The following is a 55,791-nucleotide window of genomic DNA, read 5'->3' as shown; positions in this document are numbered from 1 at the left end:
ACTGACGAGCCCGCCGCCGCAGAGATAGAGGCGCAGAAACCGGCACCGGCGCCAGCCGAATCAGCGACCGCCGAGGAGCCTCAGCCGATTAAGGAGCCTCAGCCCATCAAAGACCCGCAGCCGGTAAAAGAGCCTCAGCCGGTAAAAGAGTCCCAGCCGCAAAAGAAAGAAGGCTTCTTCGCCCGCATCCGCCGCGGGCTCAGCCGCACCAGCAGCCAGTTTGCCGAGGGCATGGGCAACCTGTTCCTGGGCGCCAAGGAAATCGACGACGAGTTGCTGGAAGAGCTGGAGACCCAGCTGCTGATGGCCGATGTGGGTGTGGAGGCGACCACCGAGATCGTCGACCGCCTCACTGCGCGGGTGTCGCGCCGTGAGCTGAATGACGGCGAGGCCCTGTACCGCGCCCTGCAGGATGAACTGGCCGATCTGCTCCAGGGCGTCGAGGCGCCGCTGCAGGTGGATAGCGCCAAGAAGCCGTATGTGATTCTGGTGGTGGGCGTCAACGGCGTCGGTAAAACCACCACCATCGGCAAGCTGGCCCACCGCTTCCTCGCCGAGGGCAAGTCGGTGCTGCTGGCCGCGGGCGATACCTTCCGCGCCGCCGCAGTGGAGCAGCTGCAGGTGTGGGGTGAGCGCCACCAGGTGCCGGTCATTGCCCAGCACACCGGCGCGGACAGTGCCTCGGTCATTTACGACGCGGTGCAGTCGGGCCAGTCCAGGGGGGTGGATGTGGTGATCGCCGATACCGCCGGGCGCCTGCACACCAAGTCGAACCTGATGGAGGAGCTGTCCAAGGTGCGCCGGGTGATGGCGAAGCTGGACGACACGGCCCCACACGAGGTGCTGTTGGTGCTGGACGCCGGCACCGGACAGAACGCCATCAGTCAGGCTTCACAGTTCCGCGACGCCGCCGGTGTCAGCGGCCTGGTGCTGACCAAGCTCGATGGCACCGCCAAGGGCGGCATCATCTTCGCGCTGGCACAGCGCTTCGGAATTCCGGTACGCTTTATCGGTGTGGGTGAGCAGGCGGAAGACCTGCAGCCGTTCCGCGCGCGCGACTTCGTTGCCGCGCTGTTTAACCGCGGCAACGGCGACTGACACCTTCACGGCACACGCCCGCAAACCAAAACAATAAAAGCGGCCGAGCATGATTACTTTTGACAACGTCAATAAGCGCTACGCATCCGGTCAGGATGCGCTGGTGCGGGTGAGCCTCGACATCGGCCGCGGCGAGCTGGTGTTTCTGACCGGCCACTCCGGCGCTGGCAAAAGCACACTGCTGAAACTGCTCACCGCCATCGAGCGCCCGACCCGGGGCAGTATCCTCGTGGCGGGGCAGAATATCTGCCGGCTGCGCAACGGCCAGATTCCCTACTACCGCCGCAATCTCGGTATCGTATTCCAGAACCATCAGCTGCTGTTCGATCGCAGCGTCTTCGACAATGTGGCCCTGCCGCTGGCCGTGGCCGGTTGCAGCCGTCGTGAACTCGGGCGGCGGGTGCGCGCCGCGCTGGACAAGGTGGGTTTGCTGCACAAGGAAAGGCAGAATCCGATTGTGTTGTCCGGTGGCGAACAGCAGCGCATCGGCATCGCGCGGGCGGTGGTCAACAAGCCGGCGGTGCTGGTGGCCGACGAGCCCACCGGCAACCTGGACCCGCAGCTGTCCGCCGAGATCATGCGCCTGTTCGCCGACTTCAATGCCGTTGGCGTCACCGTGCTGGTGGCGAGCCACGATCTGGAACTGATCGCCCGCATGCGCCGCCGGGTGCTGACCCTGCAGGCGGGACAACTGATCTACGACGGAATACCGGCCCGTGAAACAGCCTACCCGTAATCCCGCCAAAGGCGCGGGCCGCACCGCCACCGAACCGCGCCCTCCCCGGCCGGCGGGGGCCGTCACCGCGCGCACCCGCCTGAGCGACCGCTGGCACAGCTGGCTCGGCCATCACCGGGAGATGGCCGCGGAGGCCCTGCGGCGTTTTTTCGCCACCCCCCTGGCCAGCCTGATGACGGCTGTGATGATCGCCATCGCCCTAGCACTGCCGGCCACTCTGCAGCTGGGCATGGGCAATTTCCAGCGCGCGGTCGCCGGCTGGGACGGCCAGCCACAGCTGTCCGTGTTTTTGCATCGGGACGCCCGCGCCACGGCGGTGGAGCGTTTTACCGAGGCGCTGCGCGATGACGCGGCTGTCGCCGACGTCACCTATATCTCCCCCGAGCAGGCACTGGCGGAATTCCAGCAGGCCTCTGGCCTGGGCGAGGCGCTCGCGGGGCTTGGCGCCAACCCCCTGCCCGCGGTATTGCTGGTGCGCCCGGCGGCGGTGGCCGAGCCACAGCTGCAGGCACTGGCGGCGCGCTTGCGTGACAGCGCTCTGACGGATTCCGTGGTGCTGGATATGGCCTGGGTGCAGCGCCTGGCGCGGCTTACCGAACTGGCTCAGCGGATTTCCCTGGGGCTCGGCCTGTTGCTGGCGCTGGGGGTGATTTTGGTGGTGGTGAATACCATCCGCCTGCATATCGAAAACCGCCGGGATGAGATCCTGGTGGTCAAGCTGGTGGGCGGCACCGATGCGTTCGTGCGTCGCCCCTTCCTCTACAGCGGGCTCTGGTACGGCCTGTGCGGCGGATTGCTGGCGTGGCTGCTGGTGGCCGTGGGGGTGGCTTTGCTGTCCGGCCCGGTTGCCGGGCTCGCCGCCTCCTATGGCAGCGGCTATGCTCTGCAGGGGCCGGGCCTGACTTATTTGCTGGGACTCGGCGGCGGTGCCGCCCTGCTCGGCCTCTGTGGCGCCTGGGTCGCTGTGGCCCGCCACCTGCGGGCGGTCGAGCCCCGCTGAGGAAAATTGAGCTGGCGATCAAAAATACGCCTGTGGAGCGGAACTTTCCCTGTGGATAACCACTCCAATCCCGCGAATTTCAACGGTTTGCGGGCAGGCTGCGCGGGCTTTATTCGCCGCCCCGGCTAGTGCTACACTGGCAGCATCAGACCGTATGCCCGTTTCCGGGCTAAAGCGGCGGCCGGCTCGCCGGTTATAAGAACAGGTAGGAGGAAAGACCTGAATGGGAACCAGCTTACAGCCAATCCATACCCTCTCCCCCGGTGCCAATCTGGGCGCCTATATCCAGACGGTCAGCGGCTTCGATGTGCTGTCCGCCGAGGAGGAGAAGCGGCTGGCGGAAGACCTCTACTATCGCGAGGACCTCGAGGCGGCGCGCCAGCTGGTCATGTCGCACCTGCGCTTTGTGGTGCATATCGCCAAGTCCTACTCCGGTTACGGCCTCAATCAGGGCGACCTGATTCAGGAGGGCAACGTAGGCCTGATGAAGGCGGTAAAGCGCTTCAACCCGGAAAAGGGTGTGCGCTTGGTGTCCTTCGCCGTGCACTGGATCAAGGCCGAAATCCACGAATTTATTCTGCGCAACTGGCGCATCGTTAAAATCGCCACCACCAAGGCGCAGCGCAAGTTGTTCTTCAACCTGCGCGGGCAGAAGAAAAAACTGGCCTGGCTCACCCACGACGAAGCCAAGGCGGTGGCCGAAGACCTGAACGTGGACGTGTCCCACGTGTACGAGATGGAGGGTCGCCTGTCCGCCCACGACGCCGCCTTTGACGCGGGTGTGGATGACGATGACGATTCCGCCTGGCAGGCCCCGGCGCACTACCTCGAGGACCGGCGCTATGATCCCGCCGCGCAGCTCGAGCATGACAACTGGCAGGAGACCAGCGTCAACAGCCTGTCGCTGGCGCTGGAAGGCCTCGATGAGCGCAGCCGCAATATCATTGAGGCGCGCTGGCTGAGCGAGCAGAAGTCCACCCTGCACGAACTGGCGGAGAAGTACGGCGTTTCCGCCGAGCGCATTCGCCAGCTGGAAAAGAACGCCATGAAGAAAGTGCGGGCGGCCATGGAAGCCTGATCGCCGGCCGTTTCTTTGTGCAGAAAAACCGCGCAGTGGCGCGGTTTTTTTATGTCGGCAGGCAGGCTTTTCCGGTATCCTCCGGCGCCTTCCCGATAGACCCGATTGACGACCCGGATACAAGGACGAGTTGGAATGACCAAGCTCTACCTGTTTCTCGCCGCCCTGCTGGGCGGCAGTGGCGTGATGCTCGGCGCCTTCGGCGCCCACGGCCTGCGCGGCCGGGTCGCTGACAACCTGCTGGAAGCCTACCGCACCGGTGTTCTCTACCAGATGCTGCACGCGCTGGCCCTGCTCGGGGTGGTGTTGCTGATGCAGCATTGGGGCGAGCGCACGGCACTGCTGGTGACCGGCGCCCTGTTCGCCATCGGCGTGCTGCTGTTTTCCGGCAGCCTCTACGGCCTCACTTTCGGTGGCCCGCGCTGGCTCGGCCCGGTGACGCCACTGGGCGGCCTGACACTGATCGGTGGCTGGGCCGCACTCGCAATCGCCGCCCTGCGGTTGAGTGAATAACACCCCCCATTGGCCCGGGTCCATCGGGCCTGGACTGAACCCTGAAGCGCTTGCCAAGCAGAGGTCGTGAACCATGCAAGACGAGTCGGCGGAAGATTTTCCCTACCGCACCGAATACAAGAAAAAATCCATCCGCAGCTATGTCATCCGCGCCGGGCGCATGACCGATGGCCAGCGGCGCGCGTTCGACAATTACTGGGGCACCTACGGCCTGTCCCTGTTCGACGGCGCCCTCGATCCGCAGGCCACCTTCAGCCGCGAGGCGCCGCTGGTGCTGGAGATCGGTTTCGGTATGGGGGACTCCCTGCTGGCCATGGCGGAGGCGGAGCCGGACAAGGACTTTATCGGCATCGAGGTGCACCCCCCGGGGGTGGGGCGCTTGATCAACGGCGCCGGCAAGGCGGAGATACAGAACCTGCGTGTGTATATGGCCGATGCGGTGGACGTCCTCAACGACTGCATTGCCGACGCCTCCCTGGACCGGTTCCAGCTGTATTTCCCGGACCCCTGGCACAAGAAAAAGCATCACAAGCGCCGCATTGTGCAGCCGGAATTTATCCGCCTGCTGTGTAGCAAGCTCAAGCCCGGCGGCCTGATGCACCTGGCCACGGACTGGGAAAATTACGCCGAGCATATGCTGGAGGTGCTCGAGGCGGAGCCGGCGCTGGAGAACACCGCGGGGGCCGGACACTATGCCCCACGGCCGGAATTCCGCCCGCAGACCAAGTTCGAGCGCCGCGGCCAGCGTTTGGGTCACGGGGTCTGGGACCTGCTGTACCGCCGCAAGTAGCGGGCCCTCGTGTGCGGCGGCGGCCCTGGTGCCAGCGCCCCGCTGGCGGAGTGGCTGAAGACCTGTAATCGCCGGCGGAACAGAGGGCGCTCGCAGGTACGATAAGAGCACCGGGGCCGGTTTGGCGCGCGCTGCGCGTTGGGGAATGTCTGCTATCTTCAAACAGACCCCGTGCCGGTCATGGAACTTCCGGAGCCAACAATGACAAGAAGTCGCTCGCCCGTTCACCTTCTCCTTGCAGTCCTGCTCATGCTGGCAGCGGATGTCGCCCTCGCCGACCGGGCCACCACCCTCAACCTCTATCTGAATGGCGGCCGCTACTGGTTCGACAGCAGCAGACTGGATGGCACCCCCCTGCAGGGATTCGAGCTGGAGCTGAGCGACGCCAGCGGCGGCGGTATCGGTCTGGGTTACAGCATCACCGATCGCTGGGCCATGGACGCCGCGATCGACTATTTCAGCGTGGGCATCAAGGGCATCGACAAGAAGGTGGATGTCTACAACTACCACATCGATCTTTTCTACCATTTTCTCGGCAGCTTCTGTGGCGCGCCCTGTGTGTGGCAGCCGTATATGGCCTTCGGGGTCGGTGAAATCCGCACCGAGTACAAAGGACCTTTTAATGGGCCGCTCAGTGTGTCCGAAGGTGTGGCCGGTAGCGGCGCCGACTTGGACTTAGTTAATGGGTTCAGCAATGCAGCGGCGGCTGGTTCGTTGCTGCCTGAGGATCTGGATGGGCTGCGCTGGGACTGGCACCGGCGCCAGACCATGGTGAACGCCGGCTTCGGCGTCAAGTATCAGCTAGGGCCGCGCTGGCAGGCGCGCGCGGATATCCGCGCTTTTCAGGGTGTCGAGGAGGGTGGCGTGGACGGCTTCCTGTCAGTGGGGATCGGCTACCAGTGGGCGGAGTATCCGCTGGTGGTGCGCGATACCGATGCCGATGGCTATATGGATGGGGTGGATCGCTGCCCGCAGACGCCGCCCGGCATTCCCGTTGGAAGCGACGGCTGCCCAATGGACGGGGATTATGACGGTGTGCCCAACTACCTGGATCGCTGCCCGCGCACTATGGCGGGCGTGGCTGTCAGTGAAGAGGGCTGTCCGAAATAGCGGCGGCGACGGGTAACGCGCAGGCGCTGGCCCGCAACAGCCTCACTGGTCGCGGGCTTGCTCCAGGGTCTCGCTGATTTCCAGCCACTCCAGCTCCAGTGTCTCCAGCTGCTCCCGCTGCTCCGCCTGGGCGCGGTTCAGGCGTGCGATCTCTTCCTGCTGGCCACCGCTGTAAAGGCTTTCGTCGGCCAGCTGTGCTTCCAGTTGCTTGAGTGATTTTTCCGCTGCGGCCATTTGCTTTTCCACCTGCTTCAGGCGGTTGGTGAGCGGCTTGAGCTTTTCCCGCAATGCCGCTGCGGCGCGACGCTGTTCTTTTTTGTCTTCCGCCGGGCGGCTGTCGGCATCTGTGCTTTCATCGCGGCGGCGCTGCTCGCGGTTGAATGCCAGCAGCCACTGCTTGTAATCCTCCAGGTCGCCATCGAAGGGCGCGGCGCGGCCGTCGGCCACCAGGATAAATTCATCCACCGTATTCGCCAGCAGGTGCCGGTCGTGGGAAACCAGCACCACAGCGCCGGGAAATTCCGCCAGCGCCAGCGTCAGCGCATGGCGCATCTCCAGGTCCAGGTGGTTGGTGGGCTCATCGAGCAGCAGCAGGTTCGGCCGCTGCCAGGCGAGAATGGCCAGCGCCAGTCGCGCTTTTTCTCCCCCGGAAAAACCAGCCACCGACTCAAAGGCGCGATCGCCGGCAAAACCATAGCCGCCGAGGAAATCCCGCAGTGACTGCTCACTGGCCTGCGGCGTCAGCCGCTGCAGGTGCAGGACCGGCGAGGCGTTGATATCCAGAGCTTCCAGCTGATGCTGGGCAAAGTAGCCGATGGCGAGGTGCTCGCCACAGAGGCGCTCGCCGGCGACCGGCGCCAGTTCACCGGCGAGGGTTTTGATCAGCGAGGACTTGCCGGCGCCGTTCGGGCCCAGCAGGCCGATGCGCCGGCCCGGCTGGATGCCCAGTTGCACCCGGCGCAGCACAGGATTTTCCCCATAGCCGATATCCGCGTCGCGCAGATCGATCAGCGGATCGGAGTTTTTCTCCGCTGCCGGCAGAGTGAAACGGAAAGGGGAATCCACGTGGGCGGGTGCGGTCTGCGCCATGCGATCGAGCGCCTTCAGCCGGCTCTGCGCCTGACGGGCTTTGGTGGCCTTGGCGCGGAAGCGGCGCACGAAGTCCTCCATGTGGGCGCGCTGGGCTTGCTGCTTCTCATGCTGGGCCTGCTGCTGGGCCAGGCGCTCTCCTCGCGCCCGCTCAAAGGCGCTGTAGTTGCCGCTGTAATGTACAAGCTGAGCCTGCTCGAAGCTGATAATGCCGTCCACCACCGCGTCGAGGAAATCGCGGTCGTGGGAGATGATCAGCAGGGTGCCGGGGAAGCGCTGCAGCCACTGCTCCAGCCACAGGGTCGCATCCAGGTCCAGGTGGTTGGTGGGTTCGTCCAGCAGCATCAGGTCCGCCGGGCACATCAGCGCCCGCCCCAGATTCAGGCGAATGCGCCAGCCACCGGAAAAGCTGCTGACCGGGCGCTGCTGGTCCCGGTGGGAGAAGCCGAGGCCGTCCAGCAGTTGCGCCGCCCGTGCCGGGCCACTGTAGCCGTCGATGGCGGCCATGCGCTCGTGCAGCTCCGCCAGGCGCTGGCCATCCGCCGGGGCGGCCTGCTCGGCAGCATCGATGGCCCGCTGCAGCTGGCGCAGTTCGGCATCGCCGTCGAGGACATAATCGAGCGCCGAGCGATCGGTGGCCTCCACCTCCTGCGCCATATGGGAGATACGCCAGCCGGTGGGAACCTCGACGCGCCCGGCATCACTGTCCAGTCTGCCGAGCAGCAGCCGGAACAGCGTCGATTTGCCGCAGCCATTGGCCCCGATGATGCCGACCTTATGGCCGGGAAAAATGCGGCAGTCCGCACTCTGGAGAAGTTCGCGGCCGCCCTGTTGCAGGGAGACGCCGTGCAAATTAATCAAACGAAAACCTCTTGCGCCCTTTATTCGGCTGCAGATGGCGGTGGCCCGGTCGGCGTCCGGCCGCCGGCGGCGCACACCGGGACGAAACTGTACACTAGACTATCTGGCGTGCGGGCACTCTGATAGCGCACTCTTTGCGCGCGCTTTTTACCCGCACGCTGCATGAGTACACGTAATAGGCACTCTCAATGAGCAGGGTAATGAGCGCTGTGTCCGCGGCGGAATTTACCGCATGAAATTCAGCGCTGCGGATTTTAGGCCTTACGTCACGCAATTGCGATGGCCGCTGGAACCGGCGCAGCCCGGGCGGCGAGCAGCTGGCAACGCGCCGGGCCTAGCAGCGGTTAAGACCAGGCAGTGAACAGGTCCAGGCGATAGGAGCAAAACCCATAGCCAAGCCGATGGAAAATCCCCTGTGGCAGTTCAGTCTCGATTTTTACCGGCGGGATAGCGTGTCCGGGTTTCTGCTGGACTGCCAGGACCGCCTGGGAGCCGATGTGTGCCTGCTGCTCTGGGCCAGCTATCGGCAGCTGGCCGGGCAAAGCCTGAGCGAGGAGGGCTGGCGGGTGGCGGAGCGGGCGCTGGCGCCGCGGCGGCGGATGATCGACAGTGTTCGCCACCTGCGCCGCTGGCTGGGCCGCATGCGTCCGTATATGGCCTGGCCCTATGGCTGGTGCAAGAACTACGAGCTGCGCCTGGAGCGGCGCCAGCTGGCGGTGCTGTGGCAGCTGGAACAGGAACACTGGCCGGGGGAGCGCACGGCACTGCAACTGGCCGCGGCGCATTATGGTATGCCACAAAAAGATCAGGCCCGCTGGGCGGGCCTGATCTCTGATTACCGGGGGGAGAACGCCGGTTAGCTCTCGCCGGAATCCTCGCTGGAAAAGAGACTGTTGGCCGGCGTCGTTGGAGTAATGCTCGGCACGGGACTGGAAGAGGGCGCGGCTGCCGGCTTGCTCTCCGCAGGCTGCGGCGAAGCGAACGGACGAGGCTCCGGCGTCTTGTCCAGCGGCTGGCTGGCGGATGGCGTTGCTTCGGGCTGCTTGGGCTCGGCCGCCGGCTTGCTCGCCACCACCGGCTTGGACTCGGCCGGCTTTTGATCCGCGACTTTTGTTTCCGCTGCCTTCGGTTGTGCTGCTTTCTGTTCGCTAGGCTGGGCTTTGCCGCTATCCGCTGTTGCCGGGGTCGGCTTGCTGGCGGCGGCCTTGGTCGGCGCCTTTTTCACGGCTTTTTTGCTCACTGGCTTGGTCGCTGACTTGCTGGCGGCTTTTTTGGCCGCGGGCTTGGCAGTCTTTTTCTCGGCGGCGGGCTTGTCAGCGGTCGCTTTCTTCGCGGCAGTTTTCTTGGCTGCGGTCTTGGTGGCTGTCTTGGCTTTGCGGGTGGACTTCTTCTTGGCAGTGCCTTTGCCGGCCGCTTTTTCAGCTTTCGCCGCGATTTTGGCAATGGCCTCAGCGGCCTTCAGCTCGCTCTTGGCGGTGGCCTCTGCCTGCTTGGCCTGGGCCGCAGCCTCTTTTGCCTGCTCCAGGGCGGACTTCAGGTCCTCAACCTTGGCAGCGGCGGTGTCGAGGCGTTTTTGTACAGCGGCGGTTTTGCTCTTGCCTGCGGCAGCGCGGGCATTGGCCAGTTGCTCCTTGGCCTTGCCGAGCTTGTCCTTGGCGGTGGTGAGGGCCTTGGCCGTTTTCTTAACTTCTTTACCGGCGTCGGCGACCTGTTTGGTGCGGGCCTTATCCAGTTGAGTGGTGAGTTTTGCAATTTGTGCTTCCAGTTCTGCGACTGGATTGACAGCTTTTCGTTTGGCAGCCATGGGTGAATATCCTGAGGTTTATTATCGATTCGGTGCGGCCGGAGCGGGCCTCCGGCAAACGTGCGGCATCCACCGCGATCGCTAGTTCGTGCACTGAACCGTTGTCCCGAACTCGTGTGACCACCTCTGCGATTCAGAACAACAGCAGCTCGAGCTGGGATAATAGCGTTGTTATTTGTGAAGTGCATCCCTGGGGCAAAGTAAAAAACGCGAACAATAGCGAATCAATTCACATCGTATCGACATCGCCCACCACTCGCTACCATTACCGTGATGACGAGCCTAAAGTTGGACACGGTATGCACCGCCATCGGGCATGGGTTAGACTTGCGATAACCCGCCGATCCCAATAGCGACTACCTATGGTTACTGCGGTAGTTACTGCAGTGACTGGTAAAGTGGCAGGTAAGTGGTTGGTAAATAGTTACTGAACACTTAGGAAATAGGTAGTAAATAAGTGCTAATTAGGCGCGAGGGCTAAATAGCCAAGCGTGCCAGCCAGGCACTTAGCGTGCGCGAGGTGCTAGACAAGTACACCAAGTACTGGATAGCTACTCAAGGGTTCGACCGGTAGCAATCGGTGCAGCGTGCGGTGTGAAAGCACCGATGTGTTACCTGGAGTGCGGGCGGCGGTGTGCAGGTAGAGGTTTGGCCAGCGCAACCCGCAAACACAGGAAAGTAAATACACCACGGACTAAGAGACCATCTTCATGAACAAATATCGATTGGCTGCTGCGGTTGCCCTGGGCCTCTCTCTGGCCGGCTGTAGCAAGCAGGATTCCGGTGCGGTTACCGAAGTGCCACTGGAGACCCAGGAGCAGAAAGTCAGCTATATCATCACCGAGGATATGGCCCTGCGGCTGAAGTCCCAGGGCGTCGAGCTCGATCCGCAGGTGGTGATCATGGCGTTGAATGATGTCGCCGAGGGTCGCGAGTCCCGCCTTGGAGACGAAGACAAGCAGCAGGTTATCGCCGCATTCCAGGAGCAGATGCAGAGCAAGCAGCAGGAAATGCTCGCTAAGCAGGAAGCGGATTTCAAAGCCGCCGCCGAGGAAAATGCAGCCAAGGGCAAAGCCTTCCTGGAAGAAAATGCTGAGAAAGAAGGCGTGGTGGTCACGGATTCCGGTCTGCAATACAAGATTGTCCGCGAAGGCAGTGGCGACTCACCGAGCGCTGACAGCACTGTGGAAGTGGATTATCGCGGCACCCTGCTCGACGGCACCGAGTTCGATAGCTCCTATGCCCGCGGTGAGCCGGTACAGTTTCCGGTTAACGGTGTGATTCAGGGTTGGACCGAGGCGCTGCAGCTGATGAAGGAAGGCGGCAAGTGGGAGCTCTATATTCCCGCGGAGCTGGCCTATGGCCCCGGTGGCGCCGGCGGCCTGATCGGCCCCAACGAAACCCTGGTTTTTGAGGTGGAGCTGCACAAGGCCAATGTGAGCGACCAAAGCGCCGACGGCGACGACTCCGCTACGGAAGAAGGTGCTGAGGAGGCACAGCCGGAAGAGGGTGATTCCGCGCAGTAAACCTGCCGGCTACCTGTTCCGTCGCTGACGGCACTTGATAAAAAAGGGCGAACTGCGGTTCGCCCTTTTTTTTTGCGTTTCGGATCAGCCGGGCTGGAAACATAAAGAGAGTAAATCTTGGCTGTATCGGTGAATTTCAGCTGTTAATGATTAATCCTTGTTTCTTAAGCCCTAACATTTTTCAGTGGTTCCGATAGTTGTTCGCATCAGGCCGTCGGATTCTGGTGTGCGGTGTGCAGCACGGCGATCATGCGATCCTCGGAGGCAAAGCGGGTTTCCAGGGCTTCACCGAGCTGCGACAGATCCGCCTGCAGGCTGGAGAGGTCATCGGTCTCCAGATATTTGTCATTGAAATCGACGGCGACATCGGTGGTGGCGTCGATTTCCCGGTACAGGGCCTTGGACTCCTCGAGTCCGGGCTTGTCGTCAAACGCCTGCCCTTCCAGCACCAGCTGCTCGTAGACCTCGAAGTGTCCCGCGGAGACATAGTCCACCAGGTTCTGGCACAACTCGCGCAACTGCGCCTCGGACTCGCGGTCTCCATCTTCGAATGCCTTCTTGCCGGAGAGGCCGCAGAAGCTGACGAGCAATGCCTGCCTGGTCTGTAGCCAACGGTCGATGATGTCGCTTACCCCACCCCAGCGCTCGTGCGCAGACTTACAATTTTCCAGCATTTCCGGGCTTCCTGTTATTGCCTTGACCGCAGTTGCGCTTGCCGCCGGGCATCCCTGTGCCGGTGTGTGGAAAGCGTTCATGGAAGATAGGTGATTGACCCGCCGCCGGCAAGAAAGCGGCGGCTTTGACCGCCAGAATGCGCGAAAGGCTGGCGGCTCAAAGGGTGAGAAACAGCGGCAGAGCAAAGGCGGTGAGGGCGCCGCAGAGCCCCATGGCCAGCGCCGCAAAAGCTCCGCACAGGGCGCTGATTTCCAGTGCCCGCGCCGTGCCGATGGCGTGGGCGTTGATGCCCAGGGCGAAGCCGAGCACGCGGTGATCGCGGATACCCAGACGCGCGCAGAGCGGCGGCCCCAGCACCGCGCCGACAACGCCGCTGAAAACCACGATGCCCACGGTGAGGCTGGCGGCGGCGCCGACCTTTTCCGCCAGTCCGAGGGCGATGGGCGTGGTCACCGCCTTGCCGCTCAGCGCCAGCAGAATGGGCTCGGCGGCGCCCAGCAGCAGGGCGAACAGCACCCCCGCCGCCGGCGCCAGCGCCGCTCCCACCGTCAGTGTGACCAGCAGCGGCCAGGCGGCGCGGCGGATAATCGGCAGGTTCTGCCGCAGCGGCACCGCCAGTGCCACCACCGCCGGACCCAGCAGGGCGTACAGCAGGCCGCTTGCGCGCTGGTATTCCCCGTAGGGCATCTGCAGCAGCCACAACACAGCGGCGGCAAGCGCACTGGCGCCCACGATCGGGTGCAGCAGTGGCGTGCCGCTGCGGCGGTAGACGGCCAGGCCAAACAGGAAGGCGCCGATGTTCAGCGCCAGAATCAATACCGGCGCGGCGAGGGCCGAGGTGGACAGTGCCGAGGGAGAGAGGTATTCAGTCATTGGGCGGGCCCGGGTCTGTCCTGCGCAGCAGCCACTGCAGCAGCAGCGCCGAGATCAGCAGGCTGAACAGGGTGCCGACGGTGGTGGCAACCAGCAGGGCCAGCCAATCCGAGGGGGCAAAACCGCGCAGGAAGTAAACGCCCACCGCTGCCGGCAGGAACAGCAGTGCCAGCAGTCGCAGCAGCAGTCCGCTCACATCCGCCAGGCCGGCGGGAACGCTGCCGTACAGCATCAGGCCGAACAGCAACAGCAGCATGCCCAGTACCGAGCCGGGAACCGGCAGCGCCAGCCACAGGCCGAGCGCGGTGCCCAGCCGTTCACAGAGCACCAGGGTGGCCGCGCCGGTGAGCCAGCTGGCGATACGCCGGAGTGTGATGCGGGGGCGGGACACGGGATGCCAGTGACGATTAATGCTTGCGGAAGGCCTGCCAGACCCCGAAAGCGACCAGGCCACTGAAACCCACCGCCGACCAGCCGGCGATACTGAGCCCCAGCCAGGTCCAGTGCACCTCGGCGCAATTGCCATCGCCGGTGAGCAGTGTCCTCACCACCTCGGCGATGGGGAAGGCATCGAGCATATAACTGATGCCGGGGCCGCAGGCCGGAACCTGATCCGCCGGCAGGCTCTGCAGCCACAGCTGGCGGCCGGCGAAATAGAGCCCACCCAGGGCCCACAGCGAAACCAGCAGTCCGTAGACGCGCCGGCCGATGGTCGCCGGGTTGTGCAGGAAGGCGGTCAGTGACACCAGTCCCACGCCCAACAGCATGACCCGCTGGGTAATGCACAGCGGGCAGGGTTCCAGCCCCTGCACATATTCGAGATAAAAGGCGGCGCCGAGCAGGAACAGAACGGAGAGAAAAACCAGCAGAAAAGTGCTGCGGGGGTTGGGGAGCATCATGGGAATTGGGGCCCTGAATTATTCTGGCGGAAGCGCGCGGCTTCGCGGCTCAAGTCTTGCAACAGTGCTTCAAACTGCGGTTGCAGCGCCGCGCGCGCGGCCAGCAGTTCCGGCAGCATATGTTCGAGGGCAACCGGGCGGCGCAGCCGTTGGCCGACGCGCAGCAATGCCTGCTCGATCACCTGCTCGTCGCGGTAACGCTGCAGCAGTTTAAATTGCTCGGCGCGGTGCATAAACGCCTGAGCGCGCGGCGGAATATACCGGCTGCGGCGGCGAAAGTCTTCCCAGCACTCGGCGCTGTAGGCTTCCAGCGGCTGTGGGTGCCAGCGCGGCCAGGTCTGGCACAACAGGTGGTCGAACCAGATATCCAGGGCAATGCCGGCGTAGCGGCGCCAGCGCGGGTGCAGTTGCGCCAGTGCGGCGCGGTAGGCGGGGTGGCTGTCGGTCAGGGCGTCGATGCGCCGGTGCAGGCGGATGCCGGCCTCGATGGCGGTGGGACGCTCACCGGCGAGCGGCCCCTTGACGAAATCCCCCAGCAGGCCGCCCAGGCGCCAGTCGGGATCGGGACCGGACAGCAGCAGGTGGGCGAGATAGTTCACTGCGCAGAGCCGGTCCGGCGGTGATCAGAGCTGGCAGAAAGTGTACTGGGCATAGTAGTTGCCCAGATAGTCCTCAAAGCTGCCGGTATCTGCCGCCTCCACTTCGGCCTGACGCTGCAGGGATTCGCGGGCTTCGCGCTGGAAGCGCTCGCGGTCGGCCTCATCCAATGGGCGGTTGAGGAAGTAGTCGCGATGCTGCTCCGCCTGCGCCGCCGCCCACTGGGAAAAGCTCTGGCCGCGCTCGGCCATTTCCGCGAGCACGCGCTGTGCCGGCGTCGCCGCTTCGCCCCGCACCTTGGCCCGCTGGGCTTCCAGCGCCACGCGGTGCGCGTCGCTCTGCCAGGCGCGATCGAGCAGGTCGGCCACCGGCTGCATTTCAGACAGCAGTTTTTCGGCCCACTCGGTCAGCGCGATCTCGCCGCCGTTGTGGATCAGCTTCAACTCCGGGTCGCGGCCGCGATAGACGATGCGGGCCTGGTTCTCCTGCACCGCGCGGTAGTCGCTTTCATCGGTCTTGGGGCTGTCCTGCAGCAGGCAGTGCAGCAGGAAGCAGTCGATAAAGCGCATCTGTTGCGCGTCGATGCCCAGCGGCGCGAAAGGGTTGAGGTCGAGGCAGCGCACCTCGATGTACTCGACACCGCGATTGTCCAGGGCGGACAGCGCCGTCTCCCCCATGCGGGCGGGGTTTTTCGGCCGGATCGGCGAGTAGAACTCGTTTTCAATCTGCAGCAGGCCGGTGGAGAGCTGTTGATAGTGGCCCTCGGCATCCTTGATGCCGAGTTTGTGGTACTCCGGGTAGGGGTGGCTGATGGCCTCACACAGGGTGGCCAGATAACTGGGCAGGTCGTTGTAACAGACCGTCAGGGACTTCTGCGCATCACTGTTGTAGCCGAGGTCGCCCATGCGCAGGGAGGTGGCGAAGGGGGCGTGCAGGCTGTGGTCATCGCCGTTGAACGGCTGCAGGCTGTGTTCGCGGTGGTCCACAAAGGAGCGGCACACCGCCGGCGCGGCGCCGAACAGGTAGATCAGCAGCCAGTAGTGACGGCGGAAATTGCGGATCAGGTCGAAATAGCGGCGGGTCTTGAAGTCCCCCAGTGACTCATCGCTGCCCTCCTGCCCATGCAGCCAGCGCCAGAAGTCATCCGGCAGCGAGAAGTTGTAGTGAATACCGGCGATGGTCTGCATGGTGCGTCCGTAGCGCAGCCCGAGGCCGAGGCGGTAGACGGTTTTCATGGTGCCACTGTGGGAGCTGCCGTAGCGCGCCACCGGAATATCGTCGTCCCTGCCCAGGCGGCAGGGCATGCTGTTGACCCACAGGCGCTCGTCGCCGATATGGCGGTAGGTGTAGCGGTGAATCTGGTCCAGCTCCTCCAGTGCCGCCTCCGGTGTCGCCATCGGCGGGGTGATGAATTCCAGCAGGGCCTCGGAGAAGTCGGTGGTAATGGCGGCGTGGGTAAGCGCGGAACCCAGCGCCTGCGGGTGCGGCGTCTGCGCCAGCGCGCCGTCCGGCGCCACGCGCAGGCTTTCTTTCTCGATCCCGCGGCGAATGCCCTTCAGCAACTGCAGGGGGTTGGGCTGGGCCAGTGCGGCCAGGTGGTTGGGCACTCGAAACTCCTTACTGAGGCTGGTGGCGCCGTGGCCAGACTCCGCCGGCGCGGCCGGCGGCAGTGGCAATCGCACCGATATGGGGGCGGTGCGGGGCAACTCAAGTCAGTCGCTCAGGCGGCGGACCCGGAGTGGGCCATATCTTCCAGGGGCTGGTCCGGCGTGATCTCGGGGGGATCGGCGGGCATGATTTCCGGGGCGCCATCCGGAGCAACCTCCGGCGCCGGTTCCGGGCTCACCTCGGGGTTGCTCTGCGGCGGCAGCTCCTGCGGTGCGCCCGGCTGGATTTCCGGGTCGCCCAGGGCTTCGGCGGGTATCTGCGGCTGCCCTTTGGGGCCGAGCGGGCACTCGAACAGCTCGATGCGCAGGTTCACGTTGCGGGTGTTGGCCTCAAACATCTGGTTGATGGCGACATCCTTGTGCTCGCTGCGGAACAGGCGGTTGGCGTCGCGGCCGTCGATCCACTCGTTGCTTTTGCTCAGGAACTGCTTGTGCTGATTGGTCAGTACGTAGACGTGACTCATGCGGTGGAAAAACTCTCATGCCGTATCAGAACAAGCAGTGTAGCGAGGGGGGTGCCCCGGCTCAAGCCGGGGCGGGCCGGCGTTTCAGAGCGGCGCCAGCGGATAGTGCTGCGGATAGGGCAGGCGCGCGGCGCCACTGTCCACCGCGGCCTGGGCCACGGCCGCCGCCACTTCCGGCAGCAGGCGCGGATCGGTGGGCTTGGGCAGAATATATTCTGGGCCGAAAGCCAGCTCGATACCGCCATACCCCTCGCGCACCGCGTCCGGCACCGGCAGGTGCGCGATCTTGCGCAGCGCCTCGATGGCCGCCAGTTTCATGGCCTCGTTGATGCGCACCGCGCGCACGTCCAATGCGCCGCGGAAGATGAACGGGAAGCACAGCACATTGTTGACCTGGTTCGGGTAGTCCGAGCGGCCGGTGGCCATGATCAGGTCATCGCGGGTGCGGTGGGCCAGTTCCGGCGAAATTTCCGGGTTGGGGTTGGAGCAGGCGAACACGATCGGGCGCGGCGCCATCTTGGCCAGCTGATCGGCGGACAGCAGGTCCGGCCCCGACACACCGAGGAAAACGTCGGCGCCGTCGATGGCGTCATCGAGGGTGCGCATATCGGTATCCCGCGCCCACTCGCCCTTGTAGGCGTTGATGTCGGTGCGCCCGGAGTGGATGACCCCGCGGCTGTCGAGCATGGTGATCTGCTCTTTGCGCGCGCCGGCGGCCAGCAGCAGCTTGCAGCAGGCGGTGGCGGCGGCACCGGCGCCGAGGCAGACAATGCGCACGTCCTCGATGCGTTTGCCCTGGATATCGAGGGCGTTGAGCATGCCCGCGACGGTGACGATGGCGGTGCCGTGCTGGTCGTCGTGGAACACCGGCACCTGGCAGCGCTCGATCAGCGCCTCTTCAATGTGGAAGCATTCGGGGGCCTTGATGTCCTCGAGATTGATGCCGCCGAAGGACACGGCGATATTGGCCACGGTCTGGATGAACTGCTCGGGGCTGGGCGCGTCCACTTCGATATCCACCGAATTGATACCGGCAAAGCGCTTGAACAGCAGCGACTTGCCCTCCATCACCGGCTTGGAGGCCAGCGGGCCGAGGTTGCCGAGGCCGAGGATGGCGCTGCCATCGGAGATCACCGCCACCAGGTTGCCCTTGCCGGTATAGAGGTAGGCGGTCTCCGGGTCCTTGGCGATCTCGCGGACCGGCTCTGCCACCCCGGGGCTGTAGGCCAGGGAGAGGTCTTCCTGGGTCTGGGCCGGCGTGGTGAGTTCAACCGAGAGTTTGCCCGGTGTGGGCAGGGCGTGGTAATCCAGCGCTGCCTGGCGCATTGCATCCGTCATCGTGGAAATTATCTCTTTGCGTTCTCTACCGGCGCGGGGCGGCCGGCGGGGTTACTGCGGGCCGCAGAGAATAACCGACAGGGGAACTGCAGGACAAGGCGAGGCTGGGAATCGGAAAGTCAGTTTCTACTAATTTCGATGGTAAATTCGGAATCTATCGCAATAAACCAGCGTTTATTTTGCGGATGGCGGGATGCGTATTTCGCACCCCGGTCGACTAGCCAGCCTTTTACTTCTATTTCCCGGTTCAGCCAGTGGCGTCTGGGCGGTTGCCCGCTTTCCGCGTCGGGATCTGGGTCGCGGTCCTGGTCTTGCTTGTAGTTTTCAGTGTGGTCTTGGGTGTGGTTGAACTCGCGAGGAGCCTGGCGCAGCCGCACCGCAACAGGTCCGTCCAGTTCCAGCCACACAAAGCGGTTGCGCTCCACCGCCAGCACCCGCCCGCGCAGGCGCACAAAACCGCCGTCTCCGGGTCGTACGTCCCTCGCCTGCAGGACTGGCCAGACACCCTCCGCCCACAGGCCGCGCCCGGCCCGGCGGGCTTGCGCCTGACGCTGCGCCAGGCACTCGGCCAGCGACAGGTTGGGGGCGATGGCCACATGGAAGGCGAGCCCGGCGCTCAGCAGTGCCGCTTCCAGGCTGTCGCCGCGGCTGTTGTGGACGTGGGCGAGCAGGCGGCCATAGCGGTCATGGCGGTCGCGATCATACACCAGCTTCAGCTCGCCCCGGCCGAGAAAGCGCTCGACGAATTGCCGCGACTCCAGCGCCAGCGGTTGCGCGGGCCTGCCGTCGCGGGCCAGCTCCGGCGCGTTGACCCCTATAAGGCGCACCCGCCGCCCATCCCGCAGCAGCAGCGTATCGCCGTCCTGCACTTTTTTCAGGGTGACGATTTCATCCGCCGGCCCCAGCACACAGTCGGCCGTTGCCGGCAGGCTACAGAGCAGGGCGGCCGCATAAAAGAGACAGGCACAAAAAAAGGCACCGCGGGCGCGGGCCCAGGGTGCCTTTTTTGCAGCTCGCGACCGTCTGCTAAAGGCGGTCGGCGACGCCGGGTTCGACATGGCGCGCAGGGCGCTGACGACCGCGGCCTTACTTGCTGATGCGGCTGCCGAAACGCTTCTTGAAGCGGTCGACGCGGCCACCAGTGGTCGCTTGCTTCTGCTTACCAGTGTAGAAAGGGTGACACTGGGAGCAGACGTCCAGCTGGATGTCCTTCGCCATGGTGGAGCGGGTCTTGATGACATTGCCGCAGGAGCAGGTAGCGGTCATGTCGGCGTAATTCGGATGGATATCGTTCTTCATGATGGCCTCTTTTCGAGTCCGCCACCCGGTCTGTCGCCGAGCACGGAATCGTCGTTGGTACAGGAGCCGCCGGGGAATCCGGAGGTCCGGGCTGCTTAAAAAGTCGGCGCATACTATCAGAATAGCGTGGCCAATCAAGAGGCAAAACGCGGCCAGCCCCCGCCGGCTGGGCAATACGCCGCGGTCGGCATGCCCTCCTGCAGGCAGTACACTAGCGCCCCTGAACCGGCGGCGTGTTTTTGGCCTTTATGGCCTGCATCGTCATCGGCTCGGGCTGGGGCGCCGGCAATGGGCGCGCAACATTGATCGACAGAGATGAGAGAAGGGGGCGAGCGTTGCAGCAGGCGGATCAACAGGGCGGTATTCTGCGGCTGGCGGTGCCTGTGCCCCTGCGGCGGCTGTTCGACTACCTGCCGCCGGCGGGTGTCGATCCGGCCTCGCTGGTCCCCGGCCAGCGCCTGTGGGTGCCTTTTGGTGGCCGCAAGCTGGTGGCGGTACTGGTGGAACGGGTCGGCGAGTCCCCGCACGAAAATCTCAAGCCGGCGCTGGAGCTGATCGACCAGCAGCCGCTGTTCGATGCGCGCAGCCGCGAGTTTATGCGCTGGGCCGCCGCCTATTACCAGGCACCGCCGGGAGAGCTGTACGGCGCCGCGCTGCCGGCGGCCCTGCGCAAGGGCAAGCCCGCCGATCACTGGGCCGAGCAGTGGCTGGCGCTCACCACCGAGGGCAAGGGGTTGCCGGAATCCGCCCTGGCGCGGGCGCCGAAGCAGCAGGCCCTGCTGCAGCGCCTGCTGTCCTGCGGCCCCCAGAGCAGGACGGCACTGCGCGCCGAAGGGGTGACCGCGGCGGTGATCCGCGCGCTGCAGGATCGCAAGCTGGTGGCCTGGCACTCCGGCCCCACGGTGCCGCCGCCGCTGCCTGCCGCCCGGTCAAAAACACCCGTGGCCGAGCCGGCAGCCCCGCCGACGCTCAACGACGAGCAGCGACAGGTGCTGGCGGAAATCCCCAGCGAGGGCTTTTCCGTCTCGCTGCTGGAGGGCACCACCGGCAGCGGCAAGACCGAAGTCTATCTGCGCCTGATGGAGCGGGTACTGGAGGCGGGCCGTCAGGCGCTGCTGCTGGTGCCGGAAATCGGCCTCACCCCGCAGACCCTGCGGCGCATCGCCGCGCGTTTCCCCCAGCGCAGTATCGCCGCCCTGCACTCGGGCCTCGCCGAGGGGGAGCGGGCGCAGGCGTGGCTGGCGGCGGCAGCCGGGCAGGCGGATATCGTCATCGGCACCCGCTCGGCGATCCTCACGCCGCTACCGCGGCTGGGCGCGGTGATCGTCGACGAGGAGCACGACGGCTCCTTCAAACAGCAGGACGGGGTGCGCTACTCCGCCCGCGATCTGGCGGTGGTGCTGGGGCGCATGGCCGCAGTGCCGGTGCTGCTGGGTTCCGCCACCCCGTCGCTGGAAAGCCTGCACAACGCGCTGCATGGCCGCTATCGGCACCTGCGCCTGCGCTACCGCGCCGGCGACGCCAAGCCGCCGCAGATCCACGTGGTGCCGACCCTCGGCCAGCAGCTGGAAGAGGGCTTTGCGCCCCAGGTGCTGCGCCATATCGGCGAGACCCTAGCGCGCGGTGAGCAGGCGCTGGTGTTCATCAACCGGCGCGGATTCGCCCCGGCGCTGACCTGTGATGACTGCGGCTGGCTGGCGGATTGCCCCCACTGCTCCAGCAAGCTCACCCTGCACCGGCGCGAGCGCAGCCTGCGCTGCCACCACTGCGACTATCGCCGCCCGCTGGTGAACAGCTGCCCCGAGTGTCACAGCCGCGCCCTCAGCGCCCTCGGCGGCGGCACCGAGCGCAGCGAGGCGCTGTTGGCACAGCGTTTTGCCGACTATCCGGTGATCCGCGTCGACCGCGACACCACTTCCAGCAAGGAGGCGTTGGACCGCCTGCTGGCGCCGGCGCGGGACGGCGAGCCCTGCCTGCTGCTGGGCACCCAGATGCTGGCCAAAGGGCACCATTTGCCGAAAGTGACCCTGGTGGTGATTCAGGACGCCGATGGCGGCCTGTTCAGCGCCGACTTCCGCGCCTCCGAGCGCATGGGCCAGTTGCTGGAGCAGGTGGCCGGTCGCGCCGGCCGCGGCGCGCTGGCGGGGCGCGTGCTGGTGCAGAGCCGCTTTCCCGAACACCCGCTGCTGCAGCTGCTGCTGGAAAAAGGCTACGCCGCCTATGGCCGCCAGCTGCTGCGCGACCGCGCCGCCGCCGGCCTGCCGCCGGTGCGGGCCATGGCTCTGTTGCGGGCGGAGTGCGAGGAGCCGCGCTGGGCGCAGGATTTTCTCGCAGAGGCGCGGGCCATGCTCGAGAGCCTGGCGCCGTCGTCACCGCAGCTGCAATACCTGGGGCCGGTGCCGGCGCTGCTGGAGCGCAAGTCCGGGCGCTTCCGTTTTTACCTGCAGATCACCGCCGAGCAGCGCGCCGATTTACCGCCGCTGCTGGCGCGGCTGTGCGCCTGGGCGGAGGGCTATCGCAACCGGCGCCTGCGCTGGGCGGTGGATATGGATGCGCAGGAGCTGGCCTGAGGGGGCTCGGGTGCCGGCGCGCCGCTGGCCGAATAGCGTTACAATCCGCCGCCACAGACAAACCATAAAGAACACGCCCGAAAGACAGAGAAGTCACGTCTATGAGCCGCCGCAATGTCCGCCACCGCAGCAACAGTGCAAGCAAACCCGCCTGGGTCTGGTTTGTGCTGGGGAATTTCACCGGCGGTTTTGCCGTATTCGTGCTGTTTCTGAACGGCCTGCAGAGCGAAGCGCCAGCTGCGGCCGTTGAGCCAAAGCGGGCTGAACAGGCCCAGCCGGCCGAGCGGGAATCCAAACCCCGTTTCGATTTCTACACCCTGCTGCAGGAAAACCAGGTCCCGGTGCCGCCGCCGAAAACCCCGCAGCCGGCCCGCCGCGGCAGCGCCGCGCTGGATGCTGAACCGCAGGATAGCGCCGCGCCCGCGCCGCCGACGGTGGAACCGGCGCTGGTGTATATCCTGCAGGCAGCCTCTTTCCGCGATGCGGCGGAGGCGGAGCGGCTGCGGGCACAGCTGACCCTCGCCAATCTGGATGTGAGTGTCGAGACCGCCAGCGACAGCCGCGGCACCTGGCACCGTGTCTTGGTCGGCCCCTATACCAGCCGTTCCCGTGTGGCCAAGGCCAGGGAGGTGCTGGCGGAGCACCAGCTGATGCCGCTGGTGCTGAAGCGGCCGCAAAAGCGCTGATCCGCCGCTGCACCTGTTTGCTCAAACGCCCCGCCTCGCGGGGCGTTTTCGTGTCTGGCTGGCGGATTTTGTCGCTGCGCCGGCATTGAATCTACACAGCAATTAAGCGGCGGGGCCGCCCTCCACCACCCGGCGGGTGGCGCGGTGTGCCAGTGGCGCGATCATGGAGATCAGCGGGAAGGCCACAATCCAGGCCACTATCCACGAGCGCAGCCAGCGCAGCAGGAAGCCGCTATCGAAGCCGGTGTTGATGGCGGTGATCACCGCGGACATCAGCAGTGACATCAGGCACGACATGATCAGGGCGAATACCGGGGTGTAGAAACGCTGGGACAACTTGGCCATGAACAGCTCCACAGTGAATCGGACGATAGAAGGGCGGTGATTATAGGGCTTTGCCGCCGCCGAGTTGAAAAGCGGCCGGCGCGACCACATTTATGGGTTTCTGAACCCATCCCCTGCAGCCGCAGGAGTAACCGACAAGGGGCCCACAGTGGAACAGTTTCGCGGAACCACCATTCTTTCCTGCCGGCGCAACGGCAAGGTCGTTATCGGCGGTGACGGCCAGGTGTCCATGGGTAACACCATCATGAAAGGCAACGCCCGCAAGGTGCGCCGCCTGTACAGGGACCGGGTGATCGCGGGTTTTGCCGGCGGCACCGCCGATGCCTTTACCCTGTTTGAACGCTTCGAAGCCAAGCTCGAGGCCCACGGCGGCCAGCTGACCCGCGCCGCGGTGGAGCTGGCCAAGGACTGGCGCACCGACCGCGCCCTGCGCCGCCTGGAGGCGTTGCTGGCGGTTGCCGATGAGAGCGCCAGCCTGATCGTCACCGGCAACGGCGACGTGATCCAGCCGGAGAACGACCTGATCGCCATCGGTTCCGGCGGCCCCTTCGCCCAGTCCGCCGCCCGCGCCCTGCTGGAAAATACCGACCTGGATGCGCGCACCATCGTCGAACAGGGCCTCAAGATCGCCGGCGACATCTGCGTCTACACCAACCAGAACCACACCATCGAAGAGCTGGAGTACTGATCCCGGCCCGCCCGGGACTGCGTGCCGATATGCGTCATGTCGCAGCGCGGCCCGCTGGCGGCATCCGCACCTTAGTTCGCTCCCGTTGAAAAGAATCGTTTGCAGGAATTTCCATGTCTGAATCCCAGATGACCCCCAGAGAGATAGTCCACGAGCTGGACCGCCATATCGTCGGTCAGCAGGAAGCCAAGCGCGCGGTGGCCATCGCGCTGCGCAACCGCTGGCGCCGCATGCAGGTGAATGAAGAGCTGCGCGCGGAGATCACCCCGAAAAACATCCTTATGATCGGCCCCACCGGGGTCGGCAAGACCGAGATTGCCCGCCGCCTGGCCAAGCTGGCAGGAGCGCCGTTTGTAAAGGTGGAGGCGACCAAGTTCACCGAAGTGGGCTATGTGGGTCGCGATGTGGAGTCCATCGTGCGCGATCTGGTGGAAGTATCGATCAAGCTGGAGCGCGAGCGCGCCATGGCCGGCGTGCAGCAGCGCGCCATGGATGCCGCCGAGGACCGGGTGCTGGACGCCCTGTTGCCCCCGGCGCGCAGCACCGACCCCAGCGAGCGCGATTCCAGCACCCGCCAGCTGTTCCGCAAGAAGCTGCGCGAAGGCGAGCTGGACGACAAGGAAGTGGAGATCGAAGTGTCGGTATCCCCCATGGGGGTGGAGATCATGGCGCCCCCGGGCATGGAGGAGATGACCAACCAGCTGCAGGGCATGTTCTCCAATATGGCCCAGGGCAAGACCCGCAAGCGCAAGCTGACGGTCAAACAGGCGATGAAACAGCTGACCGACGAAGAGGCGGGCAGGCTGGTCAACGACGAAGAAATCAAGAGCCGCGCCATCCGCGCCGCCGAGCAGAACGGCATCGTGTTTATTGATGAGATCGACAAGGTGGCCAAGCGCCAGGAGACCGGCGGTGCCGATGTATCCCGCGAGGGCGTGCAGCGGGATCTGCTGCCGCTGATCGAGGGCTCAACGGTCACCACCAAGTACGGCATGCTCAAGACCGACCATATCCTGTTTATCGCCTCAGGCGCCTTCCACCTGTCGAAGCCCTCGGACCTGATTCCGGAGCTGCAGGGCCGCCTGCCGATCCGCGTGGAGCTGCACTCCCTCACCTCGGCGGATTTCCAGCGCATTCTCACCGAGCCATCCGCCTCCCTGACCGAACAGCAGAAGGCGTTGCTGGCCACCGAGGGGCTGCAGCTGGAGTTTGCCGACGACGGTATCCGCCGCATCGCCGAAGTGGCTTACGAGGTGAACGAGCGCACCGAAAATATCGGTGCCCGCCGCCTGCACACGGTGCTGGAGCGGTTGCTGGAGGAAATCTCCTTCGCCGCCGGCGACGGCGACAGCAAGGCGCTCACCGTCGACGCGGAGTATGTGGACAGACATCTGGGCGAGCTGAGCCAGAACGAAGACCTGTCGCGGTTTATCCTGTAAATGCAGCCGAAAAAAATCCGCCTCAACCGGCAGCAGAAAACCCTGCAGCTGCTTTACGCCGACGGCGACTACACCCTGCCGGCGGAGCTGCTGCGGGTCTATTCCCCCAGTGCCGAGGTGCGCGGCCACGGTGCCGGCGAGGGCCAGCTGGTGCACGGCAAGCTCAACGTGGGCATCGAATCGGTGGAGGCCGCCGGCCGCTATGCGCTGAAGATCGTCTTCACCGACGGCCACGACAGCGGCATCTTCACCTGGACCTACCTGCGCCAGCTCTGCGAGGGCCAGAGCCGGTACTGGGCGGACTACCTGGCGCGGCTTGAGCGCGCCGGCAGGGGCCGCGACCCGGACGAGAGCGCGGTGAAATTCATCGGCTGAGCGGGCGCCTGTCGCCTGCTTCGACATTCCGCTAGCATAGACACTCTTATAAAGCGCACCCTGTCCAGCGCACCCCGTTTCCCGCGCGGGCCTGCAGAAGCCCGGCGCATATGGCGCCGGATCCTGTGGCGCCGGACCCTGTTGTCAGGCGCTGCCTGCGGATAGCGGGCGGCTGTTGTAGCCGGTGCCGTGAATAAAGGGTTAAAGAGTCGCGCACAGATCACCTGATTGCGCCTGATTGTGAGAGTTGTCTATGGCCGTCAAACACCTCATCGCCGCCGCCCTGGGCGCGGCGCTGGTCTCCGCCTGCACCGAGTCCGGCGACACTGCCGCCGCTAGCAGCCACCGCGCCGGCGAAAAATCCCCCGCCGCCAGCATCACCTTGCCGCCACAGCAGCGCGACAGCGCCTGGTTCGCCCAGGCCCAGCGGGATCTGGGGGCGGCCAGTGAAGTGGTGATCGATAACCGCCCCGGCGCGGCAAAAAATATCATCCTGTTTGTGGGCGACGGCATGGGCATCTCCACCGTCACCGCCGCGCGCATTCTCGCAGGCCAGCAGCAGGGCATGAGCGGTGAGGAGTATCAGCTCAGCTTTGAGAAAATGCCCTTCGCCGGGCTGATCAAAACCTACAACACCAATCAGCAGACTCCGGACTCCGCCGGCACCGCCACCGCCATCATGAGCGGGGTGAAAACCAAAGCCGGCGTGTTAAATGTGGCCGAGGATGTGCCCCGCGGGGACTGCCTCGCGAGCCGGCAGCGCCCACTGGTCACCGTGCTGGAGCTGGCGGAATCCCGCGGCAAGAGCACCGGTGTGGTCAGCACCGCGCGCCTCACCCATGCCACCCCGGCCTCCACCTATGCCAAGGTGCCGGAGCGCGGCTGGGAATCCGATGACGCGCTGCCCGCGGACGCGAAGGAAAACGGCTGTGTGGATATCGCCGCGCAGATGGTCGCGCTCGAGGCCGGCAATGGTATCGATGTGGCCATGGGCGGTGGTCGCCGCCACTTCCTGCCGGTCTCGGTGACCGATCTGGAAGGGCAGCCCGGGCGCCGCCAGGATGGCCGCAATCTGGTGCAGGAGTGGCAGCAGCGTTATCGCGCTGGCGGCGCCAGCGCGGTGTATATCGAGGATCAGGCCGGATTCGAGGGAGTCGATATCGCCGCCACCGACAAACTGCTGGGCCTGTTTGAGTCATCCCATATGCGCTACGAGGAGGACCGGGGCAATGATGTGGCCGGCGAGCCCTCCCTGTCGGCAATGACCGCCACAGCACTCAAGCTGCTGGAAAAAAATAGCGATGGGTATTTCCTGCTGGTGGAGTCCGGCCGGATCGACCACGGCCACCACGCCGGCAGCGCCTACAGCGCGCTCACCGACGCGGTGGAATTTGCTCGCGCCGTGCAGGTGGCGATGGATGGCACCAGCGCCGAGGATACCCTGATCATCGTCACCGCCGACCACAGCCACGTATTGACCATCGCCGGCTACCCGACCCGCGGCAACCCCATTCTCGGCAAGGTGGTGACCAACGATAGCCACGGCGAGCCGGAGCCTGCCCCGGCGACCGCCAAAGACGGCATGCCCTTCACCACCCTGAGCTATGCCACCGGGCGCGGTTTTGCCGACCTGGGTGACGAGACCGATGCGGATGTGCGCTATGAGCTGCCGGCGGCGGCGGGACGCCACGACCTGAGCGAGATCGACACCACCGCGCCGGGCTTTCACCAGGAGGCGCTGGTGCCCCTGGCCGGGGAAACCCATGCGGGCGAGGATGTGGGAATCTGGGCCCGCGGCCCCGGCGCGCACCTGCTGGGCGGTACCAATGAGCAGAGCTATATCTTCCACGTGATGGCCAGGTCCGGCGCGCTGCTGCCGCACTGATCCCCATCCCCAGCGCCAAAAAATCCGCCCCCGACAGCATTGCGCTGCGGGGGCTTTTTTGTGGCGCGCAACCTGAGCTCTAGACTTCGCACAAAGCGCGCTGCAGCCTGCAGCAGACAGCGCCGTAAACGCCGGCGGGCGCAACACTCGCTTGTCAGCCTGAATAACGCTCGGCGAACAATCCTGTTATGATGCCGCCGCACAACCTAAGGGGTGGCTTCGGCCTGAGATGCGCGCGGGATCTGATGATCCCGGCAAGCGAACCCTTGAACCTGATCCGGTTAATACCGGCGTAGGAATAGGTAAAGAGTTTCAGCCCTCCCCACGTCGCATTCCGGGTCTCTTTCACTTTATTTTGATTGAGAGAGAACCATGCAAATTCCCACTGCAATACATTCACGACTGCATCCACTCGCCTGGTCCGTCATGGTTATGCTGATAGTCGCCGGCTGTCTGTCGGGCGCACAGGCAGCCGCGGCCAGCGAAGCGGCATTATCCAAAACGCTGCCATCCAAAACCCTGCCCCACAACAAAATCCAGTCCGACAAAAGCGTGTCCGACAAAACGGTATCCCCGCAAGCAGCGGCTACTGAAGCGGCTGCGATCGGGCTCGAAGAGGTGCTGGTGACAGGCCAGCTCCGCGACGCGCGGCAGCTGGAACTGCCCACCAGTGTCACGGTGCTGAACAGCGCGGTGATCAGCGCCCGTGGCGCCGCCAATCTGGAGCAGCTTGTGAATCTGGCCCCCAACGTCAATTTTGCCGCCGGCGCCTCCCGCGGGCGTTTTATTCAGATTCGCGGTATCGGTGAGCGCAGCCAGTTTATCGACCCGGTCAATCCCTCCGTCGGCCTGATGATCGACGGTATCGACTTTACCGGTCTGGGACTGGCGGCCAGCACCCTGGATATCGCCCAGGTGGAAATTCTGCGCGGGCCGCAGGGCACCGCCTACGGCGCCAACGCCCTGGCGGGCCTGGTCAACATGATCGGCAATGCCCCCTCTGAAAACCCCGTGAGCGAGGTTTCCGCCGAGCTGGCGCAGTACCAGGGCCGCACTCTTAGCGCGGTGAACAGCGGTGCGCTCAGCGACCAGCTGAGCTACCGCCTTGCGGGCCGCACCCAGCGATCCGATGGCTATATCGACAATGACTTTTTAAACCGGCAGGACACCAGCAACATCGATGAGTCGGTGGTGCGCACCAAGTTGCGCTACCAGGCCGGCGATGACCTGCAACTGGATTTCAATGGTTTCTATATCGATGCCGACAACGGCTACGATTCCTTCTCGCTGGAGAATACCCGCACCACACTGTCCGACCAGCCGGGCTGGGATCGCCAGCGCACCCTGGCCGCTTCGTTGATTACCCGCTGGAGCGGCAGTGAACACTTCACCCTGGAAAGCACCCTGAGCGCGGCGGACTCCACTACCGAATATGGCTATGACGAGGACTGGACCTACCAGGGCTTCCACCCCTGGGGGTACAGCTCCACGGACAACTACCGGCGCGACAGGGCCAATGTCAGTGCCGACCTGCGCCTGCGCTCCACCGATGCGTCCCGACTGCTGAAGGGCCGCAGCAGTTGGGTGGCCGGAATGTATTTTCGCAGTGGAAGCGAAGACCTGCGCCGCAGCAAGAGCGATGCGAATCCGTTCGACAGCCGCTACGACACCGCCAACGCGGCTATTTACGGCCAGCTGCGAACAGAGCTTGGCGATACCCTGGCGCTGGTCACCGGCCTGCGGTTGGAGCAGCGCCATGCGGACTACCGCGATTCCCTGGCGGTCGGCTCCGGCAATGATGAAAACCTGTGGGGAGGCAATATCGCCCTGGAATACGACCTGGCCGGTGACACGCTGGTGTATGCCGCCCTGTCGCGGGGCTACAAGGCCGGGGGGGTGAATGGCCGTATTATCTCCGCGTCGGCGACCAACTCGGATATCGGTAGCGACTTGTTTGAGTTTGAGACCGAGCACCTGCTCAATTACGAGCTGGGGCTAAAGGGCGCGTGGCTGCAAAACCGCCTCCAGGCGCAGCTGGCGGCCTTTTATCAGGACCGCCGCGATGTTCAGGCCAAACAGTCCATCTTCGATCCCAGCGATTTTTCCTTCGACGACTTTATTGCCAATGCCGCCGCTGGCGACACTGTGGGGTTGGAAGTCGAGCTGAATTATCTGGCCAGCGAATCCCTGCGCCTGTTCGCCTCGGCGGGCTGGCTGAATGCAGAGTTCGAGGACTTCATCAGCTCTTCCCATGTGGACGCCCGAGATGATGGCAATGGTATCGCGCTGCCGCCGGTGAATCTGAGCGGCCGCGATGTGGCCCACGCGCCCAGCTACCAGTTTTTTACCGGAGCCGAATACGCCTTCACACCACAGCTTACCCTGCGCCTGGAACTGGAAGGCAAGGACGACTTCTATTTTTCCAACAGCCACGATAAAAAATCCACCGCCTACGAGCTGTTGAATGCGCGCCTGACTTATAGCCGCGACAACTGGCAGGCGTCACTGTGGGGCCGCAACCTGGCGGATAGGGATTACTACACGCGGGGTTTTTACTTCAGCAACCAGTATGGCAACAACCCAGCCAACGACTATGCGCCGGAGCCCTACTACCAGTTCGGCGAGCCGCGGCTGGCGGGTGTTGCCGCGAGCTACGCTTTCTAGGCAAGTATTTCTCAGCAGATTTTTCTGCAGGAATCTTCCTGAACGAATTTTTTAAACAGTGAAAAACGCCCGGGCGGCCCTGCGCCCGCAGCGTTGCAAGCCTGCATCGGAGCGAGTCGTGAAGCTTTCCGTCGAAATCAGCATGTACCCGCTAAAAGACGAGTACATCCCCAGCATCAGGCAGTTTATCCAGCGCCTGAACCAATATGCCGGTTTGCGGGTGATCACCAACACCATGAGCACCCAGGTGTTTGGCGATTACGATCTGTTGATGGATATCCTGAAACAGGAAATGCGCAGCGCCTACGAGCAACACGGTCGCGCTATTTTTGTCTGCAAGTTTATTGAGGGGGATCTCGCCCCGGGTGCCGGCGATGAGTGAGCCGGAGCCAGGCAGCGCCCTTACCGCCGCACTGGCAGCGATGTCGCTGTGGGAAATAGCCGCCGTGGTCCTGGCGCTGGCTTACCTGCTGCTGGCCATGTGGGAAAAAATCAGCTGTTGGTATGCGGCCTTTGCCAGCACCGCCATCTATACGGTGCTGTTCTGGGACGTAAACCTGCTGATGGAGTCTGCGCTGCAGATTTTTTATCTGATCATGGCCGTCTATGGCTGGTGGCAGTGGCGGCACCACCGCGAGCGGCAGCAAGACCTGCATATCCACCGCTGGACACCGGCACAGCACATGGTGGCGATTGTGGGGGTGCTATGCCTGACCCTGCTGTTCGGCTACCTGCTGGATACCCGCACCAGTGCCGCCCTGCCCTACCTGGATTCCTTCACCACCTGGGGCGCAGTGGTCACCACGTTTATGGTGGCGCGCAAGGTGCTGGAAAACTGGCTCTACTGGTTCGTGATCGATGGGGTGTCGATCTACCTTTATCTGGATCGCGAACTCTACCTCACCGCACTGCTGTTCCTGGTTTATGTGGTGCTGGTGGTTGTAGGCTTTTTCCAGTGGCTGGCGATCTATCGGCGCGAAAACCAAAACGCGGGCAAGCCGGCGGCACTGGCCTGACACCGTCGTGACGGTTGCGAGTGAATGACCGAATGAAAGCGGAAGCAAGCTGCATTATTCCCGCCGACTGGCACCTGTGGAGCGAAACCCGCCCCAGCGTCATCCGGCCGCTGGCCGGCGGTTTGACCAATCAAAGCTACCTGCTCAGCGCCGGCGGGCGGCGGCTGGTGCTGCGAAAAAACTCCCCCATCAGCGCGGCGCTGGATCTCGATCGCGCCGCGGAGGTGGCCGCACTGAGACAGGCCGACCGCGCCGGCCTCTGTGCGCCGCTGGTGTACAGCGACCCCGATCATCAATATCTGGTGACAGAGTATCTCGAGGGCGCCCCCTGGCGGGCACAAGGCCCCGCCGATCTGCAGGCGCTGGCGCAGCTGCTGCGCCGCATACACGCATTGCCGGCGATCGGTGTTCGCCTTGACCTCGCCGAGAAGGTCGGCGCCTACTGGAATGCAATCGACGAGGGGCTGGAAAATTACCGCACTTTAGCGGTACTGGAAAAACAATGCCGGCAGAAGCTTGCCGATCTCGCCGCATCGGCGCGGCGGGACTGCCTTTGCCACAATGATCTTTCCACTGGCAATCTTATCGTTACCGGGGATGCCGGACTGTTGGCGATCGACTGGGAGTACGCCGCCATGGGCGATCCATTTTATGATCTCGCTGTGGTGATCGAGGATCACTGTCTAAATCTTGCGGAACAGAAGGTCCTGCTAGAAGAATATTTGGACGAATTTGTGTCTCACCTAGATTGGCAACGCCTCTATCGATGGAGAATTATTTATAAGTATTTATGTATCCTTTGGTATTCCGTGAAATCATCTTCAAGTGTCGAGTTTCAAAAGGAAAACCAGCAGGAGATCATGAATAGAGCATCTGAGCTTGTAAATTTCTGTTCAGTAAATGACTGTCCAAAGTTATAAGAATGCTAGCAGTGATCAATTTAGGTTGCGTGTTTGGAGTTTATTGAATGTTTGCGCTCTTCGAGAGGTTGTGGCGAGCACATAATAGTTGAATATTATCGGCGCTTAGAGAAGTTCCACCTTTTGAGTAAGGGAGTATGTGATCGAAGTGGAGTTCGTCAGAGGCCCCACATTCAACGCACTTTCCAGAGTCTCTTTTCCAGACTGCAATTTTTATTGCGGTGGGAATGATGCGACTGTGTTTTGAGGGTCTATCCTCTTCAGAGAAAAATGCCTTGTCGCAAGATGCGCTTTCTACAGTAAGTAGTTTAAATTTGAAAACCGTTCTAGATTCATCCTGTTCGCGCCAAGAGTCCACTAGATTAAAAAAGCCGTTATCAGACCATATTCCCTTCTTAATTTTTTCATATACACGAACAATATCCGGTTTCTTTTGGCCGCTTTTAAAATCCTGCGCTGCTTTGTGAAACTTGCCATTTTCTGAGAGCTTACCGGAAGGTAGGAACTCTGGTTGATCTACTGACTTAGGATTCTTAGTCGCCGCAGTTCGTGCAATGTCATGTCCCTCGTAGATGAGTATGGACCCATCATCTTCGATACGATCTTGGTAAGGAGCATTAGCATGTAGTGACATCAGGATTACAGAGTAGCCACCTCTTAAGCGAAAGTTCATGCCGCGTTGGAGGTTTGCTCCTTCTATTTGGCACATTTCAAGGTATGAAATTATGTTCCCTCGCATAGAGGTGGCCTCAATAAGTTTTTAAAAATAACTGATGCTTACTAGCGGTTTAACAGTCCCTTCACCGCCTGCGGCAGGTCCGCCGGCAGGATCACGTTCTTGGCATTGGCAGACTGGGACAGCTCCGAGAGTGCGGAGATATAGCGCTCGCCCAGCAGGTACATGACCGGCATTTCCTGCTCGCCGATGGCGGCGGTCACGCGCTCGATGGCTTCGCGGCTGGCGTCGGCCAGAACCACCTGCGCCTTGGCGTCGCGCTTGGAAGCCTCCAGGCGGCCGTCGGCTTCGAGAATGGCCGCCTGCTTTTCGCCCTCGGCGCGGGTGACGGTGGCGCGGCGCTGGCGCTCCGCGGCGGCCTGTTCTTCCATCGCCGCCTGCATGGTGGGGGACGGGTTGATGTCCTGAATCTCCACCGTCTTCAGGTTGATGCCCCAGTCGGCGATATCGTCGGAGATGCCCTCCTTGAGCTTGGCCTTGATCAGGTCGCGGGAAGACAGCGCCGCGTCCAGTGACATCTCGCCGACAATCGAGCGCAGTGCGGTCTGCACCAGGTTCTGGATGGCGATCTCATAGTCCTCGACGCCGTACACCGCCTTCTCCGGCGAGACGATATTGATATAGGCCACGGCGTTGGCAATGATGGTGGCGTTGTCCTGGGTGATCACCTCCTGCGAGGGAATATCCAGCACGATGTCCTTGGTGGTTACCTTGTAGGGCACCTGATCCACGTAGGGAATAATCACATTCATGCCAGGCGTCAGCGTCGTATGGTATTTCCCCAGGCGCTGCACAATATGTTTGGAGCCCTGCGGCACGATGCGCACGCCCATGCCGATGGTAATAACGACCAGCACCACCAGTGCCAGAATGACAAATAAACCTTCCACTGCTTTTCCCTCCCTCGGGACTCGATAAATACGAAAGTGTGTTTGAGTATTTTGCGTTCTTTTTAACTATGCGTGCCGGGTGACGATTAAAGTATTGCCGGAGATATCCTTGACCTGTACCCGCTCGCCGATCGGCACTTCCGCGGTGCAGATAAATATCCACTCGTCCTCGCCGAGAATGGGAGCGGGAAATTTCAGGCGGCCGCGGTCGCGCCCCTGATTGGACTCGATCACCATGCCCACCTGTCCGGCGAGCGCCTCGGCGGCCATGCCGGCGGTGGTGCGATCTTTCCACTGCGGGCGCACAAAGCGGAACCATGCCAGCAGGAAGGCCAGCGACAGTCCGGCCCACAGCAGCAGTTGCAGGGTGATCGGCAGATCCAGCAGCAGCATCAGCACACCCATGGCGAGCGCCGAGAGGCCAAACCAGAAAAGGATAAACCCGGACACGAAGATTTCCGCGGTGACGAGCAATAACCCCAGAACCAGCCAGTGCCAGTAAGCGATATGCAGGTTTAGCCAGTCCAGCATGGCAATTTCCTTTTTTTATTTTTTAGGACGGCCATTATGCCAAAAACCAATGTGTCGGGGTGGGCGGCCTGTAATGTATTTGCCCGGCGGCCCTTGCGCAGCACGTGCCGGGCGGTAAAGTGCCCCGCGCGGCAGTGCCTGATGGCGCTCGGCAATGTACAATGCCACCACTGAATCAGGTTCCGCAGGCGCAGCTATGACCGACCGCAAAACGACCCATTTCGGCTACCAGGAAGTTCCCGTGGAGGAAAAGGCCGGCCGCGTGGCGGAAGTGTTCCACTCGGTGGCGGCACGCTATGACGTGATGAACGACCTGATGTCCGGCGGCATCCACCGCCTGTGGAAGCGCTTTACCATCGAGCTGTCCGGCGCCCGCCCGGGGCAGACGATCCTGGATATCGCCGGCGGCACCGGCGACCTGACCGCGCGCTTCTCCCGTATCGTCGGCCCCGAGGGACAGGTGGTGCTGGCGGATATCAACGAGTCGATGCTGCGGGTGGGGCGCGACCGCCTGCTGGACCGCGGCATTGCCGGCAATGTGGTGCCGGTGCAGGCGGATGCCCAGTACCTGCCGTTCCCCGACAACACCTTCGACTGCATCACCATCGCCTTCGGCCTGCGCAATGTCACCGACAAGGACCTGGCGCTGCGCGCCATGCTGCGGGTATTGAAGCCGGGGGGCCGCCTGCTGGTGCTGGAGTTCTCCAAGCCGCAGTCGAAGCTGCTGGAAAAGATCTACGACCAGTATTCTTTCCGCCTGCTGCCGCTGATGGGCAAGCTGGTGGCGGATGACGCCGACAGTTACCGCTACCTGGCGGAGAGCATCCGCATGCACCCGGATCAGGAAACCCTCAAACAGATGATGGTGGATGCCGGGTTTGTGGATTGTGAATTCCACAATATGACCGGCGGCGTCGTCGCATTGCACAAAGGCCTCAAGCCCTGATTGGCTTGCCGCGCCGCCCCGGTGGGCGCGCGCACTGACCCGATCGGTCTGGATAGAAGGAAATTTCCCTTGGACCCCACCTTCCGCTCTGGCTTCGACGCCGCGCTGGAGAGCGCCATCAACGCCGCGCTGAGCTGCGACCCCGCCACCCGCCTGCGCCTGCGGGCTCTCGACGGTCGCGCCCTGGCGCTGGACCTGACGGCGCCGCGCCTGCAGCTGATCCTGTGTGTGGAGGGGGACACGGTGCGCCTGCATCAGCACTGGGAAGGCCAGGTCGATACCCGCCTGACGGGGTCGGCGGTCTCCCTGCTGCGCCTGCTGAAGGACGACAGCGCAACACCGGCGAAACTGGGCGTGTCCATCACCGGCTCCAGCGCACTGCTGCAGCAGCTGCAGGAAATCCTGCGCGATCTGGATATCGACTGGGAGGCGCCGCTGGCGCGCCTGTTCGGCGATATCCCCGCCCATACGGTGGGTGGGGCACTGCGCTCCGCCGAGCGCTGGCTGCGCGGCAATCTCGGCGTCGCGCCCCGGGCCGCCGCCGAGGCGCTGAGCGAGGAGTGGCGGCTGACGCCGCCGCGCGCCCAGTTCGACGCCTTTGCCGAAGACCTGGCGGAGCTGGCGCTGGCCACAGACCGCCTGGAGGCGCGGCTGCGCATCCTCGCGGAAAAACTGTCGCCGCCGGAGGCGCCCTAGCATGCCGGTCGCCCGCAGCCTCACCATCGCCCGCGTCTTCCTGCGTTACCGGCTGGATACCCTGCTGCCCCGGGAGCGGCGTCCGCTGTGGATGCGGGTTCTCGGCGCGCCGTTGCGGCTGCTGCCGCAGCCGAAGCAGAGTCGCGGCGAGCGCCTGCGCCGGGCGCTGGAGGCACTGGGGCCGATTTTCGTCAAGTTCGGCCAGCTGCTGTCCACACGCCCCGACCTGCTGCCCGCCGATGTGGTGGAGGAACTCAACCACCTGCAGGACAATGTGGCCCCCTATCCCGCCGAGCAGTGCATCGCGCGAATCGAGGCGGCGCTGGAAGCGCCCATCGAGCAGCTGTTCGCCCAGTTCGAGCGCACTCCGCTGGCCTCCGCCTCGGTGGCGCAGGTACACGCCGCCGTGCTGGCCGATGGAAAATCCGTGGTGGTCAAGGTTCTGCGCCCGGGCATCGACAGGATTATCGAACAGGACCTGCGCCTGCTGGCGCTGATCGCGCGCTGGGTTCGCCGCTATGTGCCCGATGGCCGGCGACTGCGCCCGGAGGAGGTGGTGGAGGATTACCGCCACACCATCGAGGGCGAGCTGGACCTGGTGCGCGAGGCCGCCAACGCCACCGAGCTGCGGCGCAATTTCTCCGGTTCGCCGCTACTCTATGTGCCGGAAATTCACTGGGACTACACCCGCGAAACCGTGCTGGTGATGGAGCGGATCGACGGCATTCCGGTGACGGATCTAAAGCAGCTGCGCGCACAGAACACCAACATGCAGCTGTTGGCGGAGCGCGGCGTGGAGATTTTCTTCAAGCAGGTGTTCGAGCACAATTTTTTCCACGCCGACATGCACCCCGGCAACATCTTCGTCTCCCGCCGGCACCCACAGCGGCCGCAGTACATCGCCATCGATACCGCCATCGTCGGCAGCCTGTCGCGGGAGGATCAGTACTACCTGGCCCGCAACCTGCTGGCCATGTTCCGCCGCGATTACCGCATGGTGGCGGAGCTGCATGTGCAGAGCGGCTGGGTGCGCGCGGACACGCCGATCAATACCTTCGAGTCCGCGATCCGCGCCGTGTGCGAACCGATTTTTGAAAAACCGCTGGGGGAGATTTCCTTCGCCCGGGTGCTGATCAGCCTGTTCCAGACCGCGCGCCGCTTCGATATGGCGGTGCAGCCGCAGCTGGTCCTGCTGCAGAAAACCCTGCTGAATATCGAGGGGCTCGGTCGCCAGCTTTATCCGCAGCTGGATCTGTGGAAGACTGCTCATCCATTTCTGGAACGCTGGATGCGCGACCGCATCCACCCGCGCACCATTATTGGCGAGATCAAGCGCTACGGCCCGGAGTGGCTGGAGAAGTTTCCCCAGCTGCCGCAGATGGTCTACTCGGCTCTGGATCAGTCCCGCGAGCTGGCCCCGCAGCTGCAGGCCATCGGCACCGCGCTGGAATCCTCCAGCCGCAACGGCCGCAGGCGTTATGTTCGCCGCGCCGTGGCGATAGTGCTGGCCGCCGGCGCGGCGCTGGTGGCGTCACCGCAGTGGCTGGCCAGCATGCCACCGGCGGCGCTGGCCATGGCCGCGGCGGCGCTGGCGCTGGCGCTGTGGCCGTAAAGTGACGGGGCGCCGGGGGCCGGGCGCTTGCACTGCGCCGGCCGCTGGCGGCAACCTACAATCAAGAGACAAGTGACAGGCAAAGCAGTGACAGAGGCGAAGACCACAGACGGTTTGATTGATGCCGTAAGCTGGAACAGCGATGGGCTGGTGCCCGCCATCGCGCAGGATTTTAAAAGCGGCCGGGTGCTGATGATGGCCTGGATGAACCGGGAGTCACTGCGGCTGACCGCCAGCGAGGGCCGCGCCGTGTACTGGTCCCGCTCCCGCGGCAAGCTCTGGCGCAAGGGCGAGTCCTCCGGCCACGAGCAGCAGGTGCGCGAAATCCGCCTCGACTGCGACGGCGACACGGTGCTGCTGCTGGTGGAGCAGCGCGGCGGAATCGCCTGCCATACCGGTCGCACCAGTTGTTTCTACCGGGTTTTGGACGGCGAACAGTGGCAGGTGAACCAGCCCGTTATCAAGGACCCGGGTGAAATCTATGAGTGAGCTGTTGCGCGAACTGGATGCGGTGCTCGAAGAGCGCAAGAATACCGCCGACGCGGAGGGCTCCTATGTGGCCAGCCTGCATCGCAAGGGCCTGAACAAAATACTGGAAAAGGTCGGCGAGGAAGCCACGGAAGTGATCCTTGCCGCGAAAGATGTAGAGCACGGCGGCGAGCGGCAGGCGCTGATCGCCGAAACCGCCGATCTCTGGTTTCACTCCCTGGTGATGCTCTCTCACCTGGGGGCTGATTCACAGGATGTACTGCGCGAACTGGGCCGTCGCTTCGGCCTTTCCGGCCTGGAAGAAAAAGCCGCGCGCACCGCCACGCAGGAGCACGGGCAAAAACAATAGCGAGCGGCGCCGAGAGCGCCGCAACAACTGAATCTTGAAGGAGTAGGTTATGGGTTTTGGCGGCATCAGTATTTGGCAGCTGCTTATTGTTCTGGTCATCGTGCTGCTGCTTTTCGGCACCAAGCGGCTGAAAAACCTGGGCGGTGACCTGGGTGGCGCGATCAAAGGCTTCAAAAAAGCCATGAAGGACGAGGACAAGTCCGAGGACGAAGCCAAGTCCAGCGAAGCCAAGCGGCTGGAGCACGAAGAGGCCGAGAAAGCCAAAGGTGCTTCCGAAACACAGAAAGACAAGCAGTCCCAGGACAAGTAAGCCGAGAGCGCGCGTGTTTGATATCGGTTTTTTTGAACTGCTGCTGGTCGGCGTCGTCGCTCTGCTGGTGGTCGGCCCGGAGCGATTGCCGGATGCGGTGCGCACCACCGCCCGCTGGTGGTCCGGCCTCAAGCGCACACTGAGCAGTGCTCGCGAGGAGCTGGAGCGCGAAGTGGGCGCGGACGATATTCGCCGCGAGCTGCACAACGAGCGCATTCTGCGCGAGATCGAGGAAAGCCGCCGGGAGCTGGAGAAAAGCCGCCGGGAACTGGAGGCATCGGTCACAGGTACCGGCGAGTCCCTGCGCGAACCCGGCGCGGCACCTGCTACCGGTGTCAAAACCGAAGGCGAGCCTGCCGCAGAGCCACCAATTTCCCGCGCCGAGGCATCGGACTATCTGCCGGAGGATGAGCGGGGTTTGAAAGGCACCGAGGAGCACTTGCCGGAAGACGAAGATGACCAGGAGGACCCGGAATATCCGGAGCACCTGCACGATCACGGCGACCCGGCATTGAATCCGCACCACCCCGATCACTTTAAAGATGAGCCTCGCTCAAAGCAGGACGAAGACAAATCCCCATGAGCGAGCAGAAGCATCAGCCCTTTATCGATCACCTGATCGAACTGCGCGATCGCATCCTCAGAACCCTGCTGGTGGTGGTGGTGATTTTTCTGTGTATGGTGCCGTTCGCGTCGGAAATCTATGATTTCGTCGCCGACCCGCTGCAGAACCGCCTCGCCGAAGGGGCGGGCATGATCGCCACGGAAGTGACCTCGCCCTTTTTCACCCCGTTTAAAACCACCTTTATTCTGGCGTTTTTCCTCGGTATTCCCTACGTGCTGTACCAGGCCTGGGCCTTTATCGCACCGGGCCTGTACCAGAATGAAAAACGCCTGGCGGTGCCGGTGCTGGTTTCCAGCGTGGTGCTGTTTTATTCGGGCATGGCGTTTGCCTACTACGTGGTTTTCCCGATTCTGTTCGACTTTTTTGTCAGTTCCGCCCACGCGGATATTCAGGTGCTGCCGGATATCAGCAGTTATCTGGACCTGGTGCTGAAACTGTTTTTTGCTTTCGGCTTCGCCTTCGAAATTCCCATTGCCACGGTGCTGCTGATCTGGAGTGGCGTGGTGGACGCGGATTCCCTGGCGGAAAAGCGCCCCTACGTGATCGTCGGCTGCTTTCTGCTGGGGATGCTGCTGACCCCGCCGGACGTGATCTCCCAGTCACTGCTGGCGGTACCCATGTGGCTGCTGTTCGAGCTGGGTATCGTGATCGGCCGCTGGATCAAGCGGAAACCCGCAGAGGAGGAAGCGGACGGCTAGCCGCCGCTCCGGCAGGGAACTGGCGGTATGCAGGACGGCTCAGCGTGGCCGCCTTGTTGCGGCGGGCAGAGACCCGGGCAGTGCCGGCCAGCGGCTTGATGGCCGCTGGGGCAAAAAGGGCATTGAGTGACCCTCAATGACCCTCAATGACCCTCAATGATCCTCAATGACTCTCAGGGTCTTTAAACCTTCAGAGCCTATAAACCCTCAGAGTTTAAAACCTCAGCATCTTTAAGCCCTCAGAACCTCTGAAAGCCTTTAACGGCAATCAGAGGTGTCAACAGCGCTCAGGGGTAATGTGGTTGCTGAGGCCAAAGGGTTACTGAAGTTAAAGGGCTGCCGAGGTTGAAAGGCTACCGAGGTTGAAAAGTTACCGAGGTTAAAGTCGCCGCAGCGGCCTTAGGCACCTTCTTAGGCACCTTCTTCCATCTTGCGCAGCACCATGCGGGTCATATAGGCACCCATGGCAAGAATAAAGGCGATAATGCCGACGCTGAGCAGGCCAGAGAAGCTGGTGAAGAGATCAACTAACGCTACCATGATGGGCTCCTTTTACTTGCGGAGTGACTGCTATCTGATTTGCAGTTTATGGCGCGCCTTTCCTTCAATACTGATCTGGATCAAGTCTCCTGCAGATAGCGAAATTCGCTGAATCTATTCCCGTCCGCCGGGTCAAGATCGACCGGCTGGACTGTCCAGCCCATCCCAGCCCATCCCAGCCCATCCCAGCCCATCCCAGCCCATCCCGGCCCATCCCATCCCAGTCCAGCCCAGCCCAGTCCAGCCCAGTCCAGCCCAGTCCAGCCCAGTCCAGCCCAGTCAATCCCGCCCCGCTTCTGTCACCGCCGGACAACCCTCGATGAAACAGGCGTGGGCGCAGTAGCGCGGTGGGCCTGAAGCGACCCTCCCATTTCAGGGCTGTGGTGCTGCGGTTTTATTTGGCGGAATGCTTTCGCAGTCCTGCAGGATTATCTCGGAGCTGCCCTCGCCATTTTGCTGCAGCAGTAAGATGCCGAACTTGCCCTTGGTGTGCCAGCGGTAGCCCGGGTGGCCCTTGTCGGCGACGAACAGGGCGCCCGACGCCGATGGTTCCTGATGCATCGGAATCAGTTTGTTTGCGTAAGTGACTACGGCCATGGATGGGCCGCTCTCCGGTATGCCGTATTTCACCTGCAGCCGGGTGCCGTCGGCGCACTCGTAGTTGACGCTGCGAATCTCGGTGTCGATTTCGAGCCCGCCACCGCAGCCACTGAGGAGCTGGCCGGTGAGGATCAGGGTGGCGGCAAAAACACGGCGCGACATGGGCGCTCCAGGGGGTTATCTTCCGGGGTTAAGGTGTTTGCAGCGCGGGGGAGCTAAAAAAATCCCGCTATGCTGATGAAAACCAGCGCCCCCAGTGCAAGATAGTAGATGTCCCGGTACTGTCGCCAGCGCGGCGCGAGGCCAAGGAGCGCCAGTGGCGGCAGCAACAGGGCCATAAGGCCAAACAGGGTGCCCAGCCGGAAGCCCGCTGCCAGCAGTCGCAGCCAGCCGATGGCGGCGAACACCAGCGCAAACACCGTCAGCACGGCGGCCACAGGCGGCATCCCACTGGCGGCGGTTGCCGGTTCCATCGCTGCCCTCCCGGACACTGATCAAAACACTGCATGGACAATCAAGTGTATAGCAGCAGCACGCAAGACCAATGGCGTAAACCGGGTTGTGGGCACTGGCGCCTGCCGGTGTTACTCGTCTTGCTGTTATTGCTGCAGGGCTGTGAAACCGCCGCTTATTACACCCAGGCGGCCAGCGGCCAGATGCGCATTCTCGCGGCGCGGCAGCCCATCGACAATATTGCGGCGGACCCGGCCACAGACGCCAAGCTGCAGCAGCAGCTGGCACTGGTGCAGTCGATTCGCGGCTACGCCGCCGGCGAACTGCGCCTGCCGGTGGGGCGCGCCTACGGCAGCTACGTCAGGCTGGAGGACGAATACCCGGTGTGGAATGTGCTGGCCGCGCCGGAGTTTTCCCTCAAGCCAAAGCGCTGGTGCTACCCCATCGTCGGCTGTGCCAGTTACCGGGGCTACTTCCGCAAGGCCTCGGCCCAGCGCAAGGCGCAGCAGCTGGCCGCCGCGGGCTACGATGTCTACCTGGGGCCGGTGCCCGCCTACAGTACCCTGGGCTGGTTCGACGACCCGGTGATGTCGAGCTTTGTGCACTGGCCGCCGGAAAGGCTCGCCGCGCTGCTGTTTCACGAACTGGCGCACCGCCGGGTGTATCTGTCCGGCGACACGCAGTTCAACGAGAGCTTTGCCACCGCCGTGGCCCAGCTGGCGCTGCCGGACTGGCGCCGCCGCCAGGGCATCGATGGGCCGGCCGCTGATCGCATCGCCGAGGCCAGGGCGGTCAATGCGCTGATGATGACGGCGCGGCGGCAGCTGCAGCAGGTTTACCAGAGCGACCTGCCGGAGGAAATTCAGCGCCGGCAAAAGGACGCCACACTGGCCCGGCTGCGCCACTGCTACCGGACTCTGGCCGCCGACTGGAGCTATCCGGACCGCTACCGGGCCTATATCGACAAGACCAACAACGCCACCCTGGCGCTGGTGTCCGAATACCAGTCGCGGGTGCCGGCGTTTGAGGAATTGTTCCGCCGGAGCGGCGGCTGGGAAGATTTTTACCGACAAGCGGAACAGCTGGGTGAGCTGGATCAGGCGGCGCGCAACCGCCGCCTCGACGCGCTCGCCGCCGCTGCTCAGGATTCCAGCAGAAAGGTCACCGGGCCGTCATTCAGCAGCGAGACCTGCATGTCCGCGGCGAATACGCCGCAGGCCACCGGCGACAACTGAGCGCGGGCGCGCTCGACAAAATAGTCGTACAGCGCTTCCGCCTGCGCGGGGCTGGCGCCCTTGCTGAAGCTCGGGCGCAAACCCCGCGCGGTATCCGCCACCAGGGTGAACTGGCTGACCACTAAAAGGCCGCCGCCGGCCTGCTGCACATTGAGATTCATGCGGCCGTGGTCGTCGGCGAAGACGCGATAGTGCAGCACTTTCTGCAGCAGCTTGTCCGCCGTGGCGCGGTCATCCCGCGCCTCCACGCCCAGCAGTAACAGCAGGCCATGCTCTATGGCGCCGACTGTTTCCCCCCGCACTTCCACCTTCGCATGGCTGACCCGCTGAATCAGTCCCTTCACCGCCGCTTCTCCTCTGGTTGTCCCGCCGGTTTGTGGCACCGGCCGGGGAAATCCCCTAGATTAACCAACTGTCCGTCGAGACAAAACCGGAGCCGACACCATGAGAAAACCGCTGATCGCGCTGGCCGTGGGCGCCCTGGGCTGTGTGCTGGCACAGGCCGCAGAGGAGTACCCGCACACGAGAACGGTGGAGCAGACTGACGATTACTTCGGTACCCCGGTGAGCGATCCCTTTCGCTGGCTCGAAGACCTCGATTCCGAGGCGGTGGACCAATGGGTCGGCGCGCAGAATCAGTTCGCGTTGCCACGGCTAAAAAAACTGCCGGGCTGGCAGAAGATCAACGATCGCCTCACGGAGCTTTGGCAGTACGAGCGCTACGGCGTGCCCTACCGCAAAGCGGGCAAGGTCTTTTACGAATACAACGACGGCAGCTGGGACCAGAGCGTCTTTTACCGCAGCGACGACCTGCGCAGCGGCGAGCCAGCCACCATCCTCGACCCGCGCCAGTTGAGTGACGATGGCACCATCGCCGCCAGGCGCTATGCGGTCAGCCCCAAAGGGCGCTATCTGGCCTATGGCACCTCCGATGGCGGCACCGACTGGACCGATTATCACGTGCGTGACCTGAGCACCGGCAGCGATCTCAAAGACGTGCTCAAAGGCATCAAGTTCAGCGGCGTCAGCTGGGCCAAGGACGAGTCCGGTTTTTACTACAGCCGCTATCCCTTCAACGCGGACGGCAGCGCCGACGACAGCCGCCAGGTGGCGGTGTACTTCCATCGGCTGGGCCAGCCGCAGAGCGCCGACGAGCTGGTGTACGCGATTGAGGACCACCCGACACGCAATCCCGAGGCGCAGCTGAGTGACGATGGCAACTATCTGCTCTTCAGCATTTTCGACGGCTATGACAGCAATGGCATTTACTACCGCGACCTGCGGGACAAGAGCGGCAAAGTCGTGCGGCTGCTGGACGACTGGGATGGGCTCTACCACTATCTCGGCAACAGCGGCACAACCTTTTTCTTCGAGACCAATGCCGGTGCCGCCAACGGTCGCGTGGTCGCCATCGATCTGGACAAACCGCATAAACAAAACTGGCGGCAGCTGGTGGCTGAGCAGAAAAATGCCCTGCAGTCGGCAAGCCTGGTGGGCCAGCGTCTGGTGCTGCATTACCTGGAGGATGCCAAATCCAAAGTGCTGGTCACCGACCTGAATGGCCAACAGCAGTACGAGTTGCAGCTGCCGGGCATGGGCACCGTGGAGGGGTTTGTCGGCGAGCCGGACGACCCGGAAACCTATTACGCCTTCAGCAACTTTCTCACCCCGCCGGCGATTTACAAACTGAATGTGCAGACAGGGAAAAATGAAAAGGTAAAAACCCCGCACTATCCCGCCGATTTTTCTGATCTGACGGTGAGTCAGCATTTCTTTACCAGCAAGGACGGCACCCGCGTACCCATGTTCCTGGTGCACCGCAAGGATATGCGGCGCGATGGCCAGAACCCCACGCTGCTCTATGGCTACGGCGGCTTCAACGCGGCACAGCTGCCGCAGTTCTATACCCGCTTCGCCGGCTGGCTGGATATGGGCGGCACCCTGGCCATGGTCAACCTGCGCGGTGGCAGCGAGTACGGCGCCGACTGGCACAAGGCCGGCACCAAAACCGAGAAACAGAATGTCTTCGATGACTTTATCGCCGCCGCCGAGTGGCTGATCGACGAGAAGGTCACCGCCCCGCAAAAGCTGGCCATTATGGGCCGCTCCAACGGCGGCCTGCTGGTGGGCGCAACGCTGGTGCAGCGCCCGGACCTGTTCGCGGCGGCCCTGCCGATTGTGGGGGTGCTGGATATGCTGCGCTATCACACCGCCTCCGCCAATGCGCGCCAGTGGTCCAGCGACTACGGCCTCAGCGAGAATCAAAAAGAATTCGCGGCGCTGCATGCCTATTCGCCGGTGCACAACACCGACAAGGGCCGGTGCTACCCGGCAACGCTGATCACCACCGCCGATCGCGACGACCGCGTGGTGCCCTGGCACAGTTACAAGTTCGCCGCCGCCCTGCAGCGGGACCAGGGCTGTGACAGGCCGATCTATCTGGCCGTGGAAACCCGCGCTGGCCACGGTGCCGGCAAACCGGTGTGGATGCAGGTGGAGGACTTTACCAACCAGTACGCGTTTCTGGCGCAGCAGCTGGGCATGCCGATTGAATAACAACTAGCGCTGCCATTCTGCGGACACGAAGCCAACGCCAGTGCGACTCCGAGGGCCCGGCGCTGCGGTTACAGCCTGCAATATAAGAAGCCCTTAGCCGGGAAAAGCCTTTAGCCGGGAAGAAGTCTTGGCCTCAGAAAAAGTCCTTAGCGGGGAAAAAGCCCTTAGCGGGGAAAAACCTTTAGCCAGAAAAACTGTTGCTGAAAAAACTTCAAGCGAAAAACTTTTCGTTAAAACGTCCACAGCGAAAATAAAAAAGAGCTCGCAGCCAATGAAACACGCATTTATCACCGGTGGAACCGGATTTCTGGGCGCCAACCTGATCGAGCAGCTGGTGGCGCAGGGCTGGCGTGTGACCGCCCTGCACAGGCCGGGGTCGGATACGCGCATTGCGGAATCGCTGGGCGCGGAGCTGGTGCCGGGCAGCCTGGCTGACCGGAACTCCCTGAAGCGTGCGCTCGCCGAGGGTGTGGATGCGGTATTTCACGTGGCCGCCAACACCAGCATGTGGCGCGGCGGCCGCGCGCAGCAGTGGCGCGACAATGTGGAAGGTTCGGCAAACCTCGCCCGGGTGGCGCGGGAAAGCGGCGCCGCGCGGATGGTGGTGACCAGCTCCATCTCCGCCTACGGCTATCAGCGGCAGCCCATCGACGAGCAGAGCCCGCAGCTTGCCGACGATCCCCGCTACGGCTATCTCTACAGCAAAAAGCGTGCGGAGCTGGCGGTGCGCGAAGAGATTGAAAAAGGGCTGGATGCGGTTTTTCTGAACCCCTGCGGCATCGTCGGCAAGTACGACACCGGCAACTGGGCGCAGAGCTTCTTCCTGATACAGGATGGCAAACTGCCCGGTGTGCCCCCGGGCAGCGGTTCTTTCTGTCATGCCGCCGAGGTGGCGCGGGCGCATATCGCCGCATTTGAGAAGGGCCGCAGCGGCGAAAATTATATTCTCGCCGGCGTCGACGCCAGCTTCCTCGAGTTTTTCGGCCATATCGCCCGCCTGCTGGGCAAGCCTGTGCCCGAGCGCACCACACCGGCGATAGTCATCCATCTGCTGGCGCAGGTTTCCGACCTGCTGTCACGGGTCACCGGCAAGGAGCCGAGAATCACTCCGGAAAAAGCGGCGCTGATTACCCGGCGGGTTACCGCCAACTGTGACAAGGCCAGGCGGGAGCTGGGCTACCGTGGCGATGTGCCCCTGGACACCATGCTGCGGGAGAGCCGCGACTGGCTGATCGAGCGCGGCTTACTGGCCCCCGGCGCCGGCGAGCAGCCCGGCGGGGTATCGGCGTGAAGCGCGGCAATATTATTTTTCTGCTGGTGATGATCCTGCTGGTGTTGCAGCTGCTGCAGCACTACTTTTTCTCCGGCGCCCAGTAGCGGGTGCAGGCCTGCAGGACGGGCTGGCTGATCCCGGGTGAGCCCGCTGGCAGAGACGAAGAAAGCCAGAAACCCGTAAAGCTGGGGGGAGTGACCGTGACCGATCAACGCTGCGGCTGGTGCCTGTCGACGCCGCTCTATCAGCAGTATCACGACGAGGAGTGGGGAAGACCCGTCACCGACGATGCCCGGCTGTTCGAGTTCCTGATTCTCGAGGGCGCGCAGGCGGGCCTGGCGTGGATCACCGTGCTGAACAAGCGCGAGAATTACCGGCGCCTGTTCGACGGTTTCGATGCGGACAAAATCGCCCGTTACCGGCCGGCCAAAATCGAGCGGCTGCTGCAGGACGCGGGCATTATCCGCAACCGCCGCAAGGTGGAGGCTGTGGTCAAAAACGCGCGGGCTTATCTGGCCCTGCGCGAACGCGGCCAGACGCTGGCGGATTTCCTCTGGCAGTTCACCGATGGCCGCGTGGTCGTCAACCGCCCGCGCAGCCTCGCCGATATTCCGGCCACTACCCCGGTCTCGGATGCCATGAGCAGGGCGCTGAAAAAAGCCGGTTTCAGCTTTGTCGGCTCCACCATCATGTACGCCCATATGCAGGCGACCGGCATGGTCAATGACCACCTGTTGAACTGCCCGGCGCAGCGCCGCTGCGTGGAGGTGGCGCGGGCGAAAAACCTCCTCTGATCCGCTGCCATGGCGGTGCAGATGGCGTATGCTGCGAGGCTGTTGTCCACCTGCGAGCGAAGGGGGTTTCCATGGACGTGCAACCACTGATCGACGAGTACACGCCGCTGATTACCGCCGCGGCCCTGAAGCTCGGCAGCGCCCTGCTGATCGTGATGCTTAGTTATATTTCCGCGCGCCTGGCGCGTCGCGGTGTGCGCCGTATCGCCGGCCGGATGGACGCGACCCTGATTCCGGTGTTGAGCAATATGGTGATCTGGGCGGTGTACGCGGTCGGCACACTGGTGCTGCTGGACCGCCTCGGGGTCAACACCACCAGCCTGGTGGCCTTGGTGGGCGCCGCCGGTATCGCGGTGGGCCTGGCCCTCAAGGACACCCTGCAGAATATCGCCGCCGGTTTTATTCTCCTCGGGCTGCGCCCTTTCCGCGTCGGCGACACCATCCAGTTTGGCGATACCATCGGCAAGGTGCGCGAGGTGGGGCTGTTTACCACGCAGCTGGATACCGCCGACGGACTCTGTATCTCGGCGCCCAACAGCAATGTGTGGGGGCAGAACCTGATCAACTATTCCCGCAATGCCACCCGCCGCATCGAGATCATCGCCGGCATCGCCTATGGGGACGACATCGACAAGGGCATGGCGGTGCTGCGCCAGCTGGTGGCCGACGAGCCGCGCATTCTGGCGGAGCCGGAACCCGCTTTCGCGGTGCGCGAGCTGGCGGACAACTCGGTCAACCTGCACCTGCGGGCCTGGGTGCGCACGGAAGAATACTGGGAGGTGTACTGGTCGCTGATGCAACAGCTGAAGCCGGCACTGGAGCGAAAGGGGCTCAGTATTCCCTTCCCGCAGCGGGAGCTGCACATCATTAACCAGGTGGCGGAATCGCCCAGAGAGAAAATCATCCATGAATGAGCTGTTCAATGTCGCCCCCCTGAGCTGGCCGGGGATTTTCACCGCCATGCTGTGCGCGGGTGTGGTGGGGCTCGAACGGCAGATCCGCGGCAAGCCGGTGGGAATCCGCACTTCCATCCTGATCGTGCTCGGCACCTATGCTTTCACCGCGCTGGCGGTCTCCATCGGCGGCAGTGCGGACCGCGCGCGGGTGCTGGGGCAGGTGATTACCGGAATCGGTTTTCTCGGTGCCGGGGTGATGCTGGCGCGGGACGGGGTGGTGGTGGGTGTCACCTCCGCCGCCACCATCTGGGTACAGGCGGCCATCGGCACGCTGATCGGCTTCGGTGCCTTCGGCACCGCCATTGTGCTGGCGGGTCTTGTCATCGCCGTGCTGCTGGGTGTGGATGTGCTGGAGAACTATTCCTCCCTGCTGACCCGCGGCGTGCACGCCCGCTACCGGCGCTGGCGACGAAGGCGCGAGCTGGTGGCGCGGGGGGAGCCGACGGAGAGCTGATCCCGGCTGCGCTTCACTTCGGCGCAGATGACGCCGGCACAGGGGTGTGGCAATCGACTCAATCGGGGTTTCGTGTCAAAGTAGGCCGGATTTTTTCTGTGCATATTTTGAGCGAGGTGTAACGATGCGATTAAAGCTGCATAGCCCCCTTATCCCCAGCCTGCTGGCAGTGGCCATCCTCAGCGGGTGCCAGGGCGATGAATCCGCCCACACCAGTGCCAGCGCGCTGGACGCCGGCAATGCCGCTGTTGCCGAAGGTGCGCAGGCGGTCGATCCGGCCGCTGAGACCCAGCGCCTGACGGAATGGTTCAACAAACGCTACGAGGAGCGGCTGCAGTTCAGCCCCATCGAGCTCAGCTATCTCGGCCGCAAGGATCAGTACGACCAGGTCGACGACATGAGCGAAGCCGCCTCCGCCCGCGAGCTGGCCTGGCAGGCCAAGACCGTCGAGGAGCTGAAGCAAAACTTCAACTACGACAACCTGACCGAGGCCGGTAAGGAATCCTACGACCTGTGGGTGTTCCAGTACGAACAGGCCAAGGCCGCCGAACCCTTCAAGCGCCACGGCTATTTCGCCGGTGAGCTGGGCGGCCCCGAGGCATCGCTACCGAACTTCCTGATTAATATCCACAAGGTGGACACCGCCGAGGATATGCAGGCCTACATCGCCCGTATCGACGGCATCAGCCGCGCCATGGGGCAGATGCTGGAGCGCGCGCAGCTGTCCGCCAAAGAGGGTATCCGCCCACCGCGCTTTGCCTACGACCTGGCCATTGAGCGCGCGCAGAAGGTTTCCTCCGGCGCACCCTTTGCAGGGGAGGGCGAAGCCCCGATCTACACCGATGCCAAGGGCAAGATCGAGGCGCTGAAAAAAGCCGGCAAGATCGATGACGCGACCGCCGCAGAGCTGCTCGGCCAGGTGGAAGCGAGCCTGAAGGAAAACTTCAAGCCGGTCTACGACCAGTACATCGCCTGGCTGCAGCAGGACCGCGACAACGCCAGCGAGGAGCCGCAGGGCGTTTCCAGCCTGCCGAACGGCGAGGCCTATTACAATAATCGCCTGGCCAACTACACCACCACCGACCTCACCGCCGATCAGGTACACCAGATCGGCCTCAAGGAAGTCGCGCGCATCCGCAAGGAGATGGAAGCGATCAAGGAGCAGGTGGGCTTCGAGGGCAATCTGCAGGAATTCTTCACCTTTATCCGCAACGATGACCAGTTCTACTACCCGAACACCGATGAGGGGCGCGAGGGCTACCTGACCGAGACCCGCGGTTTCCTCGACGATATCGAGAAGAAGCTGCCGGAATACTTCGGCATCCTGCCCAAGGCCAAGCTGGTGGTTAAGCGGGTGGAGCCATTCCGTGAAGTGGCCGGCGGCGCCCAGCACTACCAGTCCGGCACCCCGGACGGTTCCCGCCCGGGCACCTACTATGTGCACATGTCCGACATGAGCGCCCTGTCCACCACCGATATGGAAACCGTGACCTACCACGAGGGCAGCCCCGGCCACCATATGCAGATCTCCATCGCCCAGGAGCTGGAGGGCATTCCGCAGTTCCGCACCCAGGCGCACTTTACCCCCTACATCGAGGGCTGGGCGCTTTACTCCGAACTGCTCTCCAAGGAAATGGGCCAGTTCCAGGACCCCTACAAGGACTTCGGCCGCCTGACTGCGGAAATGTGGCGGGCCATTCGCCTGGTGGTGGATACCGGTCTGCACACCAAGGGCTGGACCCAGGAGCAGGCGGTGGAGTACTTCCTGGAGAACTCCGCCATCCCCGAGAGCGCCGTGCGCTCCGAGGTGCGCCGCTACCTGACCCTGCCCGGCCAGGCCACTTCCTACAAGATCGGCATGCTGAAAATTCTCGAACTGCGCCAGCAGGCGCAAGAAGCACTTGGCGACCAGTTCGATATTCGCGGCTTCCACGATACCGTGCTCGGCGGTGGCGCCCTGCCGCTGCCGATGCTGGAAGCGCGGGTCAACCGCTGGATCGAAGAGGTCCAGCAGGGCTGATCGAACGGGCGGCATTTCGCGTAACCACAGCCGGGCTTTCGCCCGGCTTTTTTGTTTTTGCCCTGAGGGGGCCGCTTTGAGAATGGTGGCGGATACCGATAGCATTCGTGGCAGCCGCAATCCTCAGTGAAGAAGAGAGTGAAGGAGACTGTAGAGATGAAACCACTGGCCACTTTTCTGACCCGCTGCCTGCTCGGCCTGGGGCTCTGTAGCAGTGTCGCGGCGGGCGCCGCCGAGGTGGTCGAGCAGCGTATCGAAACCGACAGGCACGACTTCCGTATCGTGCGTCTGGCCTCGGGACTGCATCACCCCTGGGCCGTGGCGCAGTTGCCCGACGGCCGTTTCCTGGTGACCGAACGCCGCGGCCGCATGGCACTGATTGACGGCGGTGAGGTGCGCTATCTGGATGGCGTGCCGGCGGTATCCGCCATCGGCCAGGGCGGACTGCTGGATCTGGTGCTGCACCCGCAGTACGGCGATGGCGAGCACGACTGGATTTATTTCACTTACGCTAAAGCTGGAAAAGAGCCCGGCCAAGACGGCAGCGCCACCGCCTTGGGCCGCGCGCGTCTCGAAGGCACGAGCCTGGTGAATGTCGAAGAGCTGTTTGTGCAGAATCGCTTTTCCGCGCCCGGGCGCCACTACGGCTCGCGTCTCGCCTGGAGGAAGGACGGCACCCTGATGATGACCATCGGCGACCGCGGTGTGGAGCGCGAGCGCGCCCAGGACATCGGCGATCATGCCGGCAGCGTGCTGCGCCTCACCGAGAGCGGTGGCGCGGCGGCGGACAACCCCTTCGCCGGCGAGCGCTCCGGTCTGGACGAGATCTTCAGCTACGGCAACCGCAATATCCAGGGGCTGGTGGTCACCGCCAGCGACCAGGTCTGGGCCAGTGAACACGCGGCGCGCGGCGGCGACGAACTCAACCTGATTGAGGCGGGCAACAACTACGGCTGGCCGAGGGCGACCCGCTCGCGGGAATACAGCCGCGACGAGGCCATCGGTGCGCCCTCGGCACCTGGCGTGCGGCAACCCGCGCATTACTACCAGGGGCGTTTCGCGCCCTCGGGGCTGGCGCAGGTGCACAGCGAATATTTCCCGCAGTGGCAACACAACCTGCTGGCGGGTGGCCTCGGCAGTAACCAACTGCTGCGCATAGTCGTCGATGGACGGGAGGTGAAGGCGACGGAGGTGCTGTTGCAGGGGGAGATCGGCCGTATCCGCGATGTGCGCCAGGGCCGTGATGGCTATATCTACCTGCTCAACGACCAGAGTGATGCCGGTCTCTATCGCCTGGAGCCGGTGCAGTAGGCCGGAAACGCTAGGCGCCGGAAAATTCAGTGCATAAACAGGCCGGGCGACCCCGGCCTTTTTTATGCCCGGCTGTGTGTTTTATGCCCGGCTGTGTGTTTTAAGCTGGACGGTGCGATTTAAACTGGGCTGGGCGGTTTAGGCTTGGCCGTACTTTTTTAGCTTGGCTGTGCTCTTTTAGCTTGGCTGTGCTCTTTTAGCTTGGCTGTGGCACTTCGGCGGTTTTGGCAAAGCACCCGTTGCTTATGTGCTTGTATCGATGGCCATGGGCCCAAGTATGGCTGCGGCGAAATCCGGCGTATCCAGTTTGGGCTGGCCCATGATGGCGGCGGATGCTGAAATACTCACAACCACCATGAATCTAGTACCTTGAATGCTTGCAGGAGTGCGAAATGCCCAGGAACCAATGGAAACCCTTTCAATCGATAACCGTTCAATGGATCAGCCTGTTGCTGGTGTGCCTGGTGGCGCTGCCGGTGGCGAATGCGTCTGAACCCAAGGCAACGGATATCGTCGTGCGGGCCAAGTCAAAAGACGCCAAATTTATCGGCTCCTCCATGGGCGGCGCCATGGTGCGTATCCGCGATGCCGAAAGCGGGGAAATTCTCGCCGAGGGCCTGACCGAGGGCAGCACCGGTAACACGGACCTGATCATGCAGCAGCCGCACCGGCGCCATCAGTCCATTGCCGAGGGGGCGGCCGCATTCCGCACATCACTGATGCTCAGTGAGCCGGTATTTGTCACGGTGGAGGTGCTGGCCCCTTACATCAAGAAGCAGGCCCGGGTGGCGGCGCAGACTCAGGTCTGGCTGGTGCCCGGCAAGCATCTCGATGGCGAAGGGCTGGTGGTGGAAATTCCCGGGCTGGTCGTGGATGTGCTGAGTCCGCAGACGCATCGCTACACACAGATGGCAGACGCGCCGTTCCCCATTCGCGCCAATGTGGTGATGATGTGCGGATGCCCGATCAGTGAGGGCGGACTGTGGGATGGCAGCCAGATGGAGGTGGCGGCGCTGGTTAAAAAGGATGGTCGCGACTTCGCCACCATTCCGCTGGCACTTGAGGACGTCAATACCTTTGGCGGCGAGCTGCAGCCGGATGGCCCCGGGCTTTACCAGTTACTGGTTTATGCCTACGACCCGCGCACCGGCAACACCGGCGTCGACCAGGTGAGTTTTATCGTTCGGTAGATCATAAGAACTGGAGCCAGAGCCACAGGCAGCGGCCCGCAACTCCAGAGAATGACGCACGGGGCGCGGGAGGTTAAGCGCGGCTACACTGCTTGGGTAGAGGCATACAGGGAGTGGCTGGTGAAAAACTGGCTGGTGAAAAAACAGAGCACCGAGGCCCTGATCCGCTCGCACCGGCGCGAGCATATCGCGCGCCGCCTGCAACAACCGCCGCCCTCCCAGGACACTTCCGACTTTGTGCTCGGCGCCATCGATGGTTGCGTGACCACTTTTGCCATTGTCGCGGGCGGTGTGGGTGCCGGCTTCTCGGCGCCGGTGATCCTGATTATGGGGTTCGCCAATCTGGTGGCCGATGGCTTCAGTATGGCGGTGAGTAATTATGAGGCGGTGAACGCGCGGCGTGAATTTGCCGATGCGGCGCGTCGCACCGAAGAGGAACACATCACCAAGGTCCCGGAAGGTGAGCGCGAAGAAGTGCGGCAGATTTTTGCCGGCAAAGGGTTTTACGGTGAGACACTGGAAAAAATTGTCTGCATCATTACCCGCAATCGCAAGCTGTGGATAGACACCATGCTCAACGAGGAGTATGGCATCGGCCAGGCGCGGGGCAATCCGCTGCGTTCGGCGCTGGTAACCTTTGTCGCGTTTGTGGTGATCGGTGCCGCGCCGCTGGTGCCTTATCTGGTGCCCGCGCTGGATCTGCATCGGCAGTTTCTGCTCAGCACTTTGCTGGCCGGGGTGATGTTTTTTGTCATTGGCATGGCGAAGACCCTTACCCTTGGCCGTGAGCGCGCGCCAATCTATTCGGGAATAAAAACACTGCTGCTTGGCGGTGCCGCCGCCGGACTGGCTTTTGTGACAGGCTGGCTGCTGCGCACCCTGGCTGTAGGCTGATAGCCTCAAAATACTTAGAGTATTTTCACTTTATTGAATACACGTGATGGTTTGTTGCTCACATTCTGCCATTACTCATATGTGTCATTGCTAGCACCTGTTTTTCTCATTTATCTCTCTCATCCATTTATTACCCACATCCATCGATTTTCCCCGCCTCTGCTTGCATCAACAGTCCCCGCACTTCTGTCTATTGTCCTGCGGCCGCAAGCCTTCCGGCGCGGGTGTGTTTTAAGAGGCCAGTGTGAGGGTTTGTTTGAGTGACTGCATCGCGGGATGCTCTATTCATTTTATCAAGTGCTCGCTCTGCACATGGCGGAACCAAAAAATATCCACTTATATTTTCAGGTTTTTGAAGCGCTGCGAGGATAAAAATATCGATACGATGGCTATAAAACAGCGGATCATTTCGATCTGATGTTGAGTGGATTTATTCGATTGCAATCACATTTTTCAGCTCTTTGGCAATGATTCGTGATCTGCGATGCATGCGAAGCCGTAATTTTCAGGCATTCAGCACCGCATATTCGAAACACAATGGGTCAAAAGAGGAGTGTGATTATGTTCACTAAAAAGAAACTGTTCTGTGCGATTGCCGGCAGTGTTTTTGCCGCCTCAGTGTCCGCTTCCGCCTCTGCGGAGGGGGTTTATGTGAGTGGTAACATCGGCTACAGCGACATGGACGACACCAAGACCAGCGGCAGTTTCAGCAGCGACTTCACCACCGGACCGGGCACCAGCATTCCCGCTGGTGTGAGTCTGCCCGCCGGCACCAGGGTGGGATGGGATACCTCGGTCGACAGCGGCGCCACGTACAGCCTGGCGCTGGGCTACCAGATCAATCAGTTTCGGATTGAAGCCGAATACGCCAGCGCCAGGAACGATGTGAAGTCTCACGACGGTGTCGGCGCCGCAGGTATTGACCTGACCGCTGAGGACGCCGGTGTACTGGTCAGTGGTGCCCCCGCCAACCTGGGCGTGAGTGTCGGTGACCTGGTGGCCGCCGGCGAGGGCGAATTCGACAGCCGTTTCCTGTTCGCCAACGTCTACTACGATTTCGATCTGGGTATGGCGCTGACCCCCTATGTGGGCGCCGGCATCGGTAATGCGTCGGTTGACGTCAGCTACAGCCCTTCCGGTGTCACCATCATCGACGACGATGACAGCGTCTTCGCCTATCAGCTGATGGCTGGCGCCACCTACCAGATGAGCGAACAGCTGAGCCTGTTCGGCGGCTTGCGCTGGCGCCAGACGGATGACATTCAGGTAGATGCCGATCTGTTTGATGCGGAGTTCGAGGTGCAGATGGACAGCCTGGTTGCCGAAGTCGGCACCCGCTGGAAATTCTGAGGGCTTGGTTGTGTGAATAAATCTTTGGGTGGTTTTAAAACTAGCTGAGGTAAGAAGTTTAAAAACGATCCTAGCAATTGATCTCAGCAGGGGCCGCCTGAGCAGGGCGGTTGCCCTCGTAACAGCGAGGTGTGGGGCTCTTGCTGGCTGCTTATTTGTAGTAGTTCAGACTTGATCTGACAGTTACCGGTTTTTCAGAAGGTGCTCTGTCAGGTCAGGTTCAGTTTACGAACTTTTCCATCCAGATTTTTTTGCCATCATCGAGTGTCTGCATCGGT

58 protein-coding genes and 1 riboswitch are annotated in these 55,791 nt (G+C 63.0%); of the genes, 38 read left to right on the top strand and 20 right to left on the bottom strand.

Annotated elements, in window-relative coordinates; translation table 11 throughout:
• The first annotated feature begins 105 nt into the window (after window positions 1–105).
• The 7 genes from ftsY (at window position 106) to ABEA58_RS12240 (ending at window position 6,325) form a co-directional block, all read left to right on the top strand.
• On the top strand, window positions 106–1,098 hold the full coding sequence (gene ftsY, locus ABEA58_RS12270; RefSeq protein WP_425563534.1) for a signal recognition particle-docking protein FtsY: 993 nt from the start codon (window positions 106–108) through the stop codon (window positions 1,096–1,098).
• A 49-nt stretch (window positions 1,099–1,147) separates the two neighbouring features.
• On the top strand, window positions 1,148–1,834 hold the full coding sequence (gene ftsE / locus ABEA58_RS12265) for a cell division ATP-binding protein FtsE (RefSeq protein WP_345551908.1): 687 nt from the start codon (window positions 1,148–1,150) through the stop codon (window positions 1,832–1,834).
• Window positions 1,815–2,834 (top strand): permease-like cell division protein FtsX, encoded by a 1,020-nt coding sequence (ftsX, locus tag ABEA58_RS12260; protein ID WP_345551906.1) that lies wholly within the window; start codon window positions 1,815–1,817, stop codon window positions 2,832–2,834. The genes ftsE and ftsX overlap by 20 nt, the downstream gene beginning before the upstream one ends.
• Window positions 2,835–3,057: 223 nt before the next feature.
• Window positions 3,058–3,912, top strand: a complete 855-nt coding sequence (gene rpoH, locus ABEA58_RS12255) for an RNA polymerase sigma factor RpoH (protein WP_345551904.1) — start codon at window positions 3,058–3,060, stop codon at window positions 3,910–3,912.
• A gap of 135 nt (window positions 3,913–4,047) precedes the next feature.
• A complete protein-coding gene (locus ABEA58_RS12250; RefSeq protein WP_345551902.1) occupies window positions 4,048–4,425 on the top strand; it encodes a DUF423 domain-containing protein in 378 nt (125 codons plus the stop codon).
• A 73-nt stretch (window positions 4,426–4,498) separates the two neighbouring features.
• Window positions 4,499–5,215 carry a tRNA (guanosine(46)-N7)-methyltransferase TrmB gene (trmB, locus tag ABEA58_RS12245; RefSeq protein ID WP_345551900.1) on the top strand — a complete coding sequence of 239 codons (717 nt, stop codon included), beginning with the start codon at window positions 4,499–4,501 and terminating at the stop codon, window positions 5,213–5,215.
• 201 nt (window positions 5,216–5,416) lie between these two features.
• Window positions 5,417–6,325 carry a thrombospondin type 3 repeat-containing protein gene (locus ABEA58_RS12240; RefSeq protein WP_345551898.1) on the top strand — a complete coding sequence of 303 codons (909 nt, stop codon included), beginning with the start codon at window positions 5,417–5,419 and terminating at the stop codon, window positions 6,323–6,325.
• Window positions 6,326–6,367: 42 nt separating this feature from the next.
• Here the strand turns inward: ABEA58_RS12240 and ABEA58_RS12235 are convergent, their stop codons facing one another.
• The gene (locus ABEA58_RS12235; protein ID WP_345551896.1) at window positions 6,368–8,275 is read right to left on the bottom strand and encodes an ABC-F family ATP-binding cassette domain-containing protein; all 1,908 of its coding nucleotides are present in this window, start codon (window positions 8,273–8,275) and stop codon (window positions 6,368–6,370) included.
• A 401-nt stretch (window positions 8,276–8,676) separates the two neighbouring features.
• Between ABEA58_RS12235 and ABEA58_RS12230 the strand changes: the two genes are divergently transcribed.
• Complete coding sequence (locus ABEA58_RS12230) at window positions 8,677–9,135, top strand: TIGR02444 family protein (protein ID WP_345551894.1); 459 nt, start codon at window positions 8,677–8,679, stop codon at window positions 9,133–9,135.
• On the opposite strand, the gene ABEA58_RS12225 is transcribed toward ABEA58_RS12230, so the two are convergent.
• On the bottom strand, window positions 9,132–10,079 hold the full coding sequence (locus tag ABEA58_RS12225; RefSeq protein WP_345551893.1) for a histidine kinase: 948 nt from the start codon (window positions 10,077–10,079) through the stop codon (window positions 9,132–9,134). The genes ABEA58_RS12230 and ABEA58_RS12225 overlap by 4 nt on opposite strands.
• A gap of 710 nt (window positions 10,080–10,789) precedes the next feature.
• Here ABEA58_RS12225 and bamJ point away from each other — a divergent pair.
• A complete protein-coding gene (bamJ, locus tag ABEA58_RS12220) occupies window positions 10,790–11,605 on the top strand; it encodes a BamJ family beta-barrel-assembly machinery protein (protein WP_345551891.1) in 816 nt (271 codons plus the stop codon).
• A 206-nt stretch (window positions 11,606–11,811) separates the two neighbouring features.
• On the opposite strand, the gene rsd is transcribed toward bamJ, so the two are convergent.
• The 10 genes from rsd to rpmE form a co-directional block, all read right to left on the bottom strand.
• Entirely contained in the window at window positions 11,812–12,279 is a 468-nt protein-coding gene (gene rsd, locus ABEA58_RS12215) for a sigma D regulator (RefSeq protein WP_345551890.1), read from the bottom strand.
• A 157-nt stretch (window positions 12,280–12,436) separates the two neighbouring features.
• Entirely contained in the window at window positions 12,437–13,153 is a 717-nt protein-coding gene (locus tag ABEA58_RS12210; RefSeq protein WP_345551888.1) for an LrgB family protein, read from the bottom strand.
• Window positions 13,146–13,544, bottom strand: coding sequence for a CidA/LrgA family protein (locus ABEA58_RS12205; protein ID WP_345551886.1), 399 nt, complete (start codon window positions 13,542–13,544; stop codon window positions 13,146–13,148). The genes ABEA58_RS12210 and ABEA58_RS12205 overlap by 8 nt, the downstream gene beginning before the upstream one ends.
• Before the next feature lie 16 nt (window positions 13,545–13,560).
• Entirely contained in the window at window positions 13,561–14,052 is a 492-nt protein-coding gene (locus tag ABEA58_RS12200) for a disulfide bond formation protein B (protein ID WP_345551884.1), read from the bottom strand.
• Entirely contained in the window at window positions 14,049–14,651 is a 603-nt protein-coding gene (locus ABEA58_RS12195; protein WP_345551882.1) for an acyl carrier protein phosphodiesterase, read from the bottom strand. The genes ABEA58_RS12200 and ABEA58_RS12195 overlap by 4 nt, the downstream gene beginning before the upstream one ends.
• A 24-nt stretch (window positions 14,652–14,675) precedes the next feature.
• A complete protein-coding gene (gene gshA, locus ABEA58_RS12190; protein WP_345551880.1) occupies window positions 14,676–16,256 on the bottom strand; it encodes a glutamate--cysteine ligase in 1,581 nt (526 codons plus the stop codon).
• Between the two features lie 113 nt (window positions 16,257–16,369).
• Window positions 16,370–16,780, bottom strand: a complete 411-nt coding sequence (locus ABEA58_RS12185) for a hypothetical protein (RefSeq protein WP_345551878.1) — start codon at window positions 16,778–16,780, stop codon at window positions 16,370–16,372.
• An 84-nt stretch (window positions 16,781–16,864) separates the two neighbouring features.
• The gene (locus ABEA58_RS12180; protein ID WP_345551876.1) at window positions 16,865–18,118 is read right to left on the bottom strand and encodes a malic enzyme-like NAD(P)-binding protein; all 1,254 of its coding nucleotides are present in this window, start codon (window positions 18,116–18,118) and stop codon (window positions 16,865–16,867) included.
• A gap of 119 nt (window positions 18,119–18,237) precedes the next feature.
• The gene (locus ABEA58_RS12175; RefSeq protein WP_345551875.1) at window positions 18,238–19,026 is read right to left on the bottom strand and encodes a thermonuclease family protein; all 789 of its coding nucleotides are present in this window, start codon (window positions 19,024–19,026) and stop codon (window positions 18,238–18,240) included.
• A gap of 178 nt (window positions 19,027–19,204) precedes the next feature.
• Complete coding sequence (gene rpmE, locus ABEA58_RS12170) at window positions 19,205–19,417, bottom strand: 50S ribosomal protein L31 (RefSeq protein WP_345551873.1); 213 nt, start codon at window positions 19,415–19,417, stop codon at window positions 19,205–19,207.
• 233 nt (window positions 19,418–19,650) lie between these two features.
• Here rpmE and ABEA58_RS12165 point away from each other — a divergent pair, with 233 nt between their 5' ends.
• Both ABEA58_RS12165 and ABEA58_RS12160 read left to right on the top strand, forming a co-directional pair.
• Window positions 19,651–21,987: a primosomal protein N' gene (locus ABEA58_RS12165; RefSeq protein WP_345551872.1), complete on the top strand. Its 2,337-nt coding sequence runs from the start codon at window positions 19,651–19,653 to the stop codon at window positions 21,985–21,987.
• A gap of 101 nt (window positions 21,988–22,088) precedes the next feature.
• On the top strand, window positions 22,089–22,673 hold the full coding sequence (locus ABEA58_RS12160; RefSeq protein ID WP_345551870.1) for an SPOR domain-containing protein: 585 nt from the start codon (window positions 22,089–22,091) through the stop codon (window positions 22,671–22,673).
• Window positions 22,674–22,775: 102 nt separating this feature from the next.
• Here ABEA58_RS12160 and ABEA58_RS12155 read toward each other — a convergent pair whose 3' ends face one another.
• Window positions 22,776–23,018: a DUF2798 domain-containing protein gene (locus ABEA58_RS12155; RefSeq protein ID WP_345551869.1), complete on the bottom strand. Its 243-nt coding sequence runs from the start codon at window positions 23,016–23,018 to the stop codon at window positions 22,776–22,778.
• Window positions 23,019–23,166: 148 nt separating this feature from the next.
• Here ABEA58_RS12155 and hslV point away from each other — a divergent pair, with 148 nt between their 5' ends.
• The 8 genes from hslV (at window position 23,167) to ABEA58_RS12115 (ending at window position 32,005) form a co-directional block, all read left to right on the top strand.
• Window positions 23,167–23,706, top strand: a complete 540-nt coding sequence (gene hslV, locus ABEA58_RS12150) for an ATP-dependent protease subunit HslV (RefSeq protein WP_345551867.1) — start codon at window positions 23,167–23,169, stop codon at window positions 23,704–23,706.
• 113 nt (window positions 23,707–23,819) lie between these two features.
• Window positions 23,820–25,145 carry an ATP-dependent protease ATPase subunit HslU gene (gene hslU / locus ABEA58_RS12145; RefSeq protein ID WP_345551865.1) on the top strand — a complete coding sequence of 442 codons (1,326 nt, stop codon included), beginning with the start codon at window positions 23,820–23,822 and terminating at the stop codon, window positions 25,143–25,145.
• On the top strand, window positions 25,146–25,520 hold the full coding sequence (locus ABEA58_RS12140) for a gamma-butyrobetaine hydroxylase family protein (protein WP_345551863.1): 375 nt from the start codon (window positions 25,146–25,148) through the stop codon (window positions 25,518–25,520).
• A gap of 253 nt (window positions 25,521–25,773) precedes the next feature.
• Window positions 25,774–27,405, top strand: a complete 1,632-nt coding sequence (locus tag ABEA58_RS12135; protein WP_345551861.1) for an alkaline phosphatase family protein — start codon at window positions 25,774–25,776, stop codon at window positions 27,403–27,405.
• Between the two features lie 199 nt (window positions 27,406–27,604).
• A riboswitch (TPP riboswitch) is annotated at window positions 27,605–27,721 on the top strand.
• A 56-nt stretch (window positions 27,722–27,777) separates the two neighbouring features.
• A complete protein-coding gene (locus tag ABEA58_RS12130) occupies window positions 27,778–30,069 on the top strand; it encodes a TonB-dependent receptor (protein ID WP_345551860.1) in 2,292 nt (763 codons plus the stop codon).
• A gap of 118 nt (window positions 30,070–30,187) precedes the next feature.
• Window positions 30,188–30,451, top strand: coding sequence for a YkoF family thiamine/hydroxymethylpyrimidine-binding protein (locus ABEA58_RS12125; RefSeq protein WP_345551858.1), 264 nt, complete (start codon window positions 30,188–30,190; stop codon window positions 30,449–30,451).
• Entirely contained in the window at window positions 30,444–31,085 is a 642-nt protein-coding gene (pnuC, locus tag ABEA58_RS12120) for a nicotinamide riboside transporter PnuC (protein ID WP_345551856.1), read from the top strand. The genes ABEA58_RS12125 and pnuC overlap by 8 nt, the downstream gene beginning before the upstream one ends.
• Before the next feature lie 32 nt (window positions 31,086–31,117).
• Complete coding sequence (locus ABEA58_RS12115) at window positions 31,118–32,005, top strand: phosphotransferase (RefSeq protein WP_345551854.1); 888 nt, start codon at window positions 31,118–31,120, stop codon at window positions 32,003–32,005.
• A 40-nt stretch (window positions 32,006–32,045) separates the two neighbouring features.
• On the opposite strand, the gene ABEA58_RS12110 is transcribed toward ABEA58_RS12115, so the two are convergent.
• From ABEA58_RS12110 to ABEA58_RS12100, 3 genes are all read right to left on the bottom strand, one after another.
• Window positions 32,046–32,639 (bottom strand): HNH endonuclease, encoded by a 594-nt coding sequence (locus ABEA58_RS12110; protein WP_345551852.1) that lies wholly within the window; start codon window positions 32,637–32,639, stop codon window positions 32,046–32,048.
• Between the two features lie 146 nt (window positions 32,640–32,785).
• Window positions 32,786–33,631, bottom strand: coding sequence for an SPFH domain-containing protein (locus tag ABEA58_RS12105; RefSeq protein ID WP_345551850.1), 846 nt, complete (start codon window positions 33,629–33,631; stop codon window positions 32,786–32,788).
• Between the two features lie 66 nt (window positions 33,632–33,697).
• Entirely contained in the window at window positions 33,698–34,162 is a 465-nt protein-coding gene (locus ABEA58_RS12100; RefSeq protein ID WP_345551849.1) for an NfeD family protein, read from the bottom strand.
• Window positions 34,163–34,358: 196 nt separating this feature from the next.
• On the opposite strand from ABEA58_RS12100, the gene ubiE reads away from it, so the two are divergent.
• The 8 genes from ubiE (at window position 34,359) to tatC (ending at window position 39,887) form a co-directional block, all read left to right on the top strand.
• Entirely contained in the window at window positions 34,359–35,108 is a 750-nt protein-coding gene (gene ubiE / locus ABEA58_RS12095; protein ID WP_345551847.1) for a bifunctional demethylmenaquinone methyltransferase/2-methoxy-6-polyprenyl-1,4-benzoquinol methylase UbiE, read from the top strand.
• 69 nt (window positions 35,109–35,177) lie between these two features.
• Window positions 35,178–35,804 carry a ubiquinone biosynthesis accessory factor UbiJ gene (locus ABEA58_RS12090; RefSeq protein WP_345551845.1) on the top strand — a complete coding sequence of 209 codons (627 nt, stop codon included), beginning with the start codon at window positions 35,178–35,180 and terminating at the stop codon, window positions 35,802–35,804.
• 1 nt (window position 35,805) lies between these two features.
• Window positions 35,806–37,416 (top strand): ubiquinone biosynthesis regulatory protein kinase UbiB, encoded by a 1,611-nt coding sequence (gene ubiB / locus ABEA58_RS12085; protein ID WP_345551843.1) that lies wholly within the window; start codon window positions 35,806–35,808, stop codon window positions 37,414–37,416.
• Window positions 37,417–37,488: 72 nt separating this feature from the next.
• A complete protein-coding gene (gene hisI, locus ABEA58_RS12080; RefSeq protein ID WP_345551842.1) occupies window positions 37,489–37,905 on the top strand; it encodes a phosphoribosyl-AMP cyclohydrolase in 417 nt (138 codons plus the stop codon).
• Window positions 37,898–38,254 (top strand): phosphoribosyl-ATP diphosphatase, encoded by a 357-nt coding sequence (locus tag ABEA58_RS12075; protein ID WP_345551840.1) that lies wholly within the window; start codon window positions 37,898–37,900, stop codon window positions 38,252–38,254. Before hisI ends, ABEA58_RS12075 begins: the two co-directional genes overlap by 8 nt.
• A 49-nt stretch (window positions 38,255–38,303) precedes the next feature.
• Window positions 38,304–38,564, top strand: a complete 261-nt coding sequence (gene tatA, locus ABEA58_RS12070) for a Sec-independent protein translocase subunit TatA (protein WP_345551838.1) — start codon at window positions 38,304–38,306, stop codon at window positions 38,562–38,564.
• Window positions 38,565–38,577: 13 nt separating this feature from the next.
• A complete protein-coding gene (tatB, locus tag ABEA58_RS12065; RefSeq protein WP_345551835.1) occupies window positions 38,578–39,147 on the top strand; it encodes a Sec-independent protein translocase protein TatB in 570 nt (189 codons plus the stop codon).
• Complete coding sequence (gene tatC, locus ABEA58_RS12060; protein ID WP_345551834.1) at window positions 39,144–39,887, top strand: twin-arginine translocase subunit TatC; 744 nt, start codon at window positions 39,144–39,146, stop codon at window positions 39,885–39,887. Before tatB ends, tatC begins: the two co-directional genes overlap by 4 nt.
• A 411-nt stretch (window positions 39,888–40,298) precedes the next feature.
• Here the strand turns inward: tatC and ABEA58_RS12055 are convergent, their stop codons facing one another.
• The 3 genes from ABEA58_RS12055 to ABEA58_RS12045 form a co-directional block, all read right to left on the bottom strand.
• Complete coding sequence (locus ABEA58_RS12055) at window positions 40,299–40,427, bottom strand: DUF3149 domain-containing protein (RefSeq protein ID WP_345551832.1); 129 nt, start codon at window positions 40,425–40,427, stop codon at window positions 40,299–40,301.
• Between the two features lie 372 nt (window positions 40,428–40,799).
• Window positions 40,800–41,189 carry an MliC family protein gene (locus ABEA58_RS12050; RefSeq protein WP_345551830.1) on the bottom strand — a complete coding sequence of 130 codons (390 nt, stop codon included), beginning with the start codon at window positions 41,187–41,189 and terminating at the stop codon, window positions 40,800–40,802.
• A gap of 53 nt (window positions 41,190–41,242) precedes the next feature.
• Window positions 41,243–41,500 (bottom strand): hypothetical protein, encoded by a 258-nt coding sequence (locus tag ABEA58_RS12045; protein ID WP_345551829.1) that lies wholly within the window; start codon window positions 41,498–41,500, stop codon window positions 41,243–41,245.
• A gap of 45 nt (window positions 41,501–41,545) precedes the next feature.
• Between ABEA58_RS12045 and ABEA58_RS12040 the strand changes: the two genes are divergently transcribed.
• Window positions 41,546–42,715: an aminopeptidase gene (locus ABEA58_RS12040; protein WP_345551828.1), complete on the top strand. Its 1,170-nt coding sequence runs from the start codon at window positions 41,546–41,548 to the stop codon at window positions 42,713–42,715.
• On the opposite strand, the gene dtd is transcribed toward ABEA58_RS12040, so the two are convergent.
• A complete protein-coding gene (dtd, locus tag ABEA58_RS12035) occupies window positions 42,622–43,059 on the bottom strand; it encodes a D-aminoacyl-tRNA deacylase (protein WP_345551826.1) in 438 nt (145 codons plus the stop codon). The two genes, ABEA58_RS12040 and dtd, sit on opposite strands and share 94 nt — an antisense overlap.
• A gap of 100 nt (window positions 43,060–43,159) precedes the next feature.
• Between dtd and ABEA58_RS12030 the strand changes: the two genes are divergently transcribed.
• The 10 genes from ABEA58_RS12030 (at window position 43,160) to ABEA58_RS11985 (ending at window position 55,513) form a co-directional block, all read left to right on the top strand.
• Complete coding sequence (locus tag ABEA58_RS12030; protein ID WP_345551824.1) at window positions 43,160–45,271, top strand: prolyl oligopeptidase family serine peptidase; 2,112 nt, start codon at window positions 43,160–43,162, stop codon at window positions 45,269–45,271.
• Window positions 45,272–45,542: 271 nt separating this feature from the next.
• Window positions 45,543–46,562 carry an SDR family oxidoreductase gene (locus ABEA58_RS12025; RefSeq protein ID WP_345551822.1) on the top strand — a complete coding sequence of 340 codons (1,020 nt, stop codon included), beginning with the start codon at window positions 45,543–45,545 and terminating at the stop codon, window positions 46,560–46,562.
• Between the two features lie 182 nt (window positions 46,563–46,744).
• Complete coding sequence (locus tag ABEA58_RS12020) at window positions 46,745–47,338, top strand: DNA-3-methyladenine glycosylase I (RefSeq protein WP_345551820.1); 594 nt, start codon at window positions 46,745–46,747, stop codon at window positions 47,336–47,338.
• Between the two features lie 71 nt (window positions 47,339–47,409).
• Window positions 47,410–48,252, top strand: a complete 843-nt coding sequence (locus tag ABEA58_RS12015; RefSeq protein ID WP_345551819.1) for a mechanosensitive ion channel family protein — start codon at window positions 47,410–47,412, stop codon at window positions 48,250–48,252.
• Window positions 48,245–48,748, top strand: coding sequence for an MgtC/SapB family protein (locus ABEA58_RS12010; protein WP_345551818.1), 504 nt, complete (start codon window positions 48,245–48,247; stop codon window positions 48,746–48,748). The genes ABEA58_RS12015 and ABEA58_RS12010 overlap by 8 nt, the downstream gene beginning before the upstream one ends.
• Before the next feature lie 124 nt (window positions 48,749–48,872).
• On the top strand, window positions 48,873–50,768 hold the full coding sequence (locus tag ABEA58_RS12005; RefSeq protein ID WP_345551817.1) for a DUF885 domain-containing protein: 1,896 nt from the start codon (window positions 48,873–48,875) through the stop codon (window positions 50,766–50,768).
• 156 nt (window positions 50,769–50,924) lie between these two features.
• Entirely contained in the window at window positions 50,925–52,079 is a 1,155-nt protein-coding gene (locus ABEA58_RS12000; protein WP_345551815.1) for a PQQ-dependent sugar dehydrogenase, read from the top strand.
• A 392-nt stretch (window positions 52,080–52,471) separates the two neighbouring features.
• Entirely contained in the window at window positions 52,472–53,269 is a 798-nt protein-coding gene (locus ABEA58_RS11995; RefSeq protein ID WP_345551813.1) for a hypothetical protein, read from the top strand.
• Between the two features lie 120 nt (window positions 53,270–53,389).
• Window positions 53,390–54,163 carry a VIT1/CCC1 transporter family protein gene (locus ABEA58_RS11990; protein ID WP_345551812.1) on the top strand — a complete coding sequence of 258 codons (774 nt, stop codon included), beginning with the start codon at window positions 53,390–53,392 and terminating at the stop codon, window positions 54,161–54,163.
• A 561-nt stretch (window positions 54,164–54,724) separates the two neighbouring features.
• Complete coding sequence (locus tag ABEA58_RS11985) at window positions 54,725–55,513, top strand: outer membrane protein (RefSeq protein ID WP_345551810.1); 789 nt, start codon at window positions 54,725–54,727, stop codon at window positions 55,511–55,513.
• Window positions 55,514–55,791: the final 278 nt, after the last annotated feature.

It is taken from the genome of Microbulbifer aestuariivivens (genome assembly GCF_039545115.1).
Classification (GTDB): Bacteria; Pseudomonadota; Gammaproteobacteria; order Pseudomonadales; family Cellvibrionaceae; genus Microbulbifer; species Microbulbifer aestuariivivens.
The sequence above is the reverse complement of the archived record's forward strand: the minus strand, read 5'-3'. Positions and strand labels throughout refer to the sequence as shown.

Excerpts from the sequence above, each read along its gene's own strand:
- ftsE (WP_345551908.1), top strand. The coding sequence starts at position 1,148 with ATGATTACTTTTGACAACGTCAATAAGCGCTACGCATCCGGTCAGGAT.
- rpoH (WP_345551904.1), top strand. The coding sequence starts at position 3,058 with ATGGGAACCAGCTTACAGCCAATCCATACCCTCTCCCCCGGTGCCAAT.
- ABEA58_RS12250 (WP_345551902.1), top strand. The coding sequence starts at position 4,048 with ATGACCAAGCTCTACCTGTTTCTCGCCGCCCTGCTGGGCGGCAGTGGC.
- trmB (WP_345551900.1), top strand. The coding sequence starts at position 4,499 with ATGCAAGACGAGTCGGCGGAAGATTTTCCCTACCGCACCGAATACAAG.
- ABEA58_RS12240 (WP_345551898.1), top strand. The coding sequence starts at position 5,417 with ATGACAAGAAGTCGCTCGCCCGTTCACCTTCTCCTTGCAGTCCTGCTC.
- ABEA58_RS12230 (WP_345551894.1), top strand. The coding sequence starts at position 8,677 with ATGGAAAATCCCCTGTGGCAGTTCAGTCTCGATTTTTACCGGCGGGAT.
- ABEA58_RS12225 (WP_345551893.1), bottom strand. The coding sequence starts at position 10,079 with ATGGCTGCCAAACGAAAAGCTGTCAATCCAGTCGCAGAACTGGAAGCA.
- bamJ (WP_345551891.1), top strand. The coding sequence starts at position 10,790 with ATGAACAAATATCGATTGGCTGCTGCGGTTGCCCTGGGCCTCTCTCTG.
- rsd (WP_345551890.1), bottom strand. The coding sequence starts at position 12,279 with ATGCTGGAAAATTGTAAGTCTGCGCACGAGCGCTGGGGTGGGGTAAGC.
- ABEA58_RS12210 (WP_345551888.1), bottom strand. The coding sequence starts at position 13,153 with ATGACTGAATACCTCTCTCCCTCGGCACTGTCCACCTCGGCCCTCGCC.
- ABEA58_RS12200 (WP_345551884.1), bottom strand. The coding sequence starts at position 14,052 with ATGATGCTCCCCAACCCCCGCAGCACTTTTCTGCTGGTTTTTCTCTCC.
- ABEA58_RS12185 (WP_345551878.1), bottom strand. The coding sequence starts at position 16,780 with ATGAGTCACGTCTACGTACTGACCAATCAGCACAAGCAGTTCCTGAGC.
- ABEA58_RS12180 (WP_345551876.1), bottom strand. The coding sequence starts at position 18,118 with ATGACGGATGCAATGCGCCAGGCAGCGCTGGATTACCACGCCCTGCCC.
- rpmE (WP_345551873.1), bottom strand. The coding sequence starts at position 19,417 with ATGAAGAACGATATCCATCCGAATTACGCCGACATGACCGCTACCTGC.
- ABEA58_RS12160 (WP_345551870.1), top strand. The coding sequence starts at position 22,089 with ATGAGCCGCCGCAATGTCCGCCACCGCAGCAACAGTGCAAGCAAACCC.
- ABEA58_RS12155 (WP_345551869.1), bottom strand. The coding sequence starts at position 23,018 with ATGGCCAAGTTGTCCCAGCGTTTCTACACCCCGGTATTCGCCCTGATC.
- hslU (WP_345551865.1), top strand. The coding sequence starts at position 23,820 with ATGTCTGAATCCCAGATGACCCCCAGAGAGATAGTCCACGAGCTGGAC.
- ABEA58_RS12140 (WP_345551863.1), top strand. The coding sequence starts at position 25,146 with ATGCAGCCGAAAAAAATCCGCCTCAACCGGCAGCAGAAAACCCTGCAG.
- ABEA58_RS12135 (WP_345551861.1), top strand. The coding sequence starts at position 25,774 with ATGGCCGTCAAACACCTCATCGCCGCCGCCCTGGGCGCGGCGCTGGTC.
- ABEA58_RS12130 (WP_345551860.1), top strand. The coding sequence starts at position 27,778 with ATGCAAATTCCCACTGCAATACATTCACGACTGCATCCACTCGCCTGG.
- pnuC (WP_345551856.1), top strand. The coding sequence starts at position 30,444 with ATGAGTGAGCCGGAGCCAGGCAGCGCCCTTACCGCCGCACTGGCAGCG.
- ABEA58_RS12115 (WP_345551854.1), top strand. The coding sequence starts at position 31,118 with ATGAAAGCGGAAGCAAGCTGCATTATTCCCGCCGACTGGCACCTGTGG.
- ABEA58_RS12110 (WP_345551852.1), bottom strand. The coding sequence starts at position 32,639 with ATGTCACTACATGCTAATGCTCCTTACCAAGATCGTATCGAAGATGAT.
- ABEA58_RS12100 (WP_345551849.1), bottom strand. The coding sequence starts at position 34,162 with ATGCTGGACTGGCTAAACCTGCATATCGCTTACTGGCACTGGCTGGTT.
- ubiE (WP_345551847.1), top strand. The coding sequence starts at position 34,359 with ATGACCGACCGCAAAACGACCCATTTCGGCTACCAGGAAGTTCCCGTG.
- ubiB (WP_345551843.1), top strand. The coding sequence starts at position 35,806 with ATGCCGGTCGCCCGCAGCCTCACCATCGCCCGCGTCTTCCTGCGTTAC.
- ABEA58_RS12075 (WP_345551840.1), top strand. The coding sequence starts at position 37,898 with ATGAGTGAGCTGTTGCGCGAACTGGATGCGGTGCTCGAAGAGCGCAAG.
- tatA (WP_345551838.1), top strand. The coding sequence starts at position 38,304 with ATGGGTTTTGGCGGCATCAGTATTTGGCAGCTGCTTATTGTTCTGGTC.
- tatC (WP_345551834.1), top strand. The coding sequence starts at position 39,144 with ATGAGCGAGCAGAAGCATCAGCCCTTTATCGATCACCTGATCGAACTG.
- ABEA58_RS12055 (WP_345551832.1), bottom strand. The coding sequence starts at position 40,427 with ATGGTAGCGTTAGTTGATCTCTTCACCAGCTTCTCTGGCCTGCTCAGC.
- ABEA58_RS12050 (WP_345551830.1), bottom strand. The coding sequence starts at position 41,189 with ATGTCGCGCCGTGTTTTTGCCGCCACCCTGATCCTCACCGGCCAGCTC.
- ABEA58_RS12045 (WP_345551829.1), bottom strand. The coding sequence starts at position 41,500 with ATGGAACCGGCAACCGCCGCCAGTGGGATGCCGCCTGTGGCCGCCGTG.
- ABEA58_RS12030 (WP_345551824.1), top strand. The coding sequence starts at position 43,160 with ATGAGAAAACCGCTGATCGCGCTGGCCGTGGGCGCCCTGGGCTGTGTG.
- ABEA58_RS12025 (WP_345551822.1), top strand. The coding sequence starts at position 45,543 with ATGAAACACGCATTTATCACCGGTGGAACCGGATTTCTGGGCGCCAAC.
- ABEA58_RS12015 (WP_345551819.1), top strand. The coding sequence starts at position 47,410 with ATGGACGTGCAACCACTGATCGACGAGTACACGCCGCTGATTACCGCC.
- ABEA58_RS12010 (WP_345551818.1), top strand. The coding sequence starts at position 48,245 with ATGAATGAGCTGTTCAATGTCGCCCCCCTGAGCTGGCCGGGGATTTTC.
- ABEA58_RS12005 (WP_345551817.1), top strand. The coding sequence starts at position 48,873 with ATGCGATTAAAGCTGCATAGCCCCCTTATCCCCAGCCTGCTGGCAGTG.
- ABEA58_RS12000 (WP_345551815.1), top strand. The coding sequence starts at position 50,925 with ATGAAACCACTGGCCACTTTTCTGACCCGCTGCCTGCTCGGCCTGGGG.
- ABEA58_RS11995 (WP_345551813.1), top strand. The coding sequence starts at position 52,472 with ATGCCCAGGAACCAATGGAAACCCTTTCAATCGATAACCGTTCAATGG.
- ABEA58_RS11985 (WP_345551810.1), top strand. The coding sequence starts at position 54,725 with ATGTTCACTAAAAAGAAACTGTTCTGTGCGATTGCCGGCAGTGTTTTT.